Source organism: Polaribacter pacificus (assembly GCF_038024035.1).
Lineage (GTDB): Bacteria > Bacteroidota > Bacteroidia > Flavobacteriales > Flavobacteriaceae > Polaribacter > Polaribacter pacificus.
This window is the reverse complement of the sequence record NZ_CP150664.1, coordinates 2,594,004-2,651,674: the sequence shown is the minus strand read 5'-3', so window position 1 is coordinate 2,651,674 and position 57,671 is coordinate 2,594,004. Positions and strand designations below refer to the sequence as shown.

The window sequence follows — 57,671 nt, the reverse complement described above, 5'->3', positions numbered from 1 at the left end:
AAAGAAGCTAAAAGAGAACCTAAAAACAAAAGCGAGGAATAAAATTCTTCGCTTTTTTTTTGGAATAGTTTTGGCATAAACTATTTTTAAAAAACAAGATGAAAAGCTTTTTTATAATTACTACATTTCTATTTTCGATATTTTCATACTCCCAATCTAGAGATACTGTTTATTTATTGATTGATAAAAAAGATACTCTTATAAAAAAAATTGAAAACAAAAAAGGTAGCCCAAATCATTATCAGTTCTTTTTCACTGAAAAGAAGAAAATTAAAAAAAATAATACACCAATTATAAAAAATAAAATTTGGGTAGCAGACACTAAATACAACTATTATGTTTATGAAAGAGATAGTTATGAATTTGTTTTTTACAGAACAGAAGATAAATTAATTAGTAAAAAAGTTTTAGAATCTTTAACTTATGTTAAAAGAAGAGAACAACTATTAAAAACAGAAAAACTATTATTTAATTTTACTATTTATTTTATTGAACCAGTAAATAAAAATAAATACATTATGCGAAAAGTATACCCTGTGTTTTATGAATAATAAAAACCCTACAGTAATCATGTAAAAGAAAAGCGAGTCATAAAATATGCTCGCTTTTTTCTTGTTAACATTTTTTTAAGATATTTTTTCTTTGATTAATTTGTAACTTTCAACCCTCAACAACTAATCTAAACCTCATGAAAAAATTATTTTCAATTTTATTTTTATTAATAAGCCCTTTCTTGTTCTCTCAAGAGTTTTCAATGGACATGGTTAAAAACATGAAACCAAGAAGCATTGGTCCTGGTGGAATGAGTGGCCGTGTCACGTCAATTGATGTGGTCGAAAACAACACAAACATTATGTATGTAGGTACTGCATCTGGTGGTTTGTGGAAATCTACCTCAGCAGGAATTAGCTGGGAACCAATTTTTGATAACGAAACCACTGCCTCTATTGGTGCTGTTAAAATTCAGCAGTCAAACCCAAGTGTTATCTGGGTGGGTACCGGAGAAGGAAATCCAAGAAACAGTTTAAATGGTGGATTTGGAATCTACAAATCTATCGATGCTGGTAAAACTTGGAAATTGATGGGCTTAGAAAAAACCCGTCATATTCATCGAGTAGTAATTGACCCAACAAATCCAGACATTGTATATGCTGCTGCTATAGGATCACCTTGGGGAGAACACTCAGAAAGAGGTGTTTACAAAACTATTGACGGTGGTAAGACTTGGAAACAAATTTTATTTAACAACAACAAAACTGGTGCTGCAGATTTGGTCATGGACCCTGCAAATCCCAATAAGTTAATCGCTGCCATGTGGGAGCACAAACGCGATCCTTGGTTTTTTAAATCTGGTGGTGAAGGAAGTGGAATGTATATTACCCATGACGGTGGTGAAAACTGGAAAAAAGTAACAGAAAAAGAAGGATTCCCAAAAGGAGAATTAGGAAGAATCGGTGTTGCAATTGCACCTAGCAATCCAGAAATTGTGTACGCATTGGTAGAAGCAAAAAAGAACGCGCTTTACAAAAGTACTGATGGTGGTTTTTCATGGAGAAAAATAAATGACAAAACAAGTATCGGAACTCGTCCATTTTACTATTCTGAAATCTATGTAGACCCACAAAATGAGAACAGATTGTATTCAATCTTTACCTATGTAAATGTCTCTAATGACGGTGGTAAAAACTTTTCTCAATTAATGCCTGCTTATGGAGCTAACAACGGCGTGCATCCTGACCATCACGCTTGGTGGATTCACCCAAAAGATGGTTCTTTTATGATGGACGGAAATGATGGAGGATTAAACATCACAAGAGATGGCGGTAAAACCTGGCGCTTTGCAGAAAATATTCCTGTAGCACAATTTTACCATATAAATGTAGATAATGAATATCCATATAATGTATATGGAGGAATGCAAGATAATGGTTCTTGGGGTGGCCCAGCTTATGTTTGGAAAGCTCAAGGAATTAGAAATTCATACTGGCAAGAACTAGCCTTTGGAGATGGTTTTGATGTGGTACCAGACAAAGACAATTCTCGTTATGGATACGCCATGAGTCAACAAGGTTCTGTTGCTCGTTATGACAAGGAAACTGGCTATAGTTATTCTATAAAACCTACCCACCCAAATCCAAAAGTTCAATTGCGTTTTAACTGGAATAGTGGAATAGGTCAAGATCAATTTGACAATTCAACAGTATATTTTGGAAGTCAGTTTGTACATAAAAGTACCGATAAAGGACTTACCTGGGATATTATTTCTCCAGACCTAACAACCAATGACCCAGAAAAGCTTAAACAAAGTGAAAGTGGTGGATTAACCATGGATGCAACAGGAGCAGAAAATCACTGTACTATTTTAGTGATTGAACCTACACCTTTAGAAAAAGATGTTATTTGGGTTGGAACTGATGATGGTAACGTACAGGTAACAAAAAATGGAGGCGCAACTTGGACCAATGTAGCAAAAAACATAAAAGACTTACCTAAAGGAAGCTGGATAGCACAAATAAAAGCATCTAATAAAAATAAAGGAGAAGCCTTATTAGTAGCTAATGATTACAGACGTTTTAACTATACACCGTATGTATATAAAACTAAAAACTACGGAAGAACCTGGACACGTATTGTTGATGAAAATGATGTTCAGAGCTATACTTTAAGCATTGTTGAAGATATCGTAAATCCTAATTTATTGTTCTTAGGAACTGATGATGGTTTATACGTATCTCTAGATGCTGGTGACAAATGGACCAAATGGACTAATGGTTTCCCAACTGTTCCTGTTAAAGATTTAGTAATTCACCCTAGAGAACATGACTTAGTGATTGCTACTTTTGGTAGAGCCGCTTGGATCCTAGACGACATTAAACCTTTAAGAGCATTAGCAGGTAATAAAAAGAACCTTTCTAAAAATTTAGAATTGTTTACCCCACCTACTGCTTATTTTGCAAAAACGATTCAACCAACTGGAAGTCGTTTTGGAGCTGATGCTTTATACCAAGGTGAAAACCGAAGAGGTGGAGCAATCATTTCTTATTATATCAACAAACCAGAAGAAGCTAAAAAAGAGGCTAAAAATGCTATCAAATGGGATTCTATTTATTTAAATATATATGATGGTACTCGTTTAATCAGAACTCTAAAACAAAAAGCACCAAAAGAAAATGGTGTGCATAAAATGTACTGGAGAATGGATGAAAAAGGAGTTGCTAGAGCTTCACGGTCTTTGAGAAGATCAACAAGAGAATCTGGAGGTGTTTCTGTAAAACCAGGTACCTATAGATTAAAAATGAGCTTTGGAAACCAAGTTTCAGAACAAAACATCACTGTTTCTTTTGACCCAAGATTGTCATTAACCTTAGCTGATATTAATACACGTTATGATTTAAGCAAACAATTAGAAAAAGATGGTGAGTTAATTGCTAATGTTGTGTATCAATTAGTAGAGAGCAAAAGCATTGCTGATGCCTATGCTAAGAGTCTTGCAGCAAATGATGCGAAAAAATTTAAAAATGAAATCAAAGCATCTAAAGACATTTCTAAGAAATTAGACAAAATGATTAACTCATACCTAGGAACAATAGATCGTAGACAAGGTATCACCAGAACTCCAGAAGTTACTATAAACAATCAGTTAAGTTCTTCAAGATCTCCGTTAGTTTCTCGTTATGGTCCAATTACAAAAACAGAAACCATAGCAATGAACAACTTTAAAACAGCCTTAAAAGCTGCTTTACAAAAAGCAAATAGTTTCTTTAGCACAGATTGGAAAACCTATCGACAACAATTAGAAAAGGTCAAAACATCTGATTTTAAAGAAACCAAAAGTTTCTATATCAATTAAAAAAAAAGCGAAGCCTAACAGCTTCGCTTTTTTTATGCCTAGAATTTTGATACTTTAGCGAAAAACTAACTACAACATGACTGAACCAATATTTACCAATGATGCCATTGTTTTTGGAATTTTAATGATTTCGCTTGGCTTTGTCTTTTACACAGAATCTAAAGCTACAGGGTTTTGGCCAAAATTTTATAAAATCGTACCCGGATTGTTTATGGCCTACTTTATCCCTGCAATCTTTACGACCCTAGGGATCATTTCTCCAGAATGGGAACAGGTATCTGCTACAGGAGAAATTACCAAAAGCTCATCACAATTGTATTATGTATCTAGCCGATTTTTATTACCAGCTGCATTGGTCCTTATGACACTGAGCATAGACCTTAAAGCCATTTTTAATTTGGGTTCAAAGGCTTTGATTATGTTTTTTACAGGTACGGTGGGGATCATAATTGGAGGTCCAATTGCAATCCTGTTAATCTCTGCGGTTTCTCCAGAAACTGTTGGAGGTGCAGATTTTGATGCGGTGTGGCGTGGGCTTTCTACCCTCGCAGGAAGTTGGATTGGCGGAGGAGCTAATCAAACAGCAATGCTTGAGATTTACAAATACAATCCGGCTAAATACGGAGGAATGGTCTTTGTTGATATTGTAGTAGCCAATATTTGGATGGCCATTTTATTAATAGGAATCGGTAAAAAAGATAAAATAAACAAGTGGCTAAAAGCAGACACCTCTGCCATAGAAGATTTAAAAGATAAAGTAACCCAGTTTACACAAAAAGTAAAAAGAAACCCATCTTTAACAGATCTTATGATTATGTTAGCCATCGCTTTTGGGACGGTTGGTTTTGGGCATTTTGCTGCCAGTTATTTAAGTAGTTTTTTTGGAAACCTAGTTCAAGGGATTGAATCCCAATCCTTAAAAAACATGTTTACCTTTTTAGATTCTCAATTCTTTTGGTTGATTAGTATTTCTACAATTGTTGCCATACTATTATCATACACTAAAGCAAGAAACTACGAAGGTGCTGGTGCTAGTAAACTAGGAAGTGTTTTTATTTATGTGCTTGTTGCCTCTATTGGAATGAAAATGGATTTGTTAATGATTTTTGACAATGTCGGTTTAATTGCTATTGGTATTGTTTGGATGACCATCCATGCAGGTTTGCTTATTTTGGTAGCCAAGTTAATTAGAGCACCATACTTTTTCTTAGCAGTAGGAAGCCAGGCTAATGTTGGAGGTGCGGCTTCAGCACCTATTGTTGCTCAAGCTTTTCATCCTTCTTTAGCAACCGTTGGAGTCTTATTGGCTGTTTTTGGATATGCAATTGGAACCATCGGAGCTATTGCCTGTACAATTTTACTAGAATTAGCTTCAAAAGTTTGATAGAATTCTGCATCTTTGCAGACGAAAAAAAATAGATAGCAATACCATGAAAAAAATACTAATTGTTGGATTCATATCTCTACTAGTTTTAGCTTGTACATCTGCTAAAAAAGAAGGAAACATGATCGTGAATGGCCAAATTAAAGGTCTAAAGAAAGGAACTTTGTATTTGCAAAAAATAAAAGATACTACCTTAGTTTCTGTTGATTCAATTACATTATTAGGAAATGATCTGTTTACATTAACAGACAATGTAGAAAGTCCTGAGTTGTATTATTTAACTTTTGACGGTAACACCACCGATAAATACCTAATGTTTTTTGGAGAACCCGGAACAATCACTATCAATGATGAGATTGATAAATTTGGAATCAACCCAAAAATATCAGGTTCTAAAAACCAAGAATTACTAGACAAATACAACAGAATTGCAACCCGCTATAATGATCAGAATTTAGAACTAATCAAAGAAAGTTTTTTAGCACAGCAACTAAATAATGAAGATTCAATTGCTGCCGTTGAAAAAAAATCTAATTCTTTGTTGAGAAGACGTGTTTTATATGCAACTAATTTTGCAGTGAGCAATGCAGACTTTGAAGTAGCCCCTTATATCGCTTTAAGCCAATTGGGGAATGCTAATATTAAATTATTAGATACCATCAATAACTCTTTAAGTGAAAAGGTAAAGACATCTTTATATGGTAAAAAATTAGCCAACTATATTGCTAATATCAAGAAGAACGAGACCAACGACTAAGTCGTCTAAAACATACACCCTAAAAATCCACTGCTTTTGTAGTGGATTTTTTTTACAACAGCTTTTTAAGAGAATAACTAGATTGCTAAAAAGCATCAGAAATTGTTTGTTTGTACAAAAACAATTAACTTGTACAAAAAGTGATTAATATGTCTAACGCAACAAGACGTGGATTTATCCAGAAAAGCATTTTAGGTGGGCTTGTATACATCTTTGGCACCCCATTACTTGGTGCTCAAAACGCAATCGAAAATTCAAATTTCAAAGAGAGCTTCCAGCTAAAACACAGTACTTATAACCAAATTGACTGGGCTAAAATTAGAGCTCAATTTCTTTTTCCTACTAGTAGGCAGTATTTAAACACGGCTAGCTTAGGTCCTTCTCCTAGAACAGTCGTAGACACCATAAGTAAAACTATAGAGCAACTTGAGACTTCTTGCAGCCACGGGCATCATTTGACCGAAAAAACACATACCCAGATTGCCGCATTTTTAAACTGTAGTCCAGATGAAATTGCCGTTATCAGAAATGCAACAGAGGGTATGAATATTATTGCAAGAACTCTGCGCTTAAAAGCTGGAGACGAAGTCATCATTACCACACATGAACATGTAGGTGGTGCAGCCCCATGGATGGCCTTGCAAAAAGATCTGGGAATCATTGTAAAACTAATTGACCTTGACCTTAACGGTGAAACTAATTTTGAGCGTATTAAAGCTCAAACCACATCAAAGACCAAAGCCATTGCTTTTTCTCATATTACCTGTACCAACGGCATGAAACTACCTGTAAAAAAACTTGCAGACTTTTGCCGTAGCAAAGGTATTTACTCTTGTGTGGATGGTGCTCAAGCACTGGGAATGTTCCCGATAGACCTCACAGATTTAAACCCTGATTTTTATACCAGCAGCGGACACAAATGGTTGTTTGGTCCAAAGGGCACTGGTCTCTTTTTTATGAACAAAAAATGGATTCAAAAATTAAATCCTGTTTATGTTGGAGCCTACTCAGACAGCAAATACGATCTTAACAGCTTACAAATGGAATACAGAGATTCTGTTCAACGAGAAGAATACGGAACCAGAAACACTGCTATAACTTTAGGCTTAGGTGCTGCTATTGATTTTATAACATCTATCGGTATAGAAAACGTCGCCAAACGCGGACGAGAATTGTCTAATCATTTTAGAAAAAAGCTTGAGCAAATGGATTCAATAGAAATCATCACTCCAAAAAGCCCTGAATTTTCTGCATCTATGCTAACTTTTCGAATTAAAAATGCAGACAATCTTAAAATCAATCAGCAAATAAACAGTCAATACAAAATTAGATTGCGAGGTATTTATGAAAATAATTTAAACAGCATTCGGGTTTCATTTGCCGTCTATAATACCTTTAAAGAAATTGACAATTTAGTTAGCGCTTTACAAGAAATAACAAAAAAGAAATAGCCTTAGACTAGCAAAAATGAGAAACTTAAAACCTTTTAAAATCACCTATATCAAAACAGGATTACTAGCTTGTTTCTTAGTGTTTCTGACCTCTTGCCAACCTAAAAAACCATCTACTAAGCAGAAGTCTAAAGACAGCACTAGCTCTAAAGTTATTACCCCCGAATTTCAATCCATCCTTGATTCAGCAAAAGTAACAGGCTCCATTTTAATTTATGATCTAGAAGACAAACGCTATTATTCTAATGATTTTAAATGGACTGAGAATGGATACTTACCTGCATCAACTTTTAAAATTACCAATGCAATTATCGCTCTAGAAACAGGTGTTATTAAAAATGACAGCAGTGTTTTTAAGTGGAATGGAAAAGAAAGAAGACTAAAGACCTGGGAGCGAGACCTAACGTTTACAGAAGCGTTCCATGCATCCTGTGTTCCTTGCTTCCAAGAGCTTGCTCAAAAAATTGGACCTGAGAAGATGAACTTGTATTTAAAAAAACTAAACTACGGAGCAATGCAAGTATCCGCTAGCAATATTGATCTATTTTGGTTAGCAGGGGATTCTAAAATTAATCAATTAGAGCAAATCGATTTTCTAAAACGATTGTATCAATCTCAATTACCCATCTCTAAAAGAACCGAAAACATTATTAAAAGAATGATGCTTATTAATGAGAATGATGGATACACAATTAGCGGAAAGACAGGTTGGTCCATTAGAAACGGTCATAACAATGGTTGGTTTGTCGGCTGGCTTAAAACAGCTAATAAAGTCTACTTCTTTGCAACCAACATCAATCCAAAACAGCAATTTAACATGAGTTTGTTTCCTGTGATTCGCAAAAGCATTACTCAACAAGCCTTTAAAGAATTAGGAATCATAAAAAACTAAATAACCATTATATAATCTGTATGCTTTACAGTTCTAATTAAAAACGATTATCTCCATCCAATAGATTTCCGATTCCACCAAGTATACTACCTTCACCTCGATCACCTCTTCCTGTTTGAGGCGCCATTGCTAAGACTCTTCCTGCCAAACGACTAAAAGGTAAGGACTGAATATAAACGGTACCTGGTCCTTGTAATTTTGCAAAAAACAATCCTTCACCCCCAAAAATAGTGTTCTTGATTCCGCCTACAAATTCTATATCATAATCGATATCTTGGGTAAAACCTACGATACAGCCCGTATCTACTCGTAAAACTTCTCCTCTTTGCAATACTTTTTTAGACATGGTGCCACCTGCATGCACAAAGCTTAAACCATCTCCTTCTAATTTCTGCATAATAAAGCCTTCTCCACCAAACAAGCCTCTACCTAATTTTTTGGAAAACTCGATTCCTATAGTAACTCCTTTTGCCGCACATAAAAAAGCATCTTTTTGACAGATAAACTTACCGTTAAACTCTGTTAGGTCTATGGGAATAATTTTCCCAGGATAGGGAGAAGCAAAAGAAACTTGCTTTTTACCATAACCTGTATTGGTAAACACAGTCATAAACAAACTCTCTCCGGTTAACAAACGTTTACCCGCAGAAAAAAGTTTTCCTAAAATCCCTTCATCCTGTTTAGAACCATCTCCAAAAATAGTCGTCATACTAATGCCATCATGCATCATCATAAAACTTCCGGATTCTGCAACAACTCCTTCTTGAGGATCAAGCTCAATTTCTACATATTGCATTTCTTCGCCGTGGATGTGGTAATCTATTTCGTGTGCATTCATATCTGTTGTTTTTTTTATTAGATGTAATTTTTTGACTATTGTTACACTAGCTTCTCATTACTTTTTATTTTAACTTTATAAAAAGCGATATTTATTATTTTACTTTAATACCCCATTCATAAATAAATTTTGAAACAGAGATCCCTTCTTCATTAAACCCTTCTACATTCATATAGATGGTTTGCCCCTCTCCTGTTTGTATTGATTTTTGAATAGCCTCCTTTACCAAATGAGCTTCTTCACAAGTAAAGAGAATCTTACCCGTGGCCTTTTTGGTAAATGTTCCTTCTTGATGCGTGACCAACATGGAAATTTTTTGATCAGCTGCAGCTATTTCTTGCATCACTAAAATTCCACTAGCAAATTCTGATGCCATACCCTGAACAGCCCAATACAATGATTTAAAAGGATTCTGGTTAATCCAGCGATGACGAACACGAATAACCGCTTTGGTTTGACTAATTGACACTACTCTTATACCACAAAAAAAAGCAGAAGGCAGCTTAAAAAACATAAAAAGATTAATTTTTCTGGGTGTAAACTTCATAAAAAAATAAATTACGGAACGATTTAGTAAAAAAAATGAAAAAATAATTTATTTTCTTAAAACAAACACAATCCCTTTAAAAACAAGCAATATAGCCTTAAATTATGAATAAATAAAATGTTTTTTCACATGGAATTAAAAAAAATATAGTACTTTGTTTTGCATAGTACTGTTTTTTATACATATATTTGCATAGTCAAGTAGTATATAAAAATAATATCATGAATAAAAATAACGAAAACACCAATGCTTTTTTAATCCACATCTCTGCTTTTGCAGGATACTTTTTTCCGCTTGGTAGTATTATTGCTCCATTAATATTGTGGCAAACCCAAAAAGATAAAAGTCAGTTTATAGATGAACAAGGAAAAGAAGCCGTAAACTTTAATATCAGTTATGTCTTATACACTTTTATTCTAGGTGTATCTGCAATTCCATTTGCCTTTAATTCTCTTTTCAATCATTTTCGTCATTACAATGATTTTAATTTTGATTTTAATTTTAATGGAGGTCACTTTTTTGGCTTTTTTGGCATCGCATCATTAATTACGATTCTAGGCTTTATCAAAGTCATCTTAATTATTCTTGCGGCATTAAAATCAAAAGAAGGAGAAAATTACAAGTATCCATTGACTATAAAATTTATAAAATAACCCTCATAAAACTCTTTATATGAAGATAGAAAACACAAAAGCACAGATGCGCAAAGGAGTTTTAGAATACTGTATTCTCTCTATCCTAGAGCATGGAGATGCATACACCTCTGAAATACTAGAAACTTTAAAAGCATCAGAAATGATTGTCGTAGAGGGGACTATTTATCCGCTACTCACTCGTCTAAAAAACGCAGGACTCTTAAGCTATCGGTGGGAGGAATCAACCTCAGGCCCGCCAAGAAAGTATTATGTCATTACAGAAAATGGAGCTTTATTTACCAAAGAACTCAATACAACTTGGCAAAATTTAGTCACCGCAGTAAACCAAATAACAACTAAAAAAACAAACCATGAATAAGACTATTAATATCAATCTAGGAGGATTCTTTTTCCACATCGATGAGATTGCCTTCCTAAAGTTAAAAAGGTATCTAGATGCAATTTCTAGGTCCTTAAGTGATGACCCCCAAGGGAAGAACGAAATTATTGCAGATATAGAAGCAAGGATTAGCGAACTCTTATCTGAAAAGATTACAGATCCACGTCAGGTTGTTAATGAAAGTGATATTGATGAAGTAATCAAAGTCATGGGGCAACCAGAAGACTATGCTGGAGCAGAAGAAGGATATGCAAATGAAGGATACAGCTATCAAAAAAGTAAATCTTCAAATAAAAAATTATTTAGAGATGGAGATGATAAGTTTTTAGGTGGTGTTGCATCAGGTATTGCTCATTATTTTGATATCGATACTGTATGGGTTCGTTTGGCCTTTATATTATTCGCTTTTAGTGGATTTAGCATCCTTACATACATCATTCTTTGGATTGTAATACCTCAGGCAGAAACCACTGCTGAGAAATTACAAATGGAAGGTGAAGCTGTAAATATTGATAATATTGAAAAAAAAATTCGCGAAGAATTTAGCAATGTTTCAGAGACCATAAAAAATAGCGCGAGCGAAGTTTCTGGGAAGTTAAAAGATGGAGCTTCAAAAGTAAACCAAGGTTTTAAAAACGGAGGTAAAAAAGCAACCTCGGGTTTACAGGATTTTTTAGACACTTTAGGCGCAATACTACTTACCATTTTTAAAGTATTTGGGAAGTTTATTGGAGTGATTCTAATGATAGCGTCTGCGATCACACTAATCGGTTTAATTGTTGGAGCATTTTCTTTTGGAAGTTTGGATTATATTTTAGGTTTTGATGCCGATTTCTCTCCGATTTCTGGTTTGTTTTTTGAATCAACACTGCCATCTTGGTTGCTAACTACTTGTATTTTCTTATTGGTTGCAGTTCCAGTTTTGTCATTGTTTATCTTAGGGTTAAGAATTGTTTCAAGCAATGTAAAACAGTTTAGTAAAATAACATCTTTGACTTTTTTAGCCATTTGGATCTTAGCTTTATTAGCAATTGTTTTTACAGGAATAGAGTTTAGCTCTGCAAAAGCCTTTGACGGATATAAAATCAAGAAAACAACATTGCCTTTTGCTTCTAAAGATACCTTAAACATAAAAATGGTAAAGAATGATGACTATTATTATCAATCTAGTTATATCAGAAGAAATAATAGGAATATCATCCAGGTAGACAACTCTAAAAAGATCTACTCAAACAACGTACGTATTGATGTAGAAAAAAGCTTAACGGGTTCTGCTTATGTAGAAATTAGAAAAAAATCAGAAGGTAGAAACATTACACGTGCTAACAACAGTGCTTCTGAGATCACATATAATTTTAACGTTGAGAATAACGATGTGCTTTTTGATAACTATTTTATTAGCCCCTATAAGAATCTAATCAAAACAGAACGTATTTACATTACGGTTTATATTCCAGAAGGGACCACTGTCTATTTTGATGAAAGTTCTCAATATTATCTATATCAAATAGAAAATACCACAGATACTTACGACAATGAAATGGATGGGCTTTATTTTACCATGACCAAAGAAGGTTTACACAATAAAGAATTGGCGGCCCAAGATGATTTCTCTTCAGAGGAAGATTAACAGTTGAGCCATAAAAATCAACAATTGAGCAACCTATATTTGATGAAAAGCGTCTAACTATAGACATTTGAATCTAAAATTAAAAAACATGAAAACAACAATCAGCAAAATACTCATCCTTTTAGTGGCAAGTACGCTTACCACCTCTTGTATGATCGAAGGTTTAAATAGAATTTCTGGAAACAGAAAAGTAACAACCGAAAACAGAAAAGTTGCGAAAGATTTTACCGCAATCCAAGCCGGAAACGGAATTGAGGTCTTAATTACACAAAGCAACCAAACCAAAATTGTGGTTGAGGCAGATGAAAACTTGCAAGATTATATCAAAACCGAAGTTCAAAATGGTGTATTAAAGATATACTCTAAAAGAAATATCTGGAGAGCCAAATCAAAAAGAGTCTATGTGAGCACAAAAACCATCAGTGCAATTAAAGCGGCAAGCGGTAGTGATGTATATACAGAAAACACTATAAAAGCTAACAATATTGATCTTTCTACAAGCAGTGGTGCCGATGCTAAAATTAGTATCAATGCTACTACAGTAACATCAAGCGCATCTAGTGGTTCTGATCTTAAAATAATTGGAAAAGCAAAAAATTACTCTGCTAGTGCCAGCAGTGGATCAAGCATTAATGCATACGGGCTTGAAAGCCTAAATGCAACCGTAAAAGTGAGTAGCGGTGCAGACATCGATGTGTATGTACTAGAGTCCCTTGACGCCAAAGCTAGTAGCGGTGGAGATGTTGATTTTAAAGGAAACCCAAAGCGCGTTCGTCAAAAGGCATCCTCTGGAGGTAGCGTTTCTGAGAAAAACTAACAACTAGAACAAATAACCAAACTCATGATTAAAGTACTACTTTTTATAATCGCTTTTTTATTGTCTTTTTTAAGTATTGGGCAGATCAAAGAGATTCCAAAATACCAGCCTGTTGACCTAGCTTTACACAATGAAATTGTAAAAATGGATGGTATTTATTTTGACGCTTACAATACGTGCGACATGAAAACACAGGCAGATTTATACCATGAGGATATAGAGTTTTTTCATGACAAAGGCGGCTTAGCTACAGATAAGCAAGAGCTTTTAAAAGCTTTAAAAGAAAACATCTGTAACAAGGTAACAAGAACAGTTATCAAAGGAAGCATAGAAGTGTATCCAATTAAAGGATATGGCGCCATAGAAATAGGCTACCACAAGTTCTTTAACAAAGAGGAGCCAAATGCCAAATCTATCCCTAGTAAGTTTATTATGGTTTGGAAAAATGAAAATGATCGTTGGAAAATTACAAAAGTAATTAGCCTGCATTAACATATTTAAAATCTATATTAAGGCTTCTTCAACCTTAATTATAGTACTAATACTTGGTTTTATTAGTTTACTTGGTAAGTCGTCGTTTTGAAAAAAACGGCGCTTACTTTTTTATAGCTTTTCCTAAAAAAACAACTGTGTAATTTTTACTATTTTTGGAATATGAAAAAATTAGCCCTACTCCTATTTTTTGTAAGCACTTCTATACTTGGACAACAACTACCCACTAATTTTGTGTACTTAAATGAGTTGGCTCCCTCTATTCAGATAGAACTGAGATATCTGGGTACTCATAACTTTATCGGCAAGCCCATTGATGGCTATATTAAAAACAAGCTCATCGTTACCGCACCCACTGCTAAAGCCTTGATCAAGGTTCAGAAACAATTAGAACCTTTTGGTTTGAGCCTTAAAATTTACGATGCCTACAGACCTCAAAAAGCCGTTGATCATTTTGTTCGCTGGGCTAAAAAGTTAAGCGACACCTTAATGAAAAATGAGTTTTATCCAAAAGTTCCTAAATCAGAGTTGTTTAAACAGGGATATATTGCTTCAAAATCTGGACATTCTAGAGGTAGCACGGTAGATCTTACCATTGTCGATGCAAAATCAGGAAGCCCATTAGACATGGGAAGCCCCTATGATTTCTTTGGAAAAGAATCTCACCCTTTGCACCAGCAATTAAACAAAACACAAAAAGCAAATCGATTGCTATTGAGAAATTTAATGTTGCAGCATGGCTTTAAGCCCTATGAAAATGAATGGTGGCATTTTACCTTGAGAAACGAACCCTTTCCTAACAACTATTTTGATTTCTCTATCCAATAGTAAGTTTTAACACACTATAAAGACCAAAGCTAATAAATCGGTATTATATTTGTAGTATTAGAACTAAAACACTGAATTGAAAACAAGTACACACATATTTTTCTATTTTTTTACCTTGTTCAGTTTTACTGTAACGGCTCAAATTGAGAACACCAAAGGAAAAACCAAAACGGTAAAAATTCCTTTGACGATTAAGCCAACCAAAGTAGACAGCAAACCAGAGCTGCTTACTTTTAATTCTGATGAAGGTTTTAAAAATGCAAAAAAGATTGCCGATAAGAAAAAATCACTTTCTGATATTGAACGTGAATTAAAGTACAAAGGGATTATTTCTAATGAAACCCTTGCAGAAGAAAGAATGGCTAAAGCTTTCAAAATCATCAATGGGCGATTTAAAAGAGTGGACCAAGATCTAGGTAGCTTTAGAAGTGACTCAAAATACGTTCGAATAATTTGTAGAGATCATCAGTACCCTGATGGTGACCGTGTAACAATCTATATTAACGGAATTCCTGCAATTTACAATATCGTGCTTGAGCAAAATTATCAAGAATTTAAAATTCCACTTGTAAAAGGGGTTAATAAAATAGGGATTAAAGCATTAAATCAAGGGACTTCAGGCCCTAATACTGCAGCTTTTAAGGTTTATGATGATGCTGGGTCCTTAATTTCTGCCAACGAATGGAATTTAGCCACAGGAGCCGTTGCTACACTCTTAATTGTAAAAGAGTAGTCAAGCCATATTTTTATAAATAACAGCCCTGATAAAAACTTATTGTTTTTTTATACTTCCCGTTTTTTTTAATTATAAAAAACTGCTATTTTTGCCTTTTGCATCAAGAGAAGAGAACTCAGTAAAACATTACAAACAATTAATTTAACAATGAAAAAAATCACTAAAGAAACTTACATCAATTGGTACAGGGACATGCTTTTTTGGAGAAAGTTTGAAGATAAATTAGCCGCTGTTTATATCCAACAAAAAGTAAGAGGTTTTTTACACCTATATAACGGCCAAGAGGCTGTTTTAGCAGGTTCTTTACACGCGATGGAATTGGGTAAAGATAAAATGATTACTGCTTATCGTAATCACGTTCAACCTATTGGTATGGGTGTTGATCCAAAAGCGGTAATGGCAGAATTGTATGGAAAAGTTACTGGTACCTCTAAAGGAATGGGTGGTTCTATGCATATTTTTTCTAAGGAAAAAGGGTTTTATGGAGGACATGGAATTGTTGGTGGTCAAATACCTTTAGGAGCTGGAATTGCTTTTGGTGATAAATACGCCGGAAACGATGGAGTTACCTTAACCTATTTTGGTGATGGTGCTGCAAGGCAAGGTTCTTTACACGAAACGTTTAACATGGCTATGAATTGGAAACTTCCAGTTGTTTTTATTGTAGAAAACAATGGATACGCTATGGGAACTTCTGTAGAAAGAACGGCTAATCATACAGATATCTGGAAACTTGGTTTGGGCTATGAAATGCCTTGTGGACCTGTTGATGGGATGAACCCAATTAAGGTTGCAGAAGCAGTAGATGAAGCAATTCAAAGAGCAAGACGTGGAGATGGCCCTACATTTTTAGAAATGAAAACCTATAGATATAGAGGACACTCAATGTCTGATGCACAACACTATAGAACTAAAGATGAAGTAGAAGAGTATAAGAAAATTGACCCTATCACTCAGGTGTTAAACATTATTAAAGAAAATAATTACGCAAGTGCCGAAGAAATTAAGGCAATTGATCAAGAGGTAAAAGACTTGGTAAAAGAATGTGAAGAATTTGCAGAAAACTCTCCATATCCTGAAGTAAATCAACTATACGACGTGGTATACGATCAAGAAAATTATCCTTTTATTAAATAAATCGAGACAGCATTATGGCAATAGTAGTAAATATGCCCCGTTTAAGCGACACCATGGAAGAAGGTGTAGTTGCTAAATGGTTAAAAAACATTGGCGACACCATTGAAGAAGGTGATATTCTAGCCGAGATTGAGACTGATAAAGCAACAATGGAGTTTGAGTCTTTTAACGAAGGAACTTTATTATACATTGGTGTTCAAGAAGGAGAAAGCGCTCCTGTTGATAGCCTATTGGCTGTTATCGGTGATAAGGATGAAGATATTACAGCGCTGCTTAATCAAGCAGAAACATCAGAACCACAAACTGAAGCAGAACCACAAAAAGAAACAGTAAATACAAGTACCGAAAGCACTCAAATACCAGAAGGTGTTATAATCATTACCATGCCTCGTTTAAGCGATACCATGACTGATGGAACTGTAGCAAGCTGGTTAAAAATTGTTGGTGACAAAATAGAAGAAGGTGATATTTTAGCCGAGATTGAAACAGACAAAGCAACCATGGAATTTGAGTCTTTTAACGAGGGGACCTTATTATACATTGGTGTTCAAGAAGGAGAAAGTGCTCCTGTAGATAGTTTGTTAGCTATTATTGGTAAAGACGGTACAGATGTAAGCGCAGTAGTAGCTGCACACAAAGCTGGAACTCTTTCTGAATCTTCATCTTCTGATGCTAAGACAACAGAAGACAAACCAAAAGAAGCTGCAAAAGCTTCAGAAACTCAAACAACTCAAATCACTCAAGAGACAACCCAAACAGGAGGTCGAATTTTAGCCTCTCCTTTGGCAAAAAAAATAGCAAAAGACAAAGGAATCCAATTATCAGCACTGGCTGGTTCTGGAGAAAATGGACGAATTATAAAGAAGGATGTAGAAAATTATACGCCAGCTGCGGCTTCTACTACTGTTAAGCAAACAACCAGTAGCGCTACAAACAATGCACCTGTTGCAGCATTTGTTCCTGCAGGAGAAGAACATGAAGAGTTGGTGAAAAACTCACAAATGAGAAAAGCCATTGCCAAATCTTTGGGGAACTCAAAATTTAATGCTCCACACTTTTATTTAACTATAGAAGTAGACATGGAAAACTCTATGGCCTCTAGAAAAACAATCAATGCGATTCCAGATACCAAAGTATCTTTTAACGATATGGTTGTTAAAGCCTGTGCGATGGCATTAAAAAAACATCCACAAGTAAACACTAGTTGGACAGAAGAAGCTACAGTGTACAAGAGCCAAATTCATATTGGAGTTGCGGTAGCTGTAGACGAAGGATTGGTTGTTCCTGTTTTAAAATTCACAGACCAAATGAGTCTTACTCAAATTGGAGCATCTGTTAGAGATTTAGCAGGCAAAGCTAGAAATAAGAAAATTTCACCTGCAGAAATGCAAGGAAGCACCTTTACTATTTCTAATTTAGGAATGTTTGGAATCCAAGAATTTACATCGATAATTAATCAACCTAATTCTGCAATTTTATCCGTTGGAGCTATTGTAGAAAAGCCAGTGGTTAAGAACGGTCAAATTGTAGTTGGAAACACCATGAAAGTAACCCTAGCATGTGATCACAGAACTGTTGACGGTGCCGTTGGAGCTCAGTTTTTACAAACATTAAAAACTTATTTAGAGAATCCAGTTACCATGCTGGCATAGCTCTAAACACAGATAAACAACAAAGAGGAACTCTACTATTTGAGTTCCTTTTTTTTTGATGTCATTTTTAAGTAATACCTTAGCATCATAAAATTGGATAATACAATAGACACTATGTCAAAAAAATTGATTGGAAGATTTGATAAAATTGATTTTCCAGAATTTAATTTATTTGAAATTGAAGCAAAAACCGATACAGGTGCTTTTACCTCATCTATTCACAGTCATAAAATTGAAGAGTTCACTGTAGATGATCAAAATTTTATTAAATTCACACTTTTAGACCCTACACATATTCATTATAATGAGAAAGTGTATCAAACTAAAAATTATAGTAAAAAGTTAGTCAAAAGCTCAAACGGATTGTCTGAAGAGCGTTTCGTCATCAAAACTACTGTAGTTTTATTTAATGAAATCTATCCAATAGAATTAACCTTAAGCGAAAGAAGCGACATGAAATATCCGATCCTTTTAGGACGAAAATTCTTAAACAATAAATTTATTGTAGATCCTTCTATCAAAAACTCTTCATTCAAATCAAAAAAAAGCTCATAACATGAAAATTGTCATTTTATCAAGAAATCCAAAATTGTATTCAACTAGAAGACTGGTAGAAGCTGCTCAAAAAAGAGGGCATGAAGTTACTGTCGTGGATCATCTAAAATGCAATATAGAAATAGAAAAAAAATCACCTAAAATTTTCTATAAAGGAGAATACATTACAGGGATTGATGCTATTATTCCTAGAATTGGAGCTTCTGTTACTTTTTACGGTACTGCTGTAATTAGACAGTTTGAAATGATGAAAGTATTTACCACAACCACCTCTCAAGCATTGGTAAGGTCTAGAGATAAACTGAGTAGTTTACAGATCTTAGCAAGAGCTGGTGTTGGACTTCCAAAAACAGTGTTTACCAACTATACTAAAGATGTTGAACACGTGGTAGAATCTGTTGGTGGAGCACCACTAGTTTTAAAATTACTAGAAGGAACTCAAGGTTTAGGAGTGGTACTTGCAGAGACCAAAAACGCCGCAACTTCTGTACTTGAAGCATTTAATGGACTTGGAGCTAGAGTAATTGCTCAAGAGTTTATTAAAGAAGCTGGAGGAGCAGATATTAGAGCTTTTGTGGTTGATGGAAAAGTTGTTGGAGCTATGAAGAGACAAGGTAAAGAAGGTGAGTTTAGATCAAATCTTCACCGTGGCGGAAACGCAACTGTGATTGAGTTGACTGACGACGAAGAAAGAACTGCTTTAAAAGCTACAAAAGCATTAGGACTTAGTGTTGCAGGTGTAGACATGCTTCAATCGTCTAAAGGACCTCTAGTTTTAGAGGTAAACTCTTCTCCTGGCTTAGAAGGTATTGAAATTGCTACGAAACGAAATATCGCTAAAGAAATCATCCGCTATTTAGAATTAAATGTCGAGTAAAAACTTTGTTATTTTAGGCACAGAAGTCCCTAAGGGAGGAAGTGCATTTCTAGATTTAGAAGTGGTTAAACTACACACAAGAACTCCATTAAAAGTTCCTGTAATTGTAGAGCGTTCTAAAAAAGATGGCCCAGTTGTTTTACTACTTGCCGGGGTTCATGGAGACGAAGTAAACGGTGTTGCTATCGTTAGAAAACTTATCAAAAAAAAACACAACATTCCCAAGACAGGAACTATTATATGCATTCCTGTTTTCAATATTTTTGGCTATCTAATCCAGACTAGAGAATTTCCTGACGGAAGAGATTTAAACCGTATGTTTCCTGGAAACCTAAACGGTTCTTTAGCAGGTCAATTTGCTTATTTATTTAGAACAGAAATAGCCCCCTTGGTTGATTATGTCATTGACTTTCATACAGGGGGTGCAGAATTGGATAATATTCCACAAATAAGAGGCGTACTTAGCGAACCTAAAACTTTAGAACTTGCAAAAGTATTTGGAGCCCCTTATGTTATAAACTCTGACTACATCGCAAAGTCTTTAAGAGAAACACTGCATAAACTAGGAAAAACAGTCCTGCTTTTTGAAGGAGGGAAATCTAAAAATATTGACACGGAGGTTATTAAACACGGAGTTAATGGCACATTGAACGTACTTAAATACTTAGGTATGCTACCAGGAAAACCCACTGAAAAAAAACAGCGAATTATAACAAAATCAAAATGGATACGTGCAAAATACTCAGGTCTTGTAACTATTAAAGTTAAAAACGGAAGTTGGGTTAAAAAGAAAGATGTTCTTGGTATTATTCAAGATCCTTTTGGAGAATTCGAAAAGAAAATTTACGCTCCTTATGATTGTGCAGTCTTTGGCATTAACAACGCTCCAATTATCAACAAAGGAAATGCGCTTTTCCACGTAAGTGTAGAACAATAAAAAAATCCAGCAAATGCTGGATTTTTTATTGCTAAAAATATAAGCTAATTATTTTTTAGTTGTAGTCACTTTTACCACAGTAGTTACTTCTTGTCCTCCTTGGTCAATTTTGGTAGTAATATCTGAGTTTAAGGTTACACCAGTTGCTCTATCAACAGACATAGTTCCTTTGATATCACCTCCTGCACCAGCAACAGATCCTTTAATTGACAAACCAACAAGCTTAGAAGTCATTGAAGTTACTTCAAAAGTGAAATTTAATTTCATTCCATTGTTCTCTTTTTCCATCGTAAAGGTATCCCCTACTTTAACTGCATTTTCTGGATAGACAATATTGCTTTCACCAACATTTTCTGATCCTTGAAAACTAGGCTCAGCCTTCGCTTCTAACACATTTCCAAACACATCGCCTTTAGAATAGATCACTGACTCTAAAATTGGACCCATTTGTCCTTTTAACATCATTCCAACCTCATCCAATTCATCATCACTTTTGCTAGAATCATAGCTAAAAGCCATTTCTCCTTGCATCATGTCCATAACAATTTTACTGAACTTTGTTTCGCTAGAAAAGTTTTTTGCATTAGAATCTGTAATCTTAACTTCTGAAGTCATGGTCATATCCATCATCATCTGAGGCGAAGCAACACTTTGCTTAATGACAGTTTCATACATGTCACCTTTTTGGTATTTTAAACGCAATAAAGTCGTTTCTTGCGCATAGGTATTGACAGCAAATGCCATCACAAATAAAATAAGTATTTTTTTCATTGAATTTACATTTAGGTTATAAAGATACTTTCAAATATTGTAATGGCTAAATAAAACTTTATTTATTTGAGTTTTTTAGGTTTCTTTTCAATTTTTAAAAAGAAGCTTTACCATAAACTACATGAGCATATCACAAAAAAAACGTTCGTAAATGACTACGAACGTTTTTTATATGGTTTTCAATAAAGAGGGATTTAAAAATCTTGATTTACATCCCAAGCCTCTATAATTTCTTTTAAGGTTTTGATAAACATTCCTCCTAATGCCCCATTAACAACTCTGTGGTCATAAGAATGTGATACAAACATTTTTTGTCTGATTCCAATAAAATCACCATCTGGTGTTTCTATAACTGCAGGAACTTTTCTAATAGCTCCTAAAGCTAATATGGCTACTTGTGGTTGGTTAATGATTGGTGTTCCCATCACAGAACCAAAACTTCCTACGTTGGTTACAGTATAAGTACCTCCTTGGATTTCATCTGGTTTTAATTGATTCCCTCTAGCTCTGTTTGCTAAATCATTTACTGCTTTAGTCATACCTACCAAATTTAATTGATCTGCATTTTTTATAACAGGAACAATTAAGTTACCATCACCAAGGGCTGCTGCCATCCCTAAATTAATATTTTTCTTTTTTATAATATGATCTCCATCTATGGCGATATTGATCATTGGATATTTTTTTATGGTTGTTGCAACAGCTTGCATTAAAATAGGTGTAAAAGTAAGTTTCTCTCCTTCTCTTTTAAGAAAGGCATCCTTTACTTTATTTCTCCATTTAACAATATTGGTTACATCAATTTCTATAAATGATTGTACATGAGCTGAAGTCTGAATAGAATCTACCATGTGCTTGGCAATCAATTTACCCATTCTACTCATTTCTATAACCTCATCTTCACCATTTACAGAAACAGGTGCTGCTTTGGTTACTTGTTTGGCTACTGGTGCTTTTGGACTTGCAGCTACTGGTTGGTCTGCTGATTTCTTAGGAGCAGAATTACGTTGCTCTATAAATGCTAAAATATCATCTTTAGTAACTCTTCCATCTTTCCCTTGCCCAGAAATTGCTTCTAATTCTTGCATAGAAACTCCTTCTTTTTGAGCAATATTTCTAACCAATGGTGAATAAAATTTACCGCTTTCAGAATTTTTAGCTATTGGATCAGCTACGCTTTCTTTAGCTTGCTCAACAGTTTCTTGAACTGCTTCAACCACTTTTTGAGTTTCTGCTTTTGGTGGAGTAGCAACTGCGCCTCCTTCTGTTTCTATAATTGCGATAGTAGCTCCTACTGCAACTACATCGTCTTTTTCAAACAAAATCTCAACAATGGTACCTTCAACTTCACTCGGAACTTCAGAATCAACTTTATCTGTTGCAATTTCTACGATTGCTTCATCCAATTCTACGCTATCACCTACCTCTTTTAACCAAGAAGTAATCGTTGCTTCTGCAACACTTTCGCCCATCTTAGGCAGCTTCAGTTCAAATTTAGCCATTATCTATTTGTTTTATTGACTGCGAAAGTACTAAAAATTGAATGATTTTTCAATATTTTTTTAATCGAAATGAAAAATTAAACCAAAGTTAATATTGCGAAATAAGCATCAGTCGGTTTAATTTACTGAATTTAATTAAATATATAAGTCGATTTTACTTGCTTTATTAAACAATCAATAAATCACGAGAATTAGATTGCAAGGCAAACATTTAAGCGAATACGATATAAATATGCAAGGTAGAATACCTTCAATAATCAATGTTTACAAAAAAAAGAAAGTGCCTTTTTTAAAATAAAACAAGCTTATACTAATGTTAAACCCAATCTTTTGGAGTTGCCAGAACTGACAATAATTTTGCTTCTTCAGAATCTGGAACCGGCTGATGATTGTACACCCATTGAACTTTCGGTGGCAAACTCATTAATATACTCTCAATACGTCCTTGAGTTTTTAAACCAAAAAGCGTGCCTCTATCATGCACTAAATTAAACTCAACATAGCGCCCTCTTCTTACTTCTTGCCAATCCTTCTGATCCTTATTGAATGCTATATTTTTTCTTTTTTCTACGATAGGTAAATAACTTTCTAAAAAACTGTTCCCTATTTCTGTTACAAAATTATAGCGATCATTCATTGAAAACTCTTCTGTTTCTTTTAAATAATCAAAAAACAACCCTCCCAATCCTCGGGCTTCATTCCTATGAGCATTCCAGAAATAATTATCGCAGGTTTTTTTAAAATCTGTATAAAAATTAGGGTGATGCTTGTCACAGGCCGTTTTACAAACTTGATGAAAATGCACAGCATCTTCTTCAAACAAATAATACGGTGTTAGATCTTGACCTCCACCAAACCATTGGGTAACAATCGCTCCAGAATCATCATACATTTCAAAATATCGCCAATTGGCATGTACTGTGGGTACAAATGGATTGTTTGGATGCAATACCAAACTTAAGCCACAGGCATAAAAATTACCGCTATCAACACCAAATTGCAAGCGCAAAGACTCAGGCAATTCTCCATGAACTGCAGATATATTCACCCCTCCTTTCTCAAAGACTTTTCCGTTTTCTATAACACGGGTTCTACCACCACCTCCTTCTTTACGTTGCCATAAATCTTCTACAAAGACAGCTTCTCCGTCAACAGCCTCAAGCTGAGACGTAATACTGTCCTGAAGCGTTAAGATATAGTTGTAAAATTTATCTTTCATTTGCATAATTCATATAATTCCATGTTCATCGATTCTCCAGAAGCATTTGTAAATTCATCCTCTAGGGTTTTTACCCAAGAAAAACCGGCATTGAAAGCAACCTGAATACTCTTTAAATTTGTTTTGTGAGCAATAATCTGTAAAGTATCTAGACCTAAATCATCAAAAGCATAAGTACTTAAAAGCTTTATAGCCTGAGTCATATAGCCCTTTCCAACAGACTTAGCTGCCAATCCATAGGCAAACTCCCCTTGCTTGTTGCGATAACTAACATTTTTAAGGTAGACAAAACCAATAATATCATTAAACTGAAGTTCTTTTACCAGATATAGGTATTCATTTTTATTGACAGCATTCTCGATCTTTTTCTCAACAAATTGCTGACTTAATTCTCGTGTTGCTGTGCTAGATACTGTTACGGGTAAAAAAGCCTGAAATGTTTGCACATTGGACTGAATTAACTCGTGTAATGCATCAGCATGATGACTACCTAATAAAACTAGCTGAAGACTTTCGGTTTTCAACATTATTTGTATTCTTTTACCGCATCAATAAACGCCTTGGCATTGTCTAGAGGAATGTTCGGTAAAATTCCATGTCCTAGATTAACGATGTATTTATCTTTTCCAAACTCATTAATCATTTGATGAACCATCTTTTTAATCTCAGCAGGCGGAGACAACAATCTTGAAGGATCAAAATTACCCTGCAAAGTTATGTTTCCTCCTGTTAAATAACGTGCATTACGAGCAGAACAAGTCCAATCTACCCCTAAGGCAGCTGCGCCAGATTTAGCCATGGTATCTAAAGCAAACCAACAACCTTTACCAAATGCAATTACTGGAGCTTCTTCTTTTAATGCATCAATAATTTGTTGAATATACTGCCAAGAAAACTCTTGATAATCTACTGGAGATAACATCCCTCCCCAAGAATCAAACACCTGTACAGCATTGACTCCTGCTTTTACTTTTTCTTTTAAATAGGCTATGGTTGTATCTGTAATTTTTTGCAATAACTGATGTGCTGCAATAGGATTTGTAAAACAAAACTCTTTTGCCTTATCAAAATTCTTTGAGCCCTGTCCTTGAACACAATAACATAGAATTGTCCACGGAGACCCCGCAAAACCAATCAAAGGAACCTCATCATTTAGCAGCTCTTTTGTCGCTTTAATGGCATCCATCACATAGCCTAAAGTCTCTTCAATATCAGGTACAATAACACGATCAACATCTTTTTGAGTTCGAATAGGATTGGGTAAATAAGGACCAAAATTTGGTTTCATCTCTACCTCTATATTCATCGCCTGTGGAATGACCAAAATATCTGAAAACAAGATAGCGGCATCCATCCCAAATCTTCGGATCGGCTGCACCGTAATTTCTGAAGCTAGCTCTGGAGTTCTACAGCGGGTAAAAAAATCATATTTTTCACGGATAGCAATAAACTCTGGCAAATATCTTCCTGCTTGTCGCATCATCCAAACTGGTGGACGGTCTACGGTTTCACCTTTTAAGGCCTTTAAAAATAAATCGTTTTTTATCATATTCTACATTTTAGAGACAGCTAGCATAGCTGCGTCAATAGCTTTCGTTGTTTTTTTAAGATCGTTTTCACTGAGTGCCGATGACAAAAACCAAGCTTCAAATTGAGAAGGCGGTAAAAACACACCGTTTTTGATCATCTCCCAGAAAAACACAGCAAATTTCTTGGTATCTGCTTTTAAGGCATCTTCAAAATTGCTCACTTCATTTTTTACAAAAAATGGATTGATCATCGAACCAAATCGATTAACCACCAAATCAATATTGTATTTTTTTGCAGTTTCTAATAAAATTACCTCAAGAATAGCGGCAACCTCATCAAACTGTTCGTATGGATTTTGTTTTTTTAACTCGGTTAAAGTAGCGATTCCTGCAGCCATTGCAATTGGATTCCCACTAAGAGTCCCCGCTTGATACATGCCTCCTAAAGGCGCTACCATTTCCATAATTTCATTTCTAGCTCCATAGGCTCCTACCGGAAACCCACCACCAATTACCTTTCCTAAACAGGTTATATCAGCAACCACATTAAACAATTCTTGAGCCCCCCCAAAAGTTGATCGGAACCCCGTCATTACCTCATCAGCAATTAACAAAGCACCTTGACTTTCTAAATAAGTTTTTAAATCACTTAAAAAGCCATCCTCAGGCAATACAACACCCATATTACCTGCAATAGGCTCTACAATTACCGCTGCGATATCATCGTGCTGTTTAAAATGTGCTTTTACACTGTCTAAATCATTAAACGTAGCAATTAAGGTGTTCTTTACCGCATCTTCGGGCACACCTTTACTACCCGGCATACTTAACGTTGCTAAACCTGAACCTGCCGCAACCAACAAAGCATCTGAATGCCCGTGATAGCAACCTGAAAATTTAATAATCTTATCTTTCCCTGTATAAGCTCTTGCCAAACGCAGTGCACTTAATACGGCCTCTGTTCCAGAGTTCACAAAACGCACTTTGTCCATCCCTGGAAAGGCGTCGCAGACAATTTTTGCCAACTTAATTTCATTGTGTGTAGAGGCTCCAAAGGTATACCCGTTTTTTAAAGCTTTTTGGATGGCTTTTTGAACTTTTTTATGACGATGTCCTAAAATCATAGGACCATAAGAAAGCACGTAATCTACATATCTATTTCCATCAACATCTACAATGGTTGTTCCTTTTGCTTTTTTAATAAACAATGGGTTTCCGCCCACAGAAGCGAATGCTCTAACTGGAGAATTAACTGCTCCAACTAAGTGTTGCAGTCCTTTTTCGTATAGTTTTTGTGATTTTTTAAATTCCATATTTTTTTGTGATTGTCATTCTACACTTTGCGCAGAATCTATTGTATGGATTCCCTTTTACAGGAATAACATTTTATTTGTTTAAGGCTCTTGCTGCTTCTTTTGCAAAATACGTGATGATAATATCTGCTCCAGCGCGTTTCATAGAAAGCAAACTTTCTAACATCACTTTTTCTCCGTCAATCCAGCCTTTTTCTGCTGCAGCTTTTATCATTGCATACTCACCGCTTACATTATAACAAGCGATTGGTCTGTCAAAATTATTCTTTAAATCTCTAATAATATCCAAATAAGACAAAGCGGGTTTTACCATAAGAATATCAGCGCCTTCTTGATCATCAAAAGTCGCTTCTCTTAATCCTTCATCTCTGTTAGAAGGATCCATCTGATAGGTTCTTCGATCTCCAAAAGTTGGTGCAGAATCTGCTGCATCCCTAAAAGGCCCATAAAAAGCCGAAGCATATTTTACTGAATACGCCATAATAGGCAAATTAACATAACCAGTATTGTCTAAAGACTGACGAACCATATCTATTGTTCCATCCATCATTCCTGATGGCGCCACCATATCTACTCCAGCTTTAGCATGAGAAACCACCTGTTTTGCTAAGTTGACCAATGTAGCATCATTATCTACATCATTGTCATGAATGATTCCACAATGCCCATGCGAGGTGTACTCACAAAAGCAGACATCAGTAATCACATACAAACTTGGATAGTTTTTTTTGATAAACCGAATGGCTTGCTGTATGATTCCGTTATCGTTCCAGGTCTCAGTACCTTCATCATCTTTATGAGCAGGAATTCCAAAAAGCAATACTGCAGGAATATTTAATGATACCACCTCATCTAACTCTTTCGCAATTTTATCTAATGAAAAACGCTTGATCCCTGGCATAGAAACTATTTCTGTTTCTATGTTCTCACCCTCTTCAATAAAAAGAGGATAGATAAAATCATCGACAGAAAGTTTGGTTTCTCTAACCAATCTTCGAATCCCTTCTGTTTTTCTAAGTCTTCTTGTTCTAAACATTTGTTGTCTTACTTTCTGTCACAAGAAAAACAAAGCAGACAAAGTCTCTTTGCTTTAAGTTGCGTGACGTTATTCTTTTACAAAATGCAGGTTGACCAATTCAACAACACTTTCTACGGTTGGTAAAGTAGCTGTTTGTACCTGATCAAAATGTTTTTTTGCTTCGTTAGCAGTACTTTCTCCAATACAAAAAGCAATCTTGCCTTCTGGCTTGTTTTCTTGCATATAGCTCTCTACTGTAGATGGACTGTAAAATAACACTCCTTGGATATGATCTCTAACATTAGCTGGGCTATACATGGTTTTATAAGCCTCTACTTCATGCACCGTAACACCATTTTCTGTTAGCACATCTGGCAAGGTATCTAAGCGTAAATCACTGCAAAAATAAGTAACCTCTTGTCCTTTTATATTTTCGATCAAATAGTTTGCCAACTGAGCAGCATTCTTTTCTGAGTGGGCTACTTTTCCTATTTTTTGTTCAATTAATTTTTTGGTACGTCTACCAACACAGTAAATGTTTTTAAAAGACATCTCTTGTTTTAAAAAACTATTTAAAAGAGATTCAACACCATTTTTACTAGTGATGATTACGTGCTCAATCTCATTTTTAATCACTTTAGGAGCGATTCTATTAAAGCGTATTTTTATAAAATCACTGTCCTCAACAGTTATTGTTTCTGATAACAAACGCTTTTGAATTTCTGATAATTTTTTGGTAGAATACACAGCTGTTTGTTCTGCTTGTTCTGCCTTTAACTCTGCAAGAATTTCTTTTCCTCCTCGGTTAAGTACAAAATCTGCACATTCTTTAGCAATGTAATTATGACGCCCTACTTTCTCTTTAGAAGTCACCTCTACTCTTTTGGTGCCATCTTCATTTAGTAAAACCCCTTTAAAGTGAACCTCATCTTCTTTAACATATGCCAAAGCACCAATTGGCGCAGTACATCCTCCTTCTAAAAGCTGTAAAAAATCACGTTCAACACTTGTGATCATTTCAGTTTCTTCATCATTCAACTCTTTACAAACTTCAATCAACTCAGGGTTTTCTACCGAGGCAGTAATCACAACAGTTCCTTGAGCCGGTGCTGGAACCATCCAACTTAAACTAATTGCGTTTTCTGGTTTTATTTTTAAACGTTCCAAGCCTGCAGCTGCAAAAACAGCAGCATTCCATTCGCTTTTTTCTAACTTTTCTAAACGTGTTTGCACGTTTCCACGAATACCAACTACTTTGTGAGTTGGATAACGATGCAACCACTGCGCTTTTCTTCTAAGACTTCCTGTAGCGATCACAGCATCTCTTTGTGCCATAAACTCTTCATTGTCTTTAAAAACAAGCATATCATTTGAGTTCCCTCTTTTTAAAACAGCAACTTGAACGATTCCAACTGGCATCACTGTCGGAACATCTTTTAATGAGTGAACCGCAATATCAATTTCATCATTTAGCAAAGCGATGTCTAAATTTTTGGTAAAAATTCCTGTGATCCCCATTTCATAGAGCGGCTTGTTTAAAACCAAATCACCGGTAGATTTTACAGGCACAATTTCTGTTTTATGCCCTAAAAACTCTAATTGTTGTTGTACCGTTTTAGCTTGCCAAAGAGCCAATTGGCTATCTCTAGTTCCAATTCTAATAATCTTCTCCATAAGTTTCCTCTATCGTAGTTCCAAACATTTTTCCGACAACTTCTATGCTCTGCGCTACCGAAGTTTCATCGTCTTTTAAATGTTTGACAAACTGTGTGGTTATTTTTTGTATAAATCTCGAAGTAATAAGGGCTGCCTGCTCCTCATCAAAATTCTTTATTTTCTTTTTATGAAATGCAATTTCATCTTGCTGAATAGTCTCTAAAGATTGCTTAAGAGCAGTAATTGCAGGTGTAAATCTTCTGTGATTTAACCATTCGTTAAACTCTAAAGTATGACTTTCAATAATTTGTTCAGCCAAAGGAACTTCTTGTTGACGAACAGCAAGTGTTTCATCAGTAATCTTTGATAACTGATCAACATTTACATAGGTTATATGTGTTAAGTCTTGCACTTCTTTTGCAACATTTTCTGGCATAGACAAATCTAATATCAACAATTTCTTAGCACCAGAAATGTGCTTACTTGTAATGGTTGGAATCTCTGAAGCGGTAGACACCACCAATACATCTGTTTGATTTAACTCTTCTGTTAAGTCTTGGATACGTGCTTTTCTAACCGATTTGTGCTCTTTGATAAACTCCGTAGCTTTTTCTTCGGTTCTATTAATCAAACACACCGATTTATTGTCTGTATACTCTGCTAAGTTTTTACAAGTATTCTTACCCATTTTTCCCAATCCAAAGACCAAAATATTTTTGGTATTGTATGAAGGCAAGTTATGAATTACATATTGAACAGCAGCATAGGATACTGATGTGGTTCCTGAACTCAATCTCGTTTCGTTTTTTACGCGTTTACTAGCTTGCATAACCGCATTGAGTAAGCGCTCTAAAATAGCATTGGTGGTTTTTTGTTTTTTTGCCTGCTTAAAAGCCTGTCTTAACTGACCTACAATCTCATAATCTCCAAGAATTTGGCTATCAAGGCCTGTCCCCATTCTAAACAAATGTTCAATTGCTTCTTGGTTTTTATACACATTAGAAACCTCAGCAAACTCTTCTACGGTTCCAAATGAGTATTTGCACAACAAACTGATTAACTGAAAAGGATGATTTGCAAAACCAGTAATTTCTGTACGATTACAGGTTGATAAAACAAAGATGCCTGTAATTCCATTTTGGGCAGCCTCTTTTAATAAGGCAATTTGATTTTCTTTAGATATAGAAAATTTCCCTCTAATGTGTGCGTCAGCTTTTTTATAGCTAACTCCAATATTATATAAGTTCGTTTGATTCTTCTCTGTATGCATTCGATCATTTTCAAAAAGTCTGTCAAAAGTAATCCCTTTATAGAGATAAAAACATCGCTTAAGGGACTAAATATGTCGTTTTTTGAATTTTCACTAAAAATTAAGAAAAAACACCAATAAAAGCTTATTTTTGCAGTCATAGAGCGCAGTACAGTTTGTTTTATATAGAATCATTCTAAATAAAAAGACTTTAAAACTCAAAAAAAATTGAATGAAAAACATCGCTAAAAGTACATTTACAGAAGTACAACTAGAAAAAGGTTTTTATGTGCTAATGTTTCAAAATAACAGTACTAAAACAGAGTACTTTAACAGAGATATAGACAACACCTATTTACAGTTACATTATTGTATTAAAGGCAATTGCAAACTTCATTTTAACGATAGCAACTACGTATTTAACGTCCTGGATAAGCATGCTATTTTGCTCTATAATCCACAGCAAAAACTACCAATCAACTTAGAAATTCTACCAAAAACAGCCTTGGTTTCTATCATAATTTCTATAGATAAGTTTCATTCGTTATTTTCTAAAGAGGCCAGTTATATTCCTTTTTTAAGCGATTCAAACAAAAACAAAAAATACTACGACGACTCAGAGATAAAACCTGATGCGCTGATTGTTTTACAGCAAATTTTAAATGCAAACATCCACAGTGCTATCAAAGATTTATATGTAAAAGGTAAAACCTACGAATTGTTGAGTCTTCATTTTGATAGCGGAGAAAACACCACCGACGAGTACTGCCCTTTTTTAATAGACGAGCAATACGTACAAAAGATAAGAAAAGCAAAGGACATAGTCATTGCCAGAATGGCTGAACCGCCTTCTTTACAAGAACTCGCAAACGAGGTTGGATTAAATCTAAAAAAACTAAAAGAAGGCTTTAAGCAGATTTACGGCGATACAGTCTACAGTTTTTTATTCGATTATAAAATGGAGCAAGCCCGCCTTTACTTAGAAAGCAATCAATTAAATGTTACTGAAGTTGGTCTAAAAGTTGGATACAGCACGTCTAGCCATTTTATTGCAGCGTTTAAAAAGAAGTTTGGAACCACTCCAAAAAAATATGTGATGAGCTTACAAGCTTCTTCAAATTAATAGAGCCTGGATAAAATTTAAAACTGTGAAACAACTAACCCACTACGATATAGAAAACCCGCAAAAAAAGTTTCCTGTTACGATTGTCTGTGATGCTATTAGAACGCCAGAGAACATAGGCATGTGTTTTCGGATTGCAGAAAGTTTTGGAGTAGAAAAAATATACCTACACCACAACTCTCCTGATATTGAAAACCGTATCGTAAAAAAAACAGCCAGAAACACTTTAGAACAAATACCACATGAGTACTATACTAATTTTTCTGACACAATACGTCAATTAAGAGCAGAGGGCAATAGCATTATTGGTATCGAAATTACAGATAACAGCATCGCCTTACAAGATTTTGATTTTAACAAACATCAAAAAATTGTTTTGCTATTAGGAAGCGAAAGAAATGGGATTACTGAAATTGATCAAGTTGATCAAACTATTGCCATTCCTATGTTTGGAAGAAATTCTTCTATGAACGTGATACATAGTTTAGCCATAACATTGTATGAGGTTACAAATCAATTAAACAGCAAATAAAAGAGCTAAAAAATAAAAGAGCACAAACAAATACAGCACAAATTATGAAAGGAGTTTTACTCATCAACTTAGGATCACCAGACAGTACAAAGGTTTCTGATGTACGCACCTATTTAGACGAATTTTTAATGGACGAGCGTGTTATTGACATCCCGTACTGGAAACGTTGGTTATTAATTAAGGGGATTATTTTAAATGTAAGACCAAAAAAATCAGCAGCGGCCTATGCTAAAATTTGGTGGAAAGAAGGCTCTCCATTAGTGGTGATTTCTGAGCGATTTGCAAAAAAAGTAGCAGCCAATACAAAAATGCCCATCGCTCTAGGTATGCGTTATGGGTCTATGAGTATAGAAAAAGGTTTTAAAGAATTAGCCGATCAAGGAGTTGATGATGTGTTTATTGTGCCTTTATATCCACATTTCGCCATGTCCTCTACAGAAACTGTTTTGGTTAAAGCAGAAGAAGTGAGAAAAAAGCTGTATCCAAATATGAAGACAAGCGCTATTGACTCTTTTTACAATGATCCTTTGTATATCAAAGCCATGAGTGCTAATATTAAAAAGCATTTGGCAGGTTTTGAACACGATCATATACTCTTTTCATACCACGGAATCCCAGAAAGGCATATTTTAAAATCAGATACAACAAAGAGTCATTGTAAAATTGACGGAAGCTGTTGTGAAACTGCTTCGATTGCACATAAAACTTGCTATCGTCATCAATGTTTTGAAACAACCAAAGCCATCGTAAAAGAACTTGGGTTAAAAGAAGGAATGTATAGCAACTCTTTCCAATCTCGTTTACTTAAAGATCCTTGGTTAAAACCCTACACCGACTTTGAATTTGACAGACTCCCAAAAGAAGAAGGTAAAAAGAAATTAGCCGTAATTACTCCTGCCTTTGTTTCTGATTGTTTAGAAACACTCGAAGAAATTGCCATGGAAGGAAAAGAACAGTTTTTAGAAGGTGGTGGAACCGATTATAAGCACATCCCTTGCATGAATGACAATGATGACTGGGTAGAAGTGATGAATACTTGGATTGACGCTTGGGCAAAACAATAAAAAAAGCTAAAGTTCAATAGACAATTCTGTATCTTTGATACTAGCTGGTATGTTAATGTAGTAATGGACTAGTAAAATCAAGTGTTAATTTAGCGCTTAAGATTGTTAGATAATTTTAATTTAGAAGAACTTACAAATAACCAATACGACTATGGATTTTTTATACGTAAAAGCACTGCATATTATTTTTGTAGTTACCTGGTTTGCAGGTTTGTTTTACATCATTCGATTGTTTATTTACCATGTAGAGGCCGAAGACAAAGAAGAACCAGCAAAAGAAATACTGCAAACTCAATACAAATTAATGGCCAAACGCCTTTGGTATATTATTACCTGGCCTTCTGCGGTACTTGCTAGTATCTTTGCTTTTTGGATGTTGTATAAAAACCCAGCATATTTAAGCATGCCTTGGATGCATATTAAATTAACCTTTGTTGCTGTTTTATATATATATCATGCCAGCTGTCAAAAGATTTACAGTCAATTGCAAAAGGACATCATAAAATATTCTTCTTTTAAATTGCGCGTCTGGAATGAGGTTGCCACAATTTTACTCTTTGCCATCGTATTTTTAGTGACCCTAAAAAGTGCCATTAATTGGATCTGGGGCTTGGTCGGAATTATTTTGTTTGGAGTACTCTTAATGCTAGCCATTAGACTCTACAAAAGAATTAGAGCTCATAAAAATTGGGATAAGGAAAAGAAAATCTAACTTTTTATAGACTGTTCAAACGGAATCCTATTTACGATAGATCTTCCAAGCGTTACCTCATCTGCGTACTCAAGTTCATCACCTACAGAAATACCGCGAGCAATGGTCGATGTAATTAACTTGTACTTCTCTATTTGCTTAAAAATGTAAAAATTAGTGGTATCACCTTCCATGGTAGAACTCAGGGCAAAAATGATTTCTTTTACCACGCCTTTTTCTACTTTCTCTACCAATGAATCTATCTGTAATTTTTGAGGACCTATTCCTTCTATCGGAGAAATCTTCCCTCCTAAAACATGGTACACCCCATTAAACTGTGCTGTACTTTCTATGGCCATCACATCGCGAATATCTTCTACCACACAAACAATTTCTGGATTTCTTTTTGAGTTGTTGCAAATTTCACACAAGGTAGTATCAGAAATATTATGACAGTTTTCACAGGTCTTAACATCATTTCTAAAATGCAACAGGGCTTCAGATAAATACTGTGTATGCTCAGCGGGCTGTCTTAATAAATACAGCACCAAACGCAGAGCTGTACGCTTACCTATTCCAGGCAGTCGAGACACTTCGTTTACAGCATTCTCTAATAATTTTGAAGAAAAATCCATGAGGGCAAATTTACAACATCAAAAGAAAAAAGAATAGAAAATTCTAAAAAATGACACCGATTTAGATCTGTGTTCTTTTCTAACTCATCTATAGGCTAAAAAACTTATATTCGTATTTCGTAATTTATAATTAGCAACTAAGATTTCTCCATGCAACCAATACATATATTCCTTTTAATACTGGCTTATTTTAGCGTTTTGATTTTTATTTCATACAGAACTGGTAAACTAGCCACCAACCAAACATTTTTTAAAGCCAACAACTCATCTCCTTGGTATTTGGTAGCCTTTGGAATGATCGGAGCATCGCTTTCTGGAGTTACCTTTATCTCGGTCCCTGGCTGGATAGAAGATCAAAACATGAGCTATATGCAAATGGTGCTTGGCTATGTAGTAGGATACGCAGTTATTGGTTTGGTTTTATTACCCTTGTATTACCGACTAAACCTTACTTCTATCTACAGCTATTTAGAAGATCGATTTGGATACTATTCTTATAAAACTGGAGCTAGTTTCTTTTTACTATCAAGAACTGTTGGCGCTGCCTTTCGTTTGTTTTTAGTGGCCAATGTATTACAACTAATTTTATTTGATGCCTATGGTGTACCGTTTTGGGTAACCGTTTCTATTACTATTTTACTTATTTGGCTGTACACTTTTAAAGGCGGAATAAAAACCATTGTTTGGACGGACACCCTGCAAACCTTGTTTATGCTTATTGCTGTTGGTGTGTGTATTTATACCATATCTGACTCCATGCAAATAGACAATGTTTTTAATTATGTAGCCGAGAGCGACCTCTCTAAAACCTTCTTTTTTGATGATCCTAAAGCCGGAAACTACTTTTGGAAACAGTTTTTATCAGGCGCTTTTATCGCTGTAGTAATGACGGGTCTTGATCAAGATATGATGCAAAAGAACCTTACCTGTCGCAATTTAAAAGATGCGCAAAAAAACATATTTTGGTTTACCATCGTCTTGGTGATTGTAAATTTATTTTTCTTGGCCTTAGGAGTTTTACTTACTGATTTTGCACAACAAAACGGCATAGATGCACATAAGGATGAGTTGTTCCCTATAATTGCAACTCAAGGAAGTTTAGGCACGGCCACTGCCCTATTTTTTATTTTGGGATTAATTGCTGCCGCATACTCTAGTGCAGACTCAGCACTTACTTCATTAACCACTTCTTTTAGTATAGACATTTTAGAAATCGACAAAAAGAAATCTGTAGCAGATCAAGAAAAAACAAGAAAAAAGATTCATATTTTATTTTCGTTTATTTTAATTGCAACCATTTTAATTTTCAAATATTTTATCGCTGATGCCAGCGTCATTGCAAAGATTTTTACCTTTGCGGGCTACACCTACGGCCCTTTATTGGGCTTATATGCTTTTGGTTTGTTTACCAAGCTAAATGTAAAAGACAAAGCAGTGCCCTTTATTTGCTTAATTGCCCCTATCTTTACCTACCTAATTAGTTTTTACAGCGTAGAAAAACTTGGTTTCGATTTTGGGTTCTTTGTATTGGTGCTAAATGGTGCATTGACCTTTTTAGGATTGTATTTATTCAAAAAACAATAATTTATTATTAACAATGAAGCGTTAATAAACCAATAACACAACAAAAGGTTATATCTTTACAACATTATCCCCTAACCTAAATTTTAAAATGAGAATACTATATCTTGATGATGATGCGATTAGCAGACTAACTGTTAGCAAAATAGTTGATGGCAAATACGAAATCGACGCTGTAGAAACTACAACAGAATTTTTCAGTTTATTAGACAAAAACAGCTACGATATATTTTTAATAGACATAAACCTAAATGATTCTGACATAGATGGTTTTGGTGTTTTAAAAAAAATAAAAGAAAAAAATTTACCAGAGGAAACAATCTACATTGCACACACAAACTATTTTGGACAAGATTGGGAAAATAAATGCTTAGCCAATGGATTTAGTTCTTACTTAGCAAAGCCTTTTATCATGCCTATCTTTGAAAAAATTATCAAAAAATAGCTGTTAAAAAAGCACGGTAAATTGAAACATTTTCAATCGCTTTTAGAAAGGATTTAAAACCTCAATTTCAGATTCAGAAGTAGCAAAACTCTCAATATGAAAAAAACAGTTTCTATTATTGGAGGAGGACCTTCAGGACTTTTATTGGCCGCTTTTTTAGATTCTGAAAAATTTAACATTACTGTTTACGAAAAAAATAAAACTGCTGGCAGAAAATTTCTTGTTGCTGGAAAAGGTGGTTTTAACCTAACACACTCAGAGCCGATCTCACAAATGATCAATCGGTATACACCTTCTAAATTTTTAGAAGCTTCGTTAAAGGGTTTTACCAATACTGATTTTAGAAACTGGCTAAACACAATTGGTATCCCCACGTATATTGGCAGCAGCAAACGAGTTTACCCAGTAGAGGGGATCAAACCCATTGAGGTGTTGAACGCCATCTTAAAACAACTCAAAAAAAACGCTGTCACTATTAAATACGAGCAGGTATTTTCTGGTTGGGATGTCTATATGCAACCAATAATCAACAACAAAAGTAACCAGGCAGATTATACTATTTTTTCTTTGGGAGGTGGTAGCTGGAAGATCACTGGCTCTGATGGAAACTGGCTAAACGTCTTCACTAAAAAAGGGATTATAAGCAGTCCTTTCAAGGCTTCTAACTGTGCCTTTCAAATACCATGGACAGATCAATTTATTAAAGAGAACGAAGGGAAGCCCTTAAAAAACATCGCAATCTCTTGTCAAAAAGCAACCCAAAAAGGGGAAGCTGTCATTACCAAATTTGGCTTAGAAGGAAATGCAATCTACGCTTTGAGTCCTCAAATTAGAGAACAATTAAAAGACCATGCAACAGCTAAAATTTTTCTCGATTTTAAACCGACGCTATCTAAAGAACAGCTACTCACCAAAATTAAATCATCCACTCAAAAAAATACCACAGCTACTTTAAAAAAGGAGCTTAAGCTAAGCAGCCCGCAGATTAATCTTCTTAAAACTCAATTATCAAAAGACGATTATTTAAACTTGGACACTCTGGCAAAAGCCATAAAAAACCTTCCTTTGCAAATAACCAACACAGCTGCTATCGACGAAGCCATTTCTACCGTTGGTGGAGTCAAGCTAGCTGAAATCACCTCTAACTTTGAAATAAAACAACTGCCCAATCAGTATTGTATTGGCGAGATGGTAGATTGGGATGCGCCAACAGGCGGCTATCTATTACAAGCCTGCGCAAGCATGGGCGTATCTGTGGCTAAGCATTTAAACAGCAGTTTTTAAAAAACTTCAAAAAAAAAATGCAATAAATACCGATTAGCTCGTCTTTATATATGAAGACCTATTTAAAAGGGACTTGAATGGCATCAGAAACAGAAAACGAAAAACAACTAAAAGCATTCTTTACCTCAGAGTACCATAACCTTAAAGCTTATGTTCACTCTAAGATTGAAAACGATGCTGATAGAGATGCAGAAGATATCATTCAAGATGTCGCCTTAAAAATATTTTCACGGAAAAATGTTTTACCCATAAATAATGTAGCTGGCTTTGTCTATTACTCGATAAAAAATAAAATTATCGATAGCTTAAGAAAAGACAGAAAAACAAAAAATATGGATGAGGCTTTTGAAGAGCAATTAGCTGATTTTGCAGAAAATTTTTATGATAATACAGAGCAGGATTCCTCTGACAAACTGGTAACAGAATTAAAAAAAGCAATTTTTAAGTTAAAACCACAATACCGTGAAATTATTTTAGCAATAGACGTAGAAGGGTATAGCTATGCCGAAATCTCTCAAGAAACAGGAATTCCGATAGGTACGTTGCTCTCTAGAAGACACAGAGCAATTTCATTACTATATCAACAATTAAAGAATAAAAAATAAAACAGCAATTAAAATTTTTAAAAATGAAAAATTATTTTAAACACAAATTAAGAAGTAAAAACCCAGTTATTGTAGTGCTTTGGGTCTTGTTTTTCGGGATCTTAATCACAGCATTTATTGCATTATTTGGACTTGTGTTTCAATATTTATGGAATTGGTTAATGCCAGATATCTTCGGATTAACGACCATTTCTTATTGGCAAGCCATAGGGTTATTGATCTTAGCAAAAATTCTTTTTGGAGGAATTGGCGGAGATAAAGACAATGGCAATTGTAAAATGGACAAACATCACAAAAAAGGAAAATCCTCCAATAAAGACTTTTCTAAATGGGAACTGTATGATGCGTATTGGAAAGAAGAAGGAGAAGCTGCATATGAAGAGTATATAGAAAAAATAAACAACCCAGACAGCACCAAGTTAGAAGGATCAATTGATTAAACTAAAAAAAACGTTTTAAATGAAACTCCTAATCCTTAGAACAGATATTAAAACAAAGAAAAAGGTAAAAAAAATAAAGCCCATTTTTAACAATCATCCTATTATCTATAACTGGTCGATTGATATCGAAGACATAGACAATGTATTGCGAATAGAAGCTGATGATCATTTAAATGAAGAAGAACTAAAAAAAGTAGTGATGGAGAATGGTTTTTATTGTGAGGATTTACCTGATATTTTACCTCAGTAAATAGCTTTTCTTCTGTAAAAACTATTATTTTTACATCAGTTTTAAACTGATACAATGGCACATGATTTAAGTAATCATCGTAAATCTTACGAAAAGCAAGAACTGCTAGAAAGCAACTGTCCGGAAAACCCTATGGAACTTTTCCAACGTTGGTTTCTAACAGCTGATGAAGATGAGCGTGTTGATGAGTCTAATGCAATGACTGTAAGCGCTATTGGACTTGATGGTTACCCTAAAAGCAGGGTTGTTTTGTTAAAAAAATACACCTGGGAAGGCTTTATTTTTTACACCAATTACAAGTCAGAGAAAGGAAAAGCAATTCTTGCCAATAGTCATATTTGTCTTTCATTTTTTTGGCCGGGCTTAGAACAGCAAATTATCATCAAAGGAAATGCAGAAAAATTAGCAGAAAATTTATCTGACGGCTATTTTGAAAGCAGACCTGACGGTAGTAAATTAGGAGCCTGGGCTTCAAAACAAAGCCAAGTAGTTGACTCAAGAGAAGCTTTGGACAATGAATTGGCTTCTTACCAAAAAAAATACAATCAAAAAGAAATTCCTAGACCTCCACATTGGGGTGGTTTTTTAGTGAAACCTGTTTCTATTGAATTTTGGCAAGGAAGACCCAACCGAATGCACGATAGAATTAGATATACACTCCAAAAAGATTTTTCTTGGAAAATAGAAAGATTAGCTCCTTAATTTCTATATTTACTTTTGAATAAAAAATTGAATGAAGACACTTTATATCGTTAGACACGCAAAATCATCTTGGGAGTACAAAAGCGTAGAAGATATTGATAGACCTCTTAAAGAAAGAGGAATCAATGATGCCCACTTGATGTCTAATTACTTATCTGAGACCATTAAAAAACCTGACGTTTTTGTGTCTAGCAGCGCTAATAGAGCCTTGCATACTGCCATAATTTTTTGCCATAATTTTGGATATCCTTTATCTAATTTATACATTAAAAAACAATTGTATAACTTTAGTGATGGCTATTTGGTAAAAACTATTAAAGCGCTGGATGACAATTTTGATTCAGCTATTATATTTAGCCATGATCATGGTATTAACACCTTTGTAAACAAGTTTGGAGACAAACCTATAGCACATGTTCCTACTTGTGGAATCATCGGAATACAGTTTGAAAATAAACATTGGAAAAGCATCAAAAAAGGAAAAACTGTTTTGATTGAATTCCCAAAAAATCACAAATAAAAAGTACGCTTTGTTAGAAATAAAAAAATATGCTGCTATTGATATTGGATCAAACGCAATACGTTTGTTAATAGCCAATGTGATAGAGGAAACCGGAAAAGAAACACAATTTAGAAAATCATCTTTGGTTAGAGTTCCTATTCGTTTGGGGGCAGATGCATTTGTTTCTGGGGTTATTTCTGAAGAGAATACTCAACGAATGATCAATGCCATGGAGGCCTTTAAATTGTTGATGGATATTAACAATGTAGAGAAGTACAAAGCCTGTGCTACATCAGCCATGCGTGAAGCAACAAACGGAAAAGAAATAGCAGAAAAAATTTTAGAACAAACAGGTGTAAAAATTGATATCATCGGTGGTAAAAAAGAAGCCGCCATTATATCTTCTACTGATTTAAGTCAATTGATAGAAGGAGATGCCTCATATTTATATGTTGATGTTGGTGGAGGTAGTACAGAATTCACCATCTTCTCTAAAGGAAGAATCATCAATTCTAAGTCTTTTAAAATGGGGACTGTACGTCTTATTAACAATTCCAAAGCTGAGAATAAAATAATCTTCAAAGAGGTTCAGAAATGGATTGAAGACAACACAAAGCACCTAAAAAAATTAGCACTAATTGGCTCTGGAGGAAACATTAATAAGCTGTTTAAAATGTCTGGACGCACACTTGGTAAACCCATTTCTTATATTTACTTAAACGCTCAATACCAGTTCTTAAAGAACATGAGTTACGCTGACAGAATTTCTGAATTGAGTTTAAACCCAGACCGAGCCGATGTAATTATTCCGGCTACAAAAATTTACCTATCTGCAATGAAATGGAGTGGAGCTAGAAAAATATTTGTTCCAAAAATCGGACTTGCCGATGGAATCATCAAAAGCTTGTATTTTAAAAAACTATAAAGACTTAGACAGATAGGATAAAAACAGCTTGTCAAAATCTTGTTCTTTGTCTATTAATTTTGTTGTGATTTCTATATAATACAATGCATCCAACTCATCTGACAAGCGCACAAAATCTTTTTCTGTGGTTAGGATGATTTTTTTTGCTGATGTAACCTCCAAAAACGTTTCTTTAATTAGCTGTAGATCCTGAGTAGTAAACTCATGATGATCTTTAAATTTTAGGTGCTGAAAACGTATTTCTTGTTCTTTTAAAAACTGAACCAAGGGAGCTGGCTTGGCAATGCCCGTGACCAAAATCACTTCAAAATCCTTCAATGCTTCAATACCAATAGATTCTTGCTTGCTATTTTGTACTTCTTCTGCATACGAGATTCCACTAAAAAAAACGGGGCCTTTAAAATACTTTCTGATTTTTTGAATCACCTGATCTTGTGATGCTTTACTAAGGTTTGCTGGACATTTGCTAACAACCACAGCATGGGCTCTTTTTGCTCCACGAGCACTTTCTCTTAAGCCTCCTGTAGGCAGTAAAAAATCATCCACAAAAAGCTCATCGTATTTGGTCAATAACAAATAGAAACCCGCGGTAATTTTTCGATGCTGAAATGCATCATCTAACAAAATAAGATTTGGTGGGTTCTCCTGGGCTAAAAGCGTTTGAACTCCGCGTACTCGTTGTTCATCAACAGCAACAGTTATCTGTTTAAACTTTCTATAAAACTGCAGGGGCTCATCCCCTACCTCTTTAGAAGTATTGTTTTGATTTATTTTTAGATACCCTTTTGTAGATCTTCCATAGCCTCTGCTTAAAACTGCTAGCTGATACTTTTTACTCAACAAACGGATTAGATATTCTATTTGTGGTGTTTTCCCTGTACCTCCAACACTTAAATTACCAACGGCAATAATTGGTATCTGAAACGATGTGGATGAAAACACGCCTAGATCAAAAAAAAGATTCCGAATGCGCGTAACAACATCGTAAATCAATGCAATAGGAAAGACTAATATTCGAATCAATTTCATCGGCTAAAGGTAAACCATAAAGCTACGAAAATACGATTCCATATACATCCCAACAAATAATATCAATCAAACTTAAAAATCCATCAAAAATGAAACCAAAGAATAAACAGAAGCTCCTTAAAAAAAACAAAGAAGTAGAAAGTTCTAAAATCATTAAAAATCTTAACTTTGGGTTTTGTGCTTTAAAAAGAGACAAACGCTTAAACACTAAACTCAATAAAGTTAACCAATGACTATAAAAGACATCACAAATTGTATTGAAGAAATTGCCCCTTTAAAATATGCTGAAGACTTTGACAATGTTGGGCTGCTTATCGGACAATACCAAACAGAAGTTACAGGTGTATTGGTTACATTAGACACGCTAGAGGCTACAGTTGATGAGGCAATCCAAAAAAACTGTAATTTAATTGTTAGTTTCCATCCCATTATTTTTGGAGGGCTTAAAAAACTAAACGGCAATAACTATGTAGAACGCGTTGTTCTTAAGGCCATCCAAAATAACATAGCAATTTACGCGACACATACTGCCTTAGACAACTCTAAAAATGGTGTCTCAGCTAAGATTGCAGAAACTCTTGGCTTAGAAAATACCAAAATTTTAATGCCTAAATCTGGCATTATAAAAAAACTAAGCACTTTTGTACCTAAAGAGAATGCAAACAATCTAAGAGATTCACTCTTTAAGGTCGGAGCAGGAGCTATAGGAAACTACACAAACTGCTCTTTTACTTCTGAAGGGGTAGGTAGTTTTAAAGGCGGTGAAAACTCTAATCCTGTAATTGGCAGCAAAGGAAGCTTTACAGAAATTGCCGAAACACAACTAAACCTAACTTACGAAGCTCATAATGAAGCCAAGATTTTGGCCTGTTTATTTAAAGAACACCCTTATGAAGAGGTTGCTTATGAATTGCAAACCTTAGATAACAAACATCAAAACATTGGTATGGGAATGATTGGAGAGCTACCCAAGGCAATGAATGAGAATGATTTTTTAAAGTTTATAAAAAAAACTATGAAGACAGCCTGTGTTAGGCATTCTGAATTACTAGGCAAGACCATAAAAAAAGTAGCTGTGTTAGGAGGCTCAGGCAGTTTTGCAATTGACGTAGCAAAAGCTCAAAAAGCAGATGCCTATATAAGTGCAGATTTTAAATATCATGACTTTTTTAAGGCAGAACAGCACATCCTTTTAGCTGACATTGGCCATTATGAGAGTGAGCAGTTCACAAAAAATCTTTTAGTTGAGTATCTTACAAAAAATTTTACTAATTTTGCACCTGCCTTGCCAACAAGCAGGATCATTTTATCAGATAATAGTACAAATCCAATTTATTACATTTAAACATGGCAAAGAAGAAAGAGGTTACGGTTGAAGAAAAATTAAGAGCGCTATATGATTTGCAATTAATCGATTCTAGAATTGATGAAATTAAAAACATGAGCGGTGAATTACCCTTAGAAGTAGAAGACTTAGAAGATGAGATTGCAGGTTTAAATACAAGACTTTCTAATTTTGCAGAAGATGTTGCAAACTTAAACACTGACATTAATAATAAAAAAATATTAATTGAAGAGTCTAAGGCCCTTATGAAAAAGTATGAGGAGCAACAAAAGAATGTACGTAACAATAGAGAGTTTGACTCTTTGAGTAAAGAAATTGAGTTTCAAGAATTGGAAATTCAATTGGCTGAAAAAAGAATTACAGAATATCTAGCAAAAATTGAGCAAAAAAATGCTGTAATTGATGCAACCAAAGAAAAAACAAAAAAACAAGAAGAGCATTTAAAGCACAAAAAATCTGAATTAGATGCTATTTTGAAAGAAACAGAAAAAGAGCAAAAAACGCTTAAAGAAAAATCTGAAGAATTTCAAAAACAAATTGATGAGCATTTATTAGCTGCATACCAAAGAATCAGAACCAAAGTAAAAAATGGTTTAGCTGTCGTTTCTATCGAAAGAGGTGCTTCAGGAGGTTCTTTCTTTACGATTCCTCCACAGGTTCAAGTAGAGATTGCAACTCGTAAAAAAATCACAATTGATGAGTACAGTGGTCGTATTTTAGTTGACTCAACATTGGCTCAAGAAGAAAAAGATAAAATTGACAGTTTATTTGCTTAAACTTAAAACATATCAATAAAAAAAACTCGGATGCTAGCATCCGAGTTTTTTTTATCCCTAAATTGTAATTAGTAATCTAATCTGCGAATCATATCTAATTTAGATTCCCAAATTTTCATATCTTCTTTATAGCCTTCAATACTTTTTCTAACTTTAACAATCATAGGATTGTCTTCTGAGGCATTAGAAAAAAAGCTTAAATTATTTTCTAACTGTTGAATTTCTTTTTGAAATTCATCAACTTTCTTTTTTACAAAAAGTTGCTCAGAATTTAATTTTTTGACATCAGACTGTGCAGCATATCCATCAATTAGGTTTTTAAACTTTAACAACTCAATCGCTTCTTTATCCATTCCTAATCCATCTAGTAAGCTATCCATATGCTTATTAAATTTAGATTCTAAATGACGTACACTTCTGGGCAAGTCTCCAAGAGCTCTCCATTTCTGAGTCATCTCTTTAATTTCATCAAGCGTTGCCGTCTTTATTTCTTTTACCTCTTCTAAATAGGCTTTTTTCTCATCAATAAAAGCTTGTTGCTCTTTATTTAAATCATTTTGTCTATTGTGAAATCTATCAAAATAATGATTACAGGCCGCTTTAAACTTTTTCCAAACATCATCAGAGAATTTTCTTGGCACATGACCAATCTGTTTCCACTCTGCCTGAATTTTTTTAACGGTATTCGTTGTTGCCTCCCAATCATCACTATCTTTTACAGACTCCGCAATCTCAATCAAAGCATATTTTTTATCTAAGTTCTCCTGCTGAACACTCTTTTCTTTTTTATAGAAATCATTCTTTGCCTTGTTAAATTTCTTGGTTGCGTCTTTAAATTTAACCCAAACCTGTTCACTCTTAGAATAAGGCAACTTACCAGCATTAAAATACTCTTCTCTTAAAGCTTCAATTTCTTTGATGCTTTTTTGCCAATCGCTGTGCTTAGCATTTTTTGAAGTATCATAGGCTGCAATTTTAGCGATAATTTCATTTTTCTTATCTATTACCTCTTGGTATTTAGATCTCAACTCTCTAAAATACTGATGTCTTCTATCGTGTATTTTTTTACTTGCATCACTAAATTTTTGCCAAACCTCTTCTCTGTGTTCTTTAGAAACTGGCCCAACATCTTCTTTCCAAGTCTTGTGAATTTCTTGCAACTCTTTAAAGGCTTCATTAACATCTTCATGTTCTATTAAAGACTCTACTCTGGCAATTAATTTTAGTTTTTCTTCTAGATTATGCTTAAAATCTAGGTCTCTAAAATCATTACTTAAATGCAATAAATCATAAAAACGCTCAACGTGATGATGGTAGTTTCTCCAAGTATCATTGTATTTAGATCTAGGTACAGGTCCGATCTCTCTCCATCTGTTTTGAAGCTCCAAGAAAGACTTATGCATGGTCATTGGATCTGCATTTTCGATCAAGTCTTTAAGCTCATTTATAATTTGATGTCTCAGCTCAAGATTGTTACTTAAACGGTCTTCAAGTGCTGCATAATAAGCATCTCTCTTGTTTTTATACTCAGACAGTAAAGTATTGTAGGCGGTTTTAATTGGGCTTGAAAACTGAAAATCGATCGAGTTCCCACCTTCTGCTAAAAAAGCAGCTTTCTTTTCTGCCAATAAAGCGCCAAATTTTGCATTAAAAGAATTTTTAATGCTATCAATATTTGTTTTTAACTGCTGTACTGGGTATTCCTTTAACAAGTGCTTTAATTGCTCTACCAGCTCCTCTAACTCCATGTTCTCGTATGCTAACATCGGAATAGCATTTCTCTCTTCTGATTTCTCTGCGTCCTCAGCAACTTGGTTGTCAATTTTCTCTACAACTTGATCCGTAGTTTCATCTTCTGTGTCTTCAGAAGGGATCTCCTCTGCTTCTACTGAATCATTTAAATTAGCTTCCGTTGATTTAGTTACTTCCTGAGTCTCATCAACACCTTCGTTTGTTTGCTCTTGTTTATCTAACATCTATAAATGTTTAAGGTTCCTATTAATTCTCTAAAGATAGGAATGTCTAAGCAAAGAACAAAAAAAATAGTTGATTTAAACAGCTGCTTAGCGATTCCAAATTTCCCAAGATTTCTCTGCTTGTAGTTGCAGCATCTCTAGACCGTTTTTAATTTGAGCTCCAGCTTCTTTCCCTTTCTTTAAAAAAGCTGATTCAGAAGGATTGTAAATTAAATCATAAAGCAAATGCTCTGGGCATAAAAAAGCATAAGGTAAATTAGGTTTCTTTTTAGTTTCTGGGAAAGTACCCAAAGGTGTGCAATTAACAATAATCTGATGCGCTTTTAAAACCTGTTCATCTATAGAATCGTATGAAATCTCATTAGTCTCTTTAGGGTTTCTAGAAACAAATAAAAAAGGGATCTTTAGCTTCTGAAAAACAAAAGCGATGGATTTCGAAGCGCCACCTGTCCCTAGGATTAGCGCCTGTTTATGTGATTTTTTTAACAAAGGCTTTAATGATTTTTTAAAACCGTATGCATCTGTATTATACCCTTTTAAAAGCCCTTTTTTAGTGAATTTTATCGTATTAACCGCGCCAATTTTTTTTGCAGTAGGATCTATAGCATCCAAATACTGAAGCACCTGTTCTTTATAAGGGATTGTTACATTTAGTCCTTTAAGCTTTTGTTTATTGACTTGAAGCAAGCTGTTAAACTCATCCAAACTTTCGATATCAAAATTGTGATACTCACAATCGTTTAAATCTAAATCGATAAACTTTTCTTTAAAGTATCCACTCGAAAAAGAATACGAAATATCTTTTCCTAACAACCCAAATACTTTTAGTGCGTTAGCTTTTTCTTTTTTTGTCATAATAATCAATCGCTAAAATAAGAACTATTCCAAAAAGAATAAACAATATTGCGAACCATGTTTCTTGTTTTGAAAAATCAGGTAAGTAGCGCTCGTAGTTTTTTATTATTTTTTGTTGATTTTTATCTAGTAAAAACACCCCATTAACTTCTGCAAATACTTTTTGTTTCCATGGCCAAACTATCCCCAAAGACCCGGCAATAAAACCTATAATAACTGCGGTCACTATTTGATGCCACCTCTTTAAAACATAACCGAGTACATGAGATATAGAAACCAATCCAAAAGCAGACCCTGCAGTAAAAACAGATATAATTTTAAGGTAACGCAGTTTCTCTGGATCTTCTAATATGGCAAAATTGCCAACAAACAATTGTGTAATCACCTCATACAAAGCATTTACAGAATCAACCAATAAGAGCACATAGTTCCCTAACAAAATAAGGATAAAAGATCCAGACAGACCTGGTAAGGTCATTCCAGAAACCCCTATAATCCCACAAAAAAACACAAACCAGAGGTTGTCGTTCTCACTTGCTGGAGTCATAAAACTGATCCCAATACCTACACTAATCCCAATAAGAAAAGAAAGTGTGTTTTTAAGATTCCAATCGCCAAAATCTTTATAAATATAAAATACAGAACCAATAATCATCCCAAAAAACCAACTCCAAACATAGAGCTCGTAGTGATGAATTAAATAATCTAAAACCAGAGAAATACTAAAATAACTGAACATGCTCCCTCCCATAATAAGAAGCAAGAAGGATGCATTGGTATAGGCATAAAAGCTTTTAAATCGACCATTGATTAGTAATTTAAGTGCTTTTAAATTTATTTTTTGAAACGAATAAATTAACTCTTCATAAAATCCCAAGACAAATGAAACTGTTCCTCCAGAAACACCCGGAACTTTATTTGCAGCGCCCATAGCCAACCCTTTTAAAAAGAGATTAACTTTGTGTAAAAATGTGCGCTCTAGCCTCATTTAATCATTTTTTTTGGCAAGTTTTTCTAAAATTAAAATCAAAGCAAAGCCCAGTAATGAAAACCCTATTGCAAGATATAATTGGTGGTCACCATCAAAGTTAAAAGGAGAAACACTTTGTTGCTTTAAAGGAACCTCAACACCATGTGAATTTGTTCTCCATGTAAGAGTTTCTTTCCATGGCCAAATTTTATTAAGTGAGCCAATGATAAAACCAGTCAAAGCAGCCAAGGTGTAATTTTTATAATGTGCAAAAAGCCATTTTAAGATTCTAGAAAAACTAAGCAATCCAACGATAGCTCCAGCTCCAACAGATGCAATCACTGTTAAATCTCGATTGTTTACGGCTGCTAAAATGGGCTTATATGCACCTAGCAAAACTAGTATAAATGCGCCAGATATCCCTGGTAAAATCATTGCACAAATAGCAATAGCACCAGCAATAAATAAAAATAAATTAGAAGAGTTTTCCGAAACTAATGGATCTAAGGTAGTGATATAAAATGCCAATACTGCACCAAAAACAACCCAGAGTACGGCTTTAACATTCCATCGAGCTATCTGTCTTCCTATATAGATAACACTCGCTAAAACTAGCCCAAAGAAAAATGACCAAAGCAAAACTGGCTCATTTTCTAATAACCATTTAATCGCTTTTGCCAAGGATACGATACTCACAAAAATACCTGTAAACAAAGCCAATAAAAAACTTCCATTTAATTGAGTCCAGGCAGCCTTTAATCCTTTTGATTTTAGTGTTTTTAAAAGACTTAAGTTAACGTTGCTTATTGCTGTCAACAACTCTTCATAAATCCCAGAAATAAAAGCGATGGTACCTCCTGATACTCCAGGAACCACATCTGCAGCCCCCATGGCCATCCCTTTAAAACCAATAACCACAAAATCTTTGATTGTTCTACTCATTAAATTTAAATTTATTTTTACAAGAAACGAAGATACAGGATTTTGGCATAAAACTTTTTAAAAGCTTTTAAATTTTACTTTCTGTCATCTTTTTTAAATGTTTGTTTTTTTATAATTTTGAGAAATTTATTTTTTTAATTTATAGTCACAAAAAAAGAAACTACAATGAAACTAAAAAAGAACATTACTTTGGTGCTTATTGCAGTAACTGCGTTATTTTTAAATAGCTGTTCCTTAGAAGGAGAAGAATTTCTTTCAAAAATTTTCGACATCGAAATTAGCGTAACATCTACCGGAAACAATCGACTTTCAAGACTAGAAACTGCTGTTGTTGGACCTGAAGTTAATCTAACAACACAAACCACCTCGGATTCAAATTTTCCTTTTTACAAAGCCTATATCCAGCAAAAAATTTCAGAGTTTACCAATATTGATTTAACAGTCACTGATAATTCTGCAGGACCTATTGGTAGTGTATTTGAACCTTATGACATCTCATTTGTAATACGAATAGATGGTGAAGAAACCATTAAAAAAACAGCGACCATAAAAAAAGCTGGCGAAGTTGCTTATTTATCTTATTCTATGCAGGGCTTTTTTCGCTAAACTAAAAGAGTGAATTGCTATTGCTAAAATTTCAAGTATCTTTGAGAAACTTGATTTTTATAAAAATGAAAAAACTCAGCTTCTTAATTCTTCTACTATTTTTAGCTACAAGCTGCAAAGGCAAAGAAGACAAAAAATCGAAAGCAGTCACAAACAATACTGCACAATTAGTCATTAGCCCCGTACAGCATGCATCTGCAGTTATTAGCTATGACAAGCTTGTCATTTATATTGATCCTACTGGAGGCAAGGATGCTTTTGCTCAATTTCTACACCCTACACATGTCTTTATTACTGATATTCATGGAGACCATATGGATCTTAAGACCTTAAAAGCCCTGGATCTTACAAAAACAACAATTGTAGCTCCACAAGCTGTGGTTGATAAATTACCAAAAGAACTAGCAGCTGATATACAGGTAATGAATAACAATGATATTAAAACATTTGACAGCTTTAATGCAGAAGCGATTCCGATGTATAACCTTCGAGAAGAAGCTCTGAAATTTCATTCTAAAGGAAGAGGAAATGGATATGTTTTTACTTTTGGTAATCAAAGAGTCTATTTTTCTGGAGACACAGAAGATATTCCAGAAATGCGAGCCTTAAAAAATATTGACAAAGCATTTGTTTGTATGAATCTTCCGTATACAATGACCATTGAGAGTGCTGCGGATGCTGTATTAGCATTTCAACCAAAAGAAATCTATCCTTATCATTACAGAGGAACTAATGGCAAAAGTGATGTAGCAAAGTTTAAAACATTGATAGAAACGGCTAATTCAAACATCAAAGTAGTACAATTAGATTGGTACCCAGAGAAATAGAATAAAAAAAACCAGCAAATTTGCTGGTTTTTTTTATTCAGTAGCTTTTAAATAAGACTCAATAACTGTTTGGATATTTTCCAACTCATAAACTGTAGGGTACAACTCTTTAAGAACGTTTCTATGTTCAGAATTGATAGCCAATGCATTTTTTAGATGTAGCAAACTGTAGGTTTCTTTTCCATCAAGCATAAACAAACCACACAAGCGATACTCTATTTCTGCAAACTGTTTAAAAATATTTTTGGCTTTAACTAGCACTTTTAACGCTTCTTTAAACTCGCCTAAAAAAAGTAAAACATCTGACAAACCTACATAGATTTCAAGGGAAACATCTCCTAATTCTATACAGGTATAAAATGCCTTGATCACTTCTTCGTAAAAGTTCAGCTTTAAATTTATCTCAGCATAGCTTCTCCAATACAGAGGGTTGCTGTCATCAATTTGAAGTGCTTTTGAAATATAGTAAGATGCTTTCTGGTAATCACCTTCCTTTTGATACATTTTAGTAAGCAACACCCAAGCTTTGTCTAATAAAGGATCTTCGTGAACCGCTTTTTTATAAAATTGAGTTGCCTTATGAAACTCTTGCATTTTCTCATAGCACTCACCTATTCTAACGTAGGCAAATGCAGTGGGATCATCCAACTCTAAGGTAATTAAATAGTTTCCTACCGCTTCTTCATAACGCTCTAACTCTTCAAGGGTTTTTGCTTTTTCTAAATAACCTCCTATAAAGTTTTCATCAATTAAAACTGCATAATCAAAAGCTTTAAGTGCTTCTTCAAATCTATTTAAGACAAAAAACTGTCTTCCTAATTGATGCCAAGCAACTTCGCAGTATGGATTTTTATCTAAATAGGTATGTAAGTATTGTATGGCTTCTTCATGATTGTTCTCCATATCAAAACAGTACACGATATTGTACAAAGATGAATAATCTTCAAAATCAACGTCGATACAATTTGCAAAGTTTTTTCGAGCATTTGTAAAATCATCCAGATAAAGATATTCCATACCAATCATAGACCAAATATCTGCAGGGTCTTCTATAAAAGGTAGCGCTTTTGTTAAGGTAGCAATGGCTTCTATATGTTTATTCCTTTTTGAATAAATAGTTGCTTTTTGGATAAATGCTTCTTCATTATTAGGCTCCACAGCCTCTAACTCAGCTAAGAGTTGGCTGGCTTTTTGCAATTCATCATCAAAAATTAATAACTCAACCCTTAAGAGTTTAAGCACTACAGAGGTTGGGTGCTGCTCTAAACCTAATTGAACAGCTTTTTTTGCTAATGAATGTTTTCCATTGTCTAAATAATAATGAATGATCTCTTCAAACTCAAGCGAATCGAAGAAATAGACACTATTGGTCTTTAACATGGATTCAAATTTTGATAGTGACATAGGCATTTATTTTTATTAAAAAGAGTTTGTATCGTTGTTAACTAATAATCAACGAAATAGCAAAATGCTTTCTAAAGAACCATAAAAAACGGCTCGTAATTATTACCATTTTAAATGTACTACAAGTCTTGAAGCCCCTGGAATAAATCTGTTTTTGTTTTCAACAATTTAATTAACAAATAGCAGCCAATTAAAATGCTTTCATTTTTAATTTTGCGAATCCTATTATTTACACTAATTTTGTTTTATATTAATTACCAGACACTGGTTGTATTCCAAATTAAATTTGGAGATTTTTCTTATGAGCTCGAAACTACTATTAAACTCGAAAGAAATAGACATTATCCTTCATCGACTAGCATGTCAGCTTATCGAAAACCATAACGATTTTTCTAATACAGTTTTAATTGGCCTACAGCCAAGAGGTACTTTTTTAGCTAAAAGGCTAAAAGAAATCCTAATTAAAGATTACCATATCAAAGATTTACAACTGGGTCTTCTAGACATTACCTTTTACAGAGATGATTTTAGAAGAAGACAAGAACCTTTAGAGGCGACCAATACTGAGATTCCTTTTTTAATAGAAGACAAAAACGTGATTTTAATTGATGACGTACTATTTTCTGGCCGAAGTATCCGAGCTGGATTGTCTGCTATTCAAGATTTTGGAAGACCAAACTTGGTTGAGCTACTGGTATTGATTGACAGACGTTTTAGCAGACACCTCCCTATTCAACCAAATTACAGAGGGCGTCAGGTTGATGCCATCAACAAAGAAAAGGTAAAAGTTTGCTGGAAAGAGACTCATAAAAAAGACGCCGTTTATTTAGAACAGAACATATAAAATGAAGCAATTAAGCGTAGACCATTTATTGGGGATAAAGTATTTAAACAAAAATGACATTGACCTTATTTTTGAAACTGCTAATCATTTTAAAGAAGTTATCAATAGACCTATCAAAAAAGTCCCTTCATTAAGAGATATTACGATAGCCAATCTGTTTTTTGAAAACAGCACACGTACCAAATTATCTTTTGAAATTGCAGAGAAAAGACTCTCTGCTGATATTTTAAATTTTTCTGCAGGACAATCATCCGTAAAAAAAGGGGAAACCTTAATCGATACGGTCAACAATATTTTGTCTATGAAAGTAGACATTGTTGTTATGAGACATGCCAATGTAGGCGCTGGTGTATTCTTATCAAAACATGTAGACGCAAAAATTATCAATGCTGGTGATGGGACTCATGAACACCCTACTCAAGCCTTATTAGATTCTTATTCAATTAAAGAAAAATTAGGTACTGTTAAAGGTAAAAAAGTGCTAATTGTTGGGGATGTTTTACATTCTAGAGTTGCACTTTCAAACATATTTGCCCTACAATTACAAGGTGCCCAAGTAAAAGTATGTGGACCAACTACATTGATACCAAAATACATTACCAGTCTTGGAGTTGAGGTAGAAACCAACTTAAAAAAGGCCTTAGACTGGTGTGATGTAGCCAATGTGTTAAGAGTCCAACATGAACGAATGGACATTAAGTACTTTCCATCAACAAGAGAGTACACACAATTGTTTGGGATTAACCAACAAATTTTAGACAGTCTGGATAAAAAAATTGTGATCATGCACCCTGGACCTATCAATAGAGGTGTAGAAATCACCAGTGATGTTGCAGATAGCAAACAATCAATTATTTTAAACCAAGTAGAAAATGGTGTTGCCATTAGAATGGCAGTAATTTACCTATTAGCGCAGCAAATAAAACGTTAATTCTTCTAGGATGAAAATTGAAAAAAGAAATAACTACACGTATATAAAAGCAGACGAAACAACGTTTGCAGAATTTTACACAACTTTTAAAAAATCAGAAGCCAGCTTTAAATCAGAACACCTAGTACTAGAAATTTCTGATAAACTTAACAGTAAAAATGAAGAAATTTCTTTATTTTTGAGTGTTTCTAAATTACATCAAGCGCAAAAAAAATCGTTTGTAATTGTTTGTTCATCGGTAGATATTGACAACTTCCCAGAAGAATTTAATATTGTACCAACGCTTCCAGAGGCAGAAGATGTACTAGAAATGGAAGCTATTGAGCGTGATTTAGGTTTTTAGTTAACACATATTTTGCATGGTAAAAAAACTACTATTTATTTTCTTTTTGGTTTTTTCTACTGCCGTTTTTTCTCAAAAAACGCTGCAAAAATTAAGTGCTGCACCAAATCCATTTAAAGAAAAAACCAGTATCAAGTTTGAATCAACAAAAGATCAAGAGATTATTTTGATTATCAAAAACATGCTTGGAAAATCTGTTTTTTCAAAAAAACACAGTATTAAAAAAGGAGATAACTCCATTCCATTTTCACGAAACAATTTACAGGCTGGCATGTATATTTACCTGATTCAAGGTCCTTCTGATTTGGTCTCTAAACGCTTTGTTATTAAATGAGTAGTTTAAAACTAACCATTTTAGGTTGTCATTCTGCCACACCTAGAGTAAACGCACACCCTACTTCGCAATACTTAGAAATAAACAATAAACATTTTATTATTGATTGTGGAGAAGGAACCCAAAGACAAATGAGAAAATACAAGGTTGGTTTTTCTAAAATTGATCAAATTTTTATATCTCATTTACACGGAGATCATTTTTTTGGTTTGATAGGATTGATTTCTACTTTTGGAATTTTAAATCGAGAAAAACCCTTGCATATATTTGGACCAAAAGGACTAAAAGAAGTTACTCTTTTACAACTTAGAGTTTCTAAATCCTATGTGAAATTTGATATAATTTATCATGAGTTAACCTCAAAAAACAGTGAATTGATTTATGAAGACGAGAAGGTTACTGTTCATACAATACCTTTAAATCACAGGGTATACACTAATGGTTTTTTATTTTCTGAAAAGCAAAAAAACAGAAAATTAAACCCAGAAATGATACAACAATATCCAGAAATTGAAACCTGTGACTATCACAATATTAAAGCAGGTAAAGATGTGCAATTGCAAAACGGTGAGATTGTTAAAAATGAAAGACTCACATTAGAAGCAGCAAAACCAAAAGCCTATGCCTTTTGTAGTGATACCGCTTTTAAACCAGACATCATTCCTATTATCAAAGGGGCCGATTTACTATATCACGAAGCCACTTTTTTAGAAGACAGAATAGATCTAGCAAAAAAAACCAAACATTCTACAGCCATGGAGGCAGCTAAAATTGCCAAAGAAGCGGGTGTTGGTAAACTTGTTCTTGGTCATTTTTCTAGTCGATATAAAAACGAAGAACTTTTTAAAACCGAAGCAGAAACTATTTTTAATAATGTAACTTTAGCAGAAGCAGGTAAAGAAATTAGTCTCTAAGCTCAAAATAAAGACCTTTAGTATTTTGGATAAAAACAGCATCTTTAGTAAGTACAATGAAATTTTTGAAACCTATCCTCATATTGAATTGGATGAACATATTAAAAAATTAATTGAGTTCGATTCATACTATCCATACAACACTACCTTTTTTTGCATCACCAATACCGTTAGACAAAATTTCGAATACATCAGTAAAAATTTTAATGCATGTACAGCACTGTCATCTAAAGACATGATGCTTGATGGAATGGATTATTTTTGGTCTCGGTTTCACCCTGATGATATTGCTCCATGGATTCAGTGTCTACAAGACCTGATGAACTTTACGATGAATGAATTAAATGACGAGCAACGCAAACGCATGAGTTACACTTGGAACTACCGTATGAAAAACGGAAAAGGCAATTATGTAACGATCATACAAAACACTACTCCCTTACAGTTTGACAAAGAAAACAAGCCCATTATCGGCTTGGCACATTATACTGTTTTAAGTGGTCAAATGAACATTGATATTTGTGCTAGTGCAAAATATTTAAATAGTGAAAATGAGTATGAAACCCTCTACTTTAGTAATATCACAAGTAAAAATTTACTGAATGCTATTAGTCATAGAGAGCGTGATGTAATCCGTTTATTACTTTGTAAGAAATCTAGTAAAGAAATTGCAGAGACTCTAAATATAAGCAAACATACTGTAGATACCCACAGAAGAAATATTCTTAAAAAATTCAATGTAATTTCTACTGGTGAACTAATCAGTTATTTTAAAAACAATATAAATCTTTTATAAAATACTCAATTTGAGTATTGCACAAACTTACTTCATCATTTACTTTTGATCCAAGAAATTTAGGGGGATTAATCAGTAAATTGGATTGGCTTTTAAAAAACTTACACATTTTTTAAAAATGGATTAATTTTTTATGAAAAAGAAAACTGCCAATTCAATTTACTTTTTTTAACAAACCTTAACTGTATTGTTTCAACCTCAGCAACACTAAAGTACAGGCAACTTCAGCAAAAATTCCTGCTTTTTTTAACACAGATTCAAACTCAGCATTTTCTGTTCCTGGGTTAAAAATGACCCTTCTTGGTTTTAGTGAAATAATATAATCATAATATTCTTTTTGCCTTTCTGGATTCAAATAGAGACTCACTGTGTCTATATTTTTAAAGTCATTTTTTTGTGTTTCAATCACAACATCTTCTACTGTTCCTTCCTTTATTCCTATTGCCTTAACAGGATATTTATTAGCACGTAACGCACGTACTGCTCGGTTTGAATAACGGTCAGGATTTAGAGATGCACCAATGACTAATGTTTCGTTTTTCATTTGTTAATATTTTGTTAAAGGACAATTCGCGAGTAACAAAGATACGAATTGAAGCGTCTTTAAAGCAACAATCAAATTCTTATAAACTTATTTTATGAAAAAAATACTACTCCTTATTTTAGTAACTATAAGCGTGCAATCTTACGCTCAATTAGACAAAAAACTTATTGACAAACCTGGTGTCATATCAGGAAAAGTAATCGACAATGCAACCAAAGAATCATTGCCTTATGTCAATATCGTTATTAGAGACACTGCCAAAAAAATCATCACAGGAGGTATCACAGACATCAATGGTCTTTTTACTGTTAAAAACATTCCAGAAGGTGTTAGCTTGGTAGAAATTCAATTTATTGGATTTAAAACCTACTCCAAACAAATTAAAATTGAAAAAGGGAACCGAAAAATCGATTTAGGAACCATTGCCCTACTAGAAGACTCTGCCATGTTAGATGAGGTAGTAGTTAGAGCTGAGACCTCAACAGTGGTTCAAAAAGTAGACCGTAAAGTAATTAATGTTGGTAAAGATCTTACAGCTGCAGGTACTACCGCTTCAGAATTGCTAAACAATGTTCAATCGGTAAGCGTTGATAGTCAAACCGGAAATATTAGTTTGCGTGGAAATGAAAACGTACGTGTTTTGGTAGATGGAAAACCTACCAATATTAGCACTGCTCAATTGTTAAAACAAATTCCTTCAACAGCGATCAAAAGCATAGAATTGATTACAAATCCATCTGCAAAATACAATCCTGAAGGGATGAGTGGAATTATCAATATTGTT

General features: G+C 34.3%; 62 protein-coding genes (2 of these 62 cut by a window edge). 43 read left to right on the top strand and 19 right to left on the bottom strand.

What is annotated here, in order from left to right:
- From WHC90_RS12060 to blaOXA, 7 genes are all read left to right on the top strand, one after another.
- Positions 1-42, top strand: partial view of an Arc family DNA-binding protein gene (locus WHC90_RS12060; protein ID WP_188599114.1) — the 3' portion only. The gene continues 126 nt to the left of window position 1, outside the view; only the last 42 of its 168 coding nucleotides appear in the window; its start codon lies beyond the left edge, outside the window; the stop codon is at positions 40-42.
- Between the two features lie 56 nt (positions 43-98).
- On the top strand, positions 99-551 hold the full coding sequence (locus WHC90_RS12055) for a hypothetical protein (RefSeq protein WP_188599115.1): 453 nt from the start codon (positions 99-101) through the stop codon (positions 549-551).
- Between the two features lie 137 nt (positions 552-688).
- On the top strand, positions 689-3,850 hold the full coding sequence (locus WHC90_RS12050; RefSeq protein WP_188599116.1) for a WD40/YVTN/BNR-like repeat-containing protein: 3,162 nt from the start codon (positions 689-691) through the stop codon (positions 3,848-3,850).
- Positions 3,851-3,926: 76 nt separating this feature from the next.
- Positions 3,927-5,234 carry a DUF819 domain-containing protein gene (locus tag WHC90_RS12045; protein ID WP_188599117.1) on the top strand — a complete coding sequence of 436 codons (1,308 nt, stop codon included), beginning with the start codon at positions 3,927-3,929 and terminating at the stop codon, positions 5,232-5,234.
- A 46-nt stretch (positions 5,235-5,280) separates the two neighbouring features.
- On the top strand, positions 5,281-5,991 hold the full coding sequence (locus tag WHC90_RS12040; protein ID WP_188599118.1) for a DUF4369 domain-containing protein: 711 nt from the start codon (positions 5,281-5,283) through the stop codon (positions 5,989-5,991).
- Positions 5,992-6,140: 149 nt separating this feature from the next.
- On the top strand, positions 6,141-7,442 hold the full coding sequence (locus tag WHC90_RS12035; RefSeq protein ID WP_188599119.1) for an aminotransferase class V-fold PLP-dependent enzyme: 1,302 nt from the start codon (positions 6,141-6,143) through the stop codon (positions 7,440-7,442).
- A 16-nt stretch (positions 7,443-7,458) separates the two neighbouring features.
- Positions 7,459-8,334, top strand: a complete 876-nt coding sequence (gene blaOXA, locus WHC90_RS12030) for a class D beta-lactamase (protein WP_188599120.1) — start codon at positions 7,459-7,461, stop codon at positions 8,332-8,334.
- 37 nt (positions 8,335-8,371) lie between these two features.
- Here blaOXA and WHC90_RS12025 read toward each other — a convergent pair whose 3' ends face one another.
- Both WHC90_RS12025 and WHC90_RS12020 read right to left on the bottom strand, forming a co-directional pair.
- Positions 8,372-9,172 (bottom strand): TIGR00266 family protein, encoded by an 801-nt coding sequence (locus tag WHC90_RS12025; protein ID WP_188599121.1) that lies wholly within the window; start codon positions 9,170-9,172, stop codon positions 8,372-8,374.
- A gap of 94 nt (positions 9,173-9,266) precedes the next feature.
- Complete coding sequence (locus tag WHC90_RS12020; protein WP_188599122.1) at positions 9,267-9,719, bottom strand: DUF4442 domain-containing protein; 453 nt, start codon at positions 9,717-9,719, stop codon at positions 9,267-9,269.
- Between the two features lie 221 nt (positions 9,720-9,940).
- Between WHC90_RS12020 and WHC90_RS12015 the strand changes: the two genes are divergently transcribed.
- From WHC90_RS12015 to WHC90_RS11960, 12 genes are all read left to right on the top strand, one after another.
- Complete coding sequence (locus WHC90_RS12015) at positions 9,941-10,372, top strand: DUF4870 domain-containing protein (RefSeq protein WP_188599123.1); 432 nt, start codon at positions 9,941-9,943, stop codon at positions 10,370-10,372.
- 19 nt (positions 10,373-10,391) lie between these two features.
- The gene (locus WHC90_RS12010; RefSeq protein ID WP_188599124.1) at positions 10,392-10,733 is read left to right on the top strand and encodes a PadR family transcriptional regulator; all 342 of its coding nucleotides are present in this window, start codon (positions 10,392-10,394) and stop codon (positions 10,731-10,733) included.
- Positions 10,726-12,384, top strand: coding sequence for a PspC domain-containing protein (locus WHC90_RS12005; protein WP_188599125.1), 1,659 nt, complete (start codon positions 10,726-10,728; stop codon positions 12,382-12,384). The genes WHC90_RS12010 and WHC90_RS12005 overlap by 8 nt, the downstream gene beginning before the upstream one ends.
- A gap of 88 nt (positions 12,385-12,472) precedes the next feature.
- Positions 12,473-13,201, top strand: coding sequence for a head GIN domain-containing protein (locus tag WHC90_RS12000; protein ID WP_229664938.1), 729 nt, complete (start codon positions 12,473-12,475; stop codon positions 13,199-13,201).
- A gap of 24 nt (positions 13,202-13,225) precedes the next feature.
- A complete protein-coding gene (locus WHC90_RS11995) occupies positions 13,226-13,693 on the top strand; it encodes a nuclear transport factor 2 family protein (protein ID WP_188599126.1) in 468 nt (155 codons plus the stop codon).
- Positions 13,694-13,855: 162 nt separating this feature from the next.
- Positions 13,856-14,521: a M15 family metallopeptidase gene (locus WHC90_RS11990; protein WP_188599127.1), complete on the top strand. Its 666-nt coding sequence runs from the start codon at positions 13,856-13,858 to the stop codon at positions 14,519-14,521.
- A 76-nt stretch (positions 14,522-14,597) separates the two neighbouring features.
- Positions 14,598-15,254: a hypothetical protein gene (locus tag WHC90_RS11985; protein ID WP_188599128.1), complete on the top strand. Its 657-nt coding sequence runs from the start codon at positions 14,598-14,600 to the stop codon at positions 15,252-15,254.
- Positions 15,255-15,404: 150 nt separating this feature from the next.
- Positions 15,405-16,394 (top strand): pyruvate dehydrogenase (acetyl-transferring) E1 component subunit alpha, encoded by a 990-nt coding sequence (gene pdhA / locus WHC90_RS11980; protein ID WP_188599129.1) that lies wholly within the window; start codon positions 15,405-15,407, stop codon positions 16,392-16,394.
- Between the two features lie 14 nt (positions 16,395-16,408).
- Positions 16,409-18,046 carry a dihydrolipoamide acetyltransferase family protein gene (locus WHC90_RS11975; RefSeq protein WP_188599130.1) on the top strand — a complete coding sequence of 546 codons (1,638 nt, stop codon included), beginning with the start codon at positions 16,409-16,411 and terminating at the stop codon, positions 18,044-18,046.
- A gap of 114 nt (positions 18,047-18,160) precedes the next feature.
- Positions 18,161-18,601, top strand: coding sequence for an ATP-dependent zinc protease (locus tag WHC90_RS11970; RefSeq protein WP_188599131.1), 441 nt, complete (start codon positions 18,161-18,163; stop codon positions 18,599-18,601).
- Position 18,602: 1 nt separating this feature from the next.
- Entirely contained in the window at positions 18,603-19,478 is an 876-nt protein-coding gene (gene rimK, locus WHC90_RS11965; RefSeq protein WP_188599132.1) for a 30S ribosomal protein S6--L-glutamate ligase, read from the top strand.
- Positions 19,468-20,415, top strand: a complete 948-nt coding sequence (locus tag WHC90_RS11960; protein WP_188599133.1) for a succinylglutamate desuccinylase/aspartoacylase family protein — start codon at positions 19,468-19,470, stop codon at positions 20,413-20,415. Before rimK ends, WHC90_RS11960 begins: the two co-directional genes overlap by 11 nt.
- A 48-nt stretch (positions 20,416-20,463) precedes the next feature.
- Here WHC90_RS11960 and WHC90_RS11955 read toward each other — a convergent pair whose 3' ends face one another.
- From WHC90_RS11955 to hemA, 9 genes are all read right to left on the bottom strand, one after another.
- Positions 20,464-21,186, bottom strand: a complete 723-nt coding sequence (locus WHC90_RS11955) for a hypothetical protein (protein WP_188599134.1) — start codon at positions 21,184-21,186, stop codon at positions 20,464-20,466.
- Between the two features lie 194 nt (positions 21,187-21,380).
- The gene (locus WHC90_RS11950; RefSeq protein WP_188599135.1) at positions 21,381-22,688 is read right to left on the bottom strand and encodes a dihydrolipoamide acetyltransferase family protein; all 1,308 of its coding nucleotides are present in this window, start codon (positions 22,686-22,688) and stop codon (positions 21,381-21,383) included.
- A gap of 316 nt (positions 22,689-23,004) precedes the next feature.
- A complete protein-coding gene (gene hemF, locus WHC90_RS11945) occupies positions 23,005-23,907 on the bottom strand; it encodes an oxygen-dependent coproporphyrinogen oxidase (RefSeq protein ID WP_188599136.1) in 903 nt (300 codons plus the stop codon).
- Positions 23,904-24,434 carry a GNAT family N-acetyltransferase gene (locus tag WHC90_RS11940; protein ID WP_188599137.1) on the bottom strand — a complete coding sequence of 177 codons (531 nt, stop codon included), beginning with the start codon at positions 24,432-24,434 and terminating at the stop codon, positions 23,904-23,906. The genes hemF and WHC90_RS11940 overlap by 4 nt, the downstream gene beginning before the upstream one ends.
- Complete coding sequence (gene hemE, locus WHC90_RS11935) at positions 24,434-25,456, bottom strand: uroporphyrinogen decarboxylase (RefSeq protein ID WP_188599138.1); 1,023 nt, start codon at positions 25,454-25,456, stop codon at positions 24,434-24,436. The genes WHC90_RS11940 and hemE overlap by 1 nt, the downstream gene beginning before the upstream one ends.
- Positions 25,457-25,459: 3 nt before the next feature.
- Positions 25,460-26,749 (bottom strand): glutamate-1-semialdehyde 2,1-aminomutase, encoded by a 1,290-nt coding sequence (hemL, locus tag WHC90_RS11930; RefSeq protein WP_188599139.1) that lies wholly within the window; start codon positions 26,747-26,749, stop codon positions 25,460-25,462.
- Between the two features lie 73 nt (positions 26,750-26,822).
- Positions 26,823-27,785, bottom strand: a complete 963-nt coding sequence (gene hemB / locus WHC90_RS11925; protein WP_188599140.1) for a porphobilinogen synthase — start codon at positions 27,783-27,785, stop codon at positions 26,823-26,825.
- Positions 27,786-27,854: 69 nt separating this feature from the next.
- Complete coding sequence (gene hemC / locus WHC90_RS11920; protein ID WP_188599141.1) at positions 27,855-29,441, bottom strand: hydroxymethylbilane synthase; 1,587 nt, start codon at positions 29,439-29,441, stop codon at positions 27,855-27,857.
- On the bottom strand, positions 29,425-30,693 hold the full coding sequence (gene hemA / locus WHC90_RS11915; RefSeq protein ID WP_188599142.1) for a glutamyl-tRNA reductase: 1,269 nt from the start codon (positions 30,691-30,693) through the stop codon (positions 29,425-29,427). The genes hemC and hemA overlap by 17 nt, the downstream gene beginning before the upstream one ends.
- A gap of 211 nt (positions 30,694-30,904) precedes the next feature.
- Between hemA and WHC90_RS11910 the strand changes: the two genes are divergently transcribed.
- From WHC90_RS11910 to WHC90_RS11895, 4 genes are all read left to right on the top strand, one after another.
- Positions 30,905-31,795 (top strand): helix-turn-helix transcriptional regulator, encoded by an 891-nt coding sequence (locus WHC90_RS11910; RefSeq protein ID WP_188599143.1) that lies wholly within the window; start codon positions 30,905-30,907, stop codon positions 31,793-31,795.
- 25 nt (positions 31,796-31,820) lie between these two features.
- Complete coding sequence (locus WHC90_RS11905; RefSeq protein ID WP_188599144.1) at positions 31,821-32,327, top strand: TrmH family RNA methyltransferase; 507 nt, start codon at positions 31,821-31,823, stop codon at positions 32,325-32,327.
- Positions 32,328-32,371: 44 nt separating this feature from the next.
- Positions 32,372-33,391 carry a ferrochelatase gene (gene hemH, locus WHC90_RS11900; protein ID WP_188599145.1) on the top strand — a complete coding sequence of 340 codons (1,020 nt, stop codon included), beginning with the start codon at positions 32,372-32,374 and terminating at the stop codon, positions 33,389-33,391.
- A 151-nt stretch (positions 33,392-33,542) separates the two neighbouring features.
- Positions 33,543-34,103, top strand: a complete 561-nt coding sequence (locus tag WHC90_RS11895; RefSeq protein WP_188599146.1) for a CopD family protein — start codon at positions 33,543-33,545, stop codon at positions 34,101-34,103.
- On the opposite strand, the gene recR is transcribed toward WHC90_RS11895, so the two are convergent.
- Positions 34,100-34,717 carry a recombination mediator RecR gene (recR, locus tag WHC90_RS11890; RefSeq protein WP_188599147.1) on the bottom strand — a complete coding sequence of 206 codons (618 nt, stop codon included), beginning with the start codon at positions 34,715-34,717 and terminating at the stop codon, positions 34,100-34,102. The genes WHC90_RS11895 and recR overlap by 4 nt on opposite strands.
- A 150-nt stretch (positions 34,718-34,867) precedes the next feature.
- On the opposite strand from recR, the gene WHC90_RS11885 reads away from it, so the two are divergent.
- The 9 genes from WHC90_RS11885 (at position 34,868) to WHC90_RS11845 (ending at position 41,451) form a co-directional block, all read left to right on the top strand.
- Entirely contained in the window at positions 34,868-36,301 is a 1,434-nt protein-coding gene (locus WHC90_RS11885) for a sodium:solute symporter (protein WP_188599148.1), read from the top strand.
- An 88-nt stretch (positions 36,302-36,389) separates the two neighbouring features.
- A complete protein-coding gene (locus WHC90_RS11880) occupies positions 36,390-36,743 on the top strand; it encodes a response regulator (RefSeq protein ID WP_188599149.1) in 354 nt (117 codons plus the stop codon).
- 96 nt (positions 36,744-36,839) lie between these two features.
- Positions 36,840-38,027 (top strand): NAD(P)/FAD-dependent oxidoreductase, encoded by a 1,188-nt coding sequence (locus tag WHC90_RS11875; protein ID WP_188599150.1) that lies wholly within the window; start codon positions 36,840-36,842, stop codon positions 38,025-38,027.
- A 77-nt stretch (positions 38,028-38,104) separates the two neighbouring features.
- A complete protein-coding gene (locus WHC90_RS11870) occupies positions 38,105-38,632 on the top strand; it encodes an RNA polymerase sigma factor (protein ID WP_188599151.1) in 528 nt (175 codons plus the stop codon).
- 23 nt (positions 38,633-38,655) lie between these two features.
- On the top strand, positions 38,656-39,072 hold the full coding sequence (locus WHC90_RS11865) for a hypothetical protein (RefSeq protein ID WP_188599286.1): 417 nt from the start codon (positions 38,656-38,658) through the stop codon (positions 39,070-39,072).
- Positions 39,073-39,091: 19 nt separating this feature from the next.
- Entirely contained in the window at positions 39,092-39,322 is a 231-nt protein-coding gene (locus WHC90_RS11860; protein WP_188599152.1) for a hypothetical protein, read from the top strand.
- A gap of 54 nt (positions 39,323-39,376) precedes the next feature.
- Positions 39,377-40,024: a pyridoxamine 5'-phosphate oxidase gene (gene pdxH, locus WHC90_RS11855; RefSeq protein ID WP_188599153.1), complete on the top strand. Its 648-nt coding sequence runs from the start codon at positions 39,377-39,379 to the stop codon at positions 40,022-40,024.
- A 31-nt stretch (positions 40,025-40,055) separates the two neighbouring features.
- Positions 40,056-40,544, top strand: a complete 489-nt coding sequence (locus WHC90_RS11850; protein ID WP_188599154.1) for a SixA phosphatase family protein — start codon at positions 40,056-40,058, stop codon at positions 40,542-40,544.
- A 10-nt stretch (positions 40,545-40,554) separates the two neighbouring features.
- Entirely contained in the window at positions 40,555-41,451 is an 897-nt protein-coding gene (locus WHC90_RS11845; protein ID WP_188599281.1) for a Ppx/GppA phosphatase family protein, read from the top strand.
- On the opposite strand, the gene lpxK is transcribed toward WHC90_RS11845, so the two are convergent.
- On the bottom strand, positions 41,446-42,480 hold the full coding sequence (gene lpxK, locus WHC90_RS11840; RefSeq protein WP_188599155.1) for a tetraacyldisaccharide 4'-kinase: 1,035 nt from the start codon (positions 42,478-42,480) through the stop codon (positions 41,446-41,448). The genes WHC90_RS11845 and lpxK overlap by 6 nt on opposite strands.
- Before the next feature lie 229 nt (positions 42,481-42,709).
- Here lpxK and WHC90_RS11835 point away from each other — a divergent pair, with 229 nt between their 5' ends.
- Positions 42,710-43,825 carry a Nif3-like dinuclear metal center hexameric protein gene (locus tag WHC90_RS11835; protein ID WP_188599156.1) on the top strand — a complete coding sequence of 372 codons (1,116 nt, stop codon included), beginning with the start codon at positions 42,710-42,712 and terminating at the stop codon, positions 43,823-43,825.
- Between the two features lie 2 nt (positions 43,826-43,827).
- Positions 43,828-44,601: a zinc ribbon domain-containing protein gene (locus tag WHC90_RS11830; RefSeq protein ID WP_188599157.1), complete on the top strand. Its 774-nt coding sequence runs from the start codon at positions 43,828-43,830 to the stop codon at positions 44,599-44,601.
- A gap of 68 nt (positions 44,602-44,669) precedes the next feature.
- On the opposite strand, the gene WHC90_RS11825 is transcribed toward WHC90_RS11830, so the two are convergent.
- The 4 genes from WHC90_RS11825 to WHC90_RS11810 all read right to left on the bottom strand — a co-directional run bounded on the left by WHC90_RS11825 (position 44,670) and on the right by WHC90_RS11810 (position 49,344).
- Positions 44,670-46,577, bottom strand: coding sequence for a DUF349 domain-containing protein (locus WHC90_RS11825; protein WP_188599158.1), 1,908 nt, complete (start codon positions 46,575-46,577; stop codon positions 44,670-44,672).
- An 87-nt stretch (positions 46,578-46,664) separates the two neighbouring features.
- Entirely contained in the window at positions 46,665-47,432 is a 768-nt protein-coding gene (locus WHC90_RS11820; RefSeq protein WP_188599159.1) for a shikimate dehydrogenase family protein, read from the bottom strand.
- Positions 47,410-48,420 (bottom strand): DUF368 domain-containing protein, encoded by a 1,011-nt coding sequence (locus WHC90_RS11815; protein WP_188599160.1) that lies wholly within the window; start codon positions 48,418-48,420, stop codon positions 47,410-47,412. The genes WHC90_RS11820 and WHC90_RS11815 overlap by 23 nt, the downstream gene beginning before the upstream one ends.
- Complete coding sequence (locus tag WHC90_RS11810) at positions 48,421-49,344, bottom strand: DUF368 domain-containing protein (protein ID WP_188599161.1); 924 nt, start codon at positions 49,342-49,344, stop codon at positions 48,421-48,423.
- Between the two features lie 165 nt (positions 49,345-49,509).
- Here WHC90_RS11810 and WHC90_RS11805 point away from each other — a divergent pair, with 165 nt between their 5' ends.
- Positions 49,510-49,950 (top strand): hypothetical protein, encoded by a 441-nt coding sequence (locus WHC90_RS11805; protein ID WP_188599162.1) that lies wholly within the window; start codon positions 49,510-49,512, stop codon positions 49,948-49,950.
- Positions 49,951-50,015: 65 nt separating this feature from the next.
- Entirely contained in the window at positions 50,016-50,777 is a 762-nt protein-coding gene (locus tag WHC90_RS11800) for an MBL fold metallo-hydrolase (protein ID WP_188599163.1), read from the top strand.
- A 33-nt stretch (positions 50,778-50,810) separates the two neighbouring features.
- Here WHC90_RS11800 and WHC90_RS11795 read toward each other — a convergent pair whose 3' ends face one another.
- Positions 50,811-52,181 (bottom strand): tetratricopeptide repeat protein, encoded by a 1,371-nt coding sequence (locus WHC90_RS11795; protein WP_188599164.1) that lies wholly within the window; start codon positions 52,179-52,181, stop codon positions 50,811-50,813.
- 301 nt (positions 52,182-52,482) lie between these two features.
- Between WHC90_RS11795 and pyrR the strand changes: the two genes are divergently transcribed.
- Genes pyrR through WHC90_RS11765 form a run of 6 tightly spaced genes read left to right on the top strand, consistent with a single transcriptional unit; the run spans position 52,483 to position 56,343 of the window.
- Positions 52,483-53,025: a bifunctional pyr operon transcriptional regulator/uracil phosphoribosyltransferase PyrR gene (gene pyrR / locus WHC90_RS11790; protein WP_188599165.1), complete on the top strand. Its 543-nt coding sequence runs from the start codon at positions 52,483-52,485 to the stop codon at positions 53,023-53,025.
- Between the two features lies 1 nt (position 53,026).
- Entirely contained in the window at positions 53,027-53,956 is a 930-nt protein-coding gene (locus WHC90_RS11785) for an aspartate carbamoyltransferase catalytic subunit (RefSeq protein ID WP_188599166.1), read from the top strand.
- Between the two features lie 10 nt (positions 53,957-53,966).
- The gene (locus WHC90_RS11780; RefSeq protein WP_188599167.1) at positions 53,967-54,299 is read left to right on the top strand and encodes a hypothetical protein; all 333 of its coding nucleotides are present in this window, start codon (positions 53,967-53,969) and stop codon (positions 54,297-54,299) included.
- 16 nt (positions 54,300-54,315) lie between these two features.
- Complete coding sequence (locus WHC90_RS11775; protein WP_188599168.1) at positions 54,316-54,633, top strand: T9SS type A sorting domain-containing protein; 318 nt, start codon at positions 54,316-54,318, stop codon at positions 54,631-54,633.
- Positions 54,630-55,547 (top strand): ribonuclease Z, encoded by a 918-nt coding sequence (locus tag WHC90_RS11770; RefSeq protein WP_188599169.1) that lies wholly within the window; start codon positions 54,630-54,632, stop codon positions 55,545-55,547. The genes WHC90_RS11775 and WHC90_RS11770 overlap by 4 nt, the downstream gene beginning before the upstream one ends.
- 25 nt (positions 55,548-55,572) lie before the next feature.
- Complete coding sequence (locus tag WHC90_RS11765; RefSeq protein WP_188599170.1) at positions 55,573-56,343, top strand: helix-turn-helix transcriptional regulator; 771 nt, start codon at positions 55,573-55,575, stop codon at positions 56,341-56,343.
- A gap of 178 nt (positions 56,344-56,521) precedes the next feature.
- Here WHC90_RS11765 and WHC90_RS11760 read toward each other — a convergent pair whose 3' ends face one another.
- Positions 56,522-56,887, bottom strand: coding sequence for a CoA-binding protein (locus tag WHC90_RS11760; RefSeq protein WP_188599171.1), 366 nt, complete (start codon positions 56,885-56,887; stop codon positions 56,522-56,524).
- Positions 56,888-56,981: 94 nt separating this feature from the next.
- Between WHC90_RS11760 and WHC90_RS11755 the strand changes: the two genes are divergently transcribed.
- On the top strand, positions 56,982-57,671 hold the 5' portion of the coding sequence (locus WHC90_RS11755) for a TonB-dependent receptor domain-containing protein (protein ID WP_188599172.1). It continues 1,755 nt past the right edge of the window; 690 of the gene's 2,445 nt are visible here — the first part of the coding sequence; the start codon lies at positions 56,982-56,984; its stop codon lies off the right edge, out of view.

Excerpts from the sequence above, each read along its gene's own strand:
- WHC90_RS11995 (WP_188599126.1), top strand. The coding sequence starts at position 13,226 with ATGATTAAAGTACTACTTTTTATAATCGCTTTTTTATTGTCTTTTTTA.
- hemE (WP_188599138.1), bottom strand. The coding sequence starts at position 25,456 with ATGATAAAAAACGATTTATTTTTAAAGGCCTTAAAAGGTGAAACCGTA.
- WHC90_RS12025 (WP_188599121.1), bottom strand. The coding sequence starts at position 9,172 with ATGAATGCACACGAAATAGATTACCACATCCACGGCGAAGAAATGCAA.
- recR (WP_188599147.1), bottom strand. The coding sequence starts at position 34,717 with ATGGATTTTTCTTCAAAATTATTAGAGAATGCTGTAAACGAAGTGTCT.
- WHC90_RS11960 (WP_188599133.1), top strand. The coding sequence starts at position 19,468 with ATGTCGAGTAAAAACTTTGTTATTTTAGGCACAGAAGTCCCTAAGGGA.
- WHC90_RS11865 (WP_188599286.1), top strand. The coding sequence starts at position 38,656 with ATGAAAAATTATTTTAAACACAAATTAAGAAGTAAAAACCCAGTTATT.
- hemA (WP_188599142.1), bottom strand. The coding sequence starts at position 30,693 with ATGCATACAGAGAAGAATCAAACGAACTTATATAATATTGGAGTTAGC.
- WHC90_RS11850 (WP_188599154.1), top strand. The coding sequence starts at position 40,056 with ATGAAGACACTTTATATCGTTAGACACGCAAAATCATCTTGGGAGTAC.
- WHC90_RS12015 (WP_188599123.1), top strand. The coding sequence starts at position 9,941 with ATGAATAAAAATAACGAAAACACCAATGCTTTTTTAATCCACATCTCT.
- WHC90_RS11975 (WP_188599130.1), top strand. The coding sequence starts at position 16,409 with ATGGCAATAGTAGTAAATATGCCCCGTTTAAGCGACACCATGGAAGAA.
- WHC90_RS12020 (WP_188599122.1), bottom strand. The coding sequence starts at position 9,719 with ATGAAGTTTACACCCAGAAAAATTAATCTTTTTATGTTTTTTAAGCTG.
- WHC90_RS11990 (WP_188599127.1), top strand. The coding sequence starts at position 13,856 with ATGAAAAAATTAGCCCTACTCCTATTTTTTGTAAGCACTTCTATACTT.
- WHC90_RS11800 (WP_188599163.1), top strand. The coding sequence starts at position 50,016 with ATGAAAAAACTCAGCTTCTTAATTCTTCTACTATTTTTAGCTACAAGC.
- WHC90_RS12045 (WP_188599117.1), top strand. The coding sequence starts at position 3,927 with ATGACTGAACCAATATTTACCAATGATGCCATTGTTTTTGGAATTTTA.
- hemL (WP_188599139.1), bottom strand. The coding sequence starts at position 26,749 with ATGGAATTTAAAAAATCACAAAAACTATACGAAAAAGGACTGCAACAC.
- WHC90_RS11950 (WP_188599135.1), bottom strand. The coding sequence starts at position 22,688 with ATGGCTAAATTTGAACTGAAGCTGCCTAAGATGGGCGAAAGTGTTGCA.
- WHC90_RS11955 (WP_188599134.1), bottom strand. The coding sequence starts at position 21,186 with ATGAAAAAAATACTTATTTTATTTGTGATGGCATTTGCTGTCAATACC.
- WHC90_RS12055 (WP_188599115.1), top strand. The coding sequence starts at position 99 with ATGAAAAGCTTTTTTATAATTACTACATTTCTATTTTCGATATTTTCA.
- WHC90_RS12000 (WP_229664938.1), top strand. The coding sequence starts at position 12,473 with ATGAAAACAACAATCAGCAAAATACTCATCCTTTTAGTGGCAAGTACG.
- hemH (WP_188599145.1), top strand. The coding sequence starts at position 32,372 with ATGAAAGGAGTTTTACTCATCAACTTAGGATCACCAGACAGTACAAAG.
- WHC90_RS12035 (WP_188599119.1), top strand. The coding sequence starts at position 6,141 with ATGTCTAACGCAACAAGACGTGGATTTATCCAGAAAAGCATTTTAGGT.
- WHC90_RS11910 (WP_188599143.1), top strand. The coding sequence starts at position 30,905 with ATGAAAAACATCGCTAAAAGTACATTTACAGAAGTACAACTAGAAAAA.
- WHC90_RS12005 (WP_188599125.1), top strand. The coding sequence starts at position 10,726 with ATGAATAAGACTATTAATATCAATCTAGGAGGATTCTTTTTCCACATC.
- WHC90_RS11760 (WP_188599171.1), bottom strand. The coding sequence starts at position 56,887 with ATGAAAAACGAAACATTAGTCATTGGTGCATCTCTAAATCCTGACCGT.
- hemC (WP_188599141.1), bottom strand. The coding sequence starts at position 29,441 with ATGGAGAAGATTATTAGAATTGGAACTAGAGATAGCCAATTGGCTCTT.
- rimK (WP_188599132.1), top strand. The coding sequence starts at position 18,603 with ATGAAAATTGTCATTTTATCAAGAAATCCAAAATTGTATTCAACTAGA.
- pyrR (WP_188599165.1), top strand. The coding sequence starts at position 52,483 with ATGAGCTCGAAACTACTATTAAACTCGAAAGAAATAGACATTATCCTT.
- hemB (WP_188599140.1), bottom strand. The coding sequence starts at position 27,785 with ATGTTTAGAACAAGAAGACTTAGAAAAACAGAAGGGATTCGAAGATTG.
- WHC90_RS11825 (WP_188599158.1), bottom strand. The coding sequence starts at position 46,577 with ATGTTAGATAAACAAGAGCAAACAAACGAAGGTGTTGATGAGACTCAG.
- WHC90_RS11870 (WP_188599151.1), top strand. The coding sequence starts at position 38,105 with ATGGCATCAGAAACAGAAAACGAAAAACAACTAAAAGCATTCTTTACC.
- blaOXA (WP_188599120.1), top strand. The coding sequence starts at position 7,459 with ATGAGAAACTTAAAACCTTTTAAAATCACCTATATCAAAACAGGATTA.
- hemF (WP_188599136.1), bottom strand. The coding sequence starts at position 23,907 with ATGAAAGATAAATTTTACAACTATATCTTAACGCTTCAGGACAGTATT.
- WHC90_RS11820 (WP_188599159.1), bottom strand. The coding sequence starts at position 47,432 with ATGACAAAAAAAGAAAAAGCTAACGCACTAAAAGTATTTGGGTTGTTA.
- WHC90_RS11880 (WP_188599149.1), top strand. The coding sequence starts at position 36,390 with ATGAGAATACTATATCTTGATGATGATGCGATTAGCAGACTAACTGTT.
- pdxH (WP_188599153.1), top strand. The coding sequence starts at position 39,377 with ATGGCACATGATTTAAGTAATCATCGTAAATCTTACGAAAAGCAAGAA.
- WHC90_RS11970 (WP_188599131.1), top strand. The coding sequence starts at position 18,161 with ATGTCAAAAAAATTGATTGGAAGATTTGATAAAATTGATTTTCCAGAA.
- WHC90_RS11860 (WP_188599152.1), top strand. The coding sequence starts at position 39,092 with ATGAAACTCCTAATCCTTAGAACAGATATTAAAACAAAGAAAAAGGTA.
- WHC90_RS12050 (WP_188599116.1), top strand. The coding sequence starts at position 689 with ATGAAAAAATTATTTTCAATTTTATTTTTATTAATAAGCCCTTTCTTG.
- WHC90_RS11895 (WP_188599146.1), top strand. The coding sequence starts at position 33,543 with ATGGATTTTTTATACGTAAAAGCACTGCATATTATTTTTGTAGTTACC.
- WHC90_RS11780 (WP_188599167.1), top strand. The coding sequence starts at position 53,967 with ATGAAAATTGAAAAAAGAAATAACTACACGTATATAAAAGCAGACGAA.
- WHC90_RS12010 (WP_188599124.1), top strand. The coding sequence starts at position 10,392 with ATGAAGATAGAAAACACAAAAGCACAGATGCGCAAAGGAGTTTTAGAA.
- WHC90_RS11775 (WP_188599168.1), top strand. The coding sequence starts at position 54,316 with ATGGTAAAAAAACTACTATTTATTTTCTTTTTGGTTTTTTCTACTGCC.
- WHC90_RS11805 (WP_188599162.1), top strand. The coding sequence starts at position 49,510 with ATGAAACTAAAAAAGAACATTACTTTGGTGCTTATTGCAGTAACTGCG.
- WHC90_RS11815 (WP_188599160.1), bottom strand. The coding sequence starts at position 48,420 with ATGAGGCTAGAGCGCACATTTTTACACAAAGTTAATCTCTTTTTAAAA.
- WHC90_RS11885 (WP_188599148.1), top strand. The coding sequence starts at position 34,868 with ATGCAACCAATACATATATTCCTTTTAATACTGGCTTATTTTAGCGTT.
- WHC90_RS11940 (WP_188599137.1), bottom strand. The coding sequence starts at position 24,434 with ATGTTGAAAACCGAAAGTCTTCAGCTAGTTTTATTAGGTAGTCATCAT.
- WHC90_RS11810 (WP_188599161.1), bottom strand. The coding sequence starts at position 49,344 with ATGAGTAGAACAATCAAAGATTTTGTGGTTATTGGTTTTAAAGGGATG.
- WHC90_RS11830 (WP_188599157.1), top strand. The coding sequence starts at position 43,828 with ATGGCAAAGAAGAAAGAGGTTACGGTTGAAGAAAAATTAAGAGCGCTA.
- WHC90_RS11795 (WP_188599164.1), bottom strand. The coding sequence starts at position 52,181 with ATGTCACTATCAAAATTTGAATCCATGTTAAAGACCAATAGTGTCTAT.
- pdhA (WP_188599129.1), top strand. The coding sequence starts at position 15,405 with ATGAAAAAAATCACTAAAGAAACTTACATCAATTGGTACAGGGACATG.
- lpxK (WP_188599155.1), bottom strand. The coding sequence starts at position 42,480 with ATGAAATTGATTCGAATATTAGTCTTTCCTATTGCATTGATTTACGAT.
- WHC90_RS11835 (WP_188599156.1), top strand. The coding sequence starts at position 42,710 with ATGACTATAAAAGACATCACAAATTGTATTGAAGAAATTGCCCCTTTA.
- WHC90_RS11770 (WP_188599169.1), top strand. The coding sequence starts at position 54,630 with ATGAGTAGTTTAAAACTAACCATTTTAGGTTGTCATTCTGCCACACCT.
- WHC90_RS12040 (WP_188599118.1), top strand. The coding sequence starts at position 5,281 with ATGAAAAAAATACTAATTGTTGGATTCATATCTCTACTAGTTTTAGCT.
- WHC90_RS11785 (WP_188599166.1), top strand. The coding sequence starts at position 53,027 with ATGAAGCAATTAAGCGTAGACCATTTATTGGGGATAAAGTATTTAAAC.
- WHC90_RS11875 (WP_188599150.1), top strand. The coding sequence starts at position 36,840 with ATGAAAAAAACAGTTTCTATTATTGGAGGAGGACCTTCAGGACTTTTA.